Source organism: Confluentibacter flavum (genome assembly GCF_002843175.1).
Lineage (GTDB): Bacteria > Bacteroidota > Bacteroidia > Flavobacteriales > Flavobacteriaceae > Confluentibacter > Confluentibacter flavum.
The window spans coordinates 1-57,671 of record NZ_PJEO01000015.1 but is presented as its reverse complement, the minus strand read 5'-3'; the positions used below and the strand labels follow the sequence as shown (position 1 = coordinate 57,671).

General features: G+C 34.8%; 52 protein-coding genes and 2 rRNA genes (1 of these 54 running past the window's edge). 38 read left to right on the top strand and 16 right to left on the bottom strand.

The annotated features are described in order from the left end of the window. Positions 1–838, bottom strand: partial view of a proline--tRNA ligase gene (gene proS / locus CSW08_RS04690; protein WP_106658756.1) — the 5' portion only. The gene continues 641 nt to the left of window position 1, outside the view; 838 of the gene's 1,479 nt are visible here — the first part of the coding sequence; it begins with the start codon at positions 836–838; its stop codon lies beyond the left edge, outside the window. A 101-nt stretch (positions 839–939) separates the two neighbouring features. Between proS and CSW08_RS04685 the strand changes: the two genes are divergently transcribed. The 11 genes from CSW08_RS04685 (at position 940) to CSW08_RS04635 (ending at position 11,269) form a co-directional block, all read left to right on the top strand. Continuing rightward, positions 940–1,968, top strand: coding sequence for a hypothetical protein (locus CSW08_RS04685; RefSeq protein ID WP_106658755.1), 1,029 nt, complete (start codon positions 940–942; stop codon positions 1,966–1,968). A 121-nt stretch (positions 1,969–2,089) separates the two neighbouring features. Further along, the gene (locus tag CSW08_RS04680; RefSeq protein ID WP_203226848.1) at positions 2,090–3,607 is read left to right on the top strand and encodes an OmpP1/FadL family transporter; all 1,518 of its coding nucleotides are present in this window, start codon (positions 2,090–2,092) and stop codon (positions 3,605–3,607) included. A gap of 175 nt (positions 3,608–3,782) precedes the next feature. Then, a complete protein-coding gene (gene folE / locus CSW08_RS04675) occupies positions 3,783–4,460 on the top strand; it encodes a GTP cyclohydrolase I FolE (RefSeq protein WP_106658754.1) in 678 nt (225 codons plus the stop codon). Positions 4,461–4,548: 88 nt separating this feature from the next. Beyond that, positions 4,549–4,911: a four helix bundle protein gene (locus tag CSW08_RS04670; protein WP_106658753.1), complete on the top strand. Its 363-nt coding sequence runs from the start codon at positions 4,549–4,551 to the stop codon at positions 4,909–4,911. Positions 4,912–4,963: 52 nt separating this feature from the next. Further along, positions 4,964–6,445, top strand: a complete 1,482-nt coding sequence (cysS, locus tag CSW08_RS04665) for a cysteine--tRNA ligase (protein WP_106658752.1) — start codon at positions 4,964–4,966, stop codon at positions 6,443–6,445. A gap of 146 nt (positions 6,446–6,591) precedes the next feature. Continuing rightward, entirely contained in the window at positions 6,592–6,813 is a 222-nt protein-coding gene (gene yidD / locus CSW08_RS04660) for a membrane protein insertion efficiency factor YidD (RefSeq protein ID WP_106658751.1), read from the top strand. Between the two features lie 305 nt (positions 6,814–7,118). Further along, positions 7,119–7,667 carry a hypothetical protein gene (locus CSW08_RS04655; RefSeq protein ID WP_203226847.1) on the top strand — a complete coding sequence of 183 codons (549 nt, stop codon included), beginning with the start codon at positions 7,119–7,121 and terminating at the stop codon, positions 7,665–7,667. A 76-nt stretch (positions 7,668–7,743) separates the two neighbouring features. Beyond that, positions 7,744–8,715, top strand: a complete 972-nt coding sequence (locus CSW08_RS04650; protein WP_106658750.1) for a manganese catalase family protein — start codon at positions 7,744–7,746, stop codon at positions 8,713–8,715. Positions 8,716–8,738: 23 nt separating this feature from the next. Continuing rightward, the gene (locus tag CSW08_RS04645) at positions 8,739–9,317 is read left to right on the top strand and encodes a YciE/YciF ferroxidase family protein (protein ID WP_106658749.1); all 579 of its coding nucleotides are present in this window, start codon (positions 8,739–8,741) and stop codon (positions 9,315–9,317) included. Between the two features lie 351 nt (positions 9,318–9,668). Then, positions 9,669–10,034, top strand: coding sequence for a DUF2200 domain-containing protein (locus tag CSW08_RS04640; protein WP_106658748.1), 366 nt, complete (start codon positions 9,669–9,671; stop codon positions 10,032–10,034). Positions 10,035–10,462: 428 nt separating this feature from the next. Next, on the top strand, positions 10,463–11,269 hold the full coding sequence (locus CSW08_RS04635; protein ID WP_106658747.1) for a hypothetical protein: 807 nt from the start codon (positions 10,463–10,465) through the stop codon (positions 11,267–11,269). Positions 11,270–11,414: 145 nt separating this feature from the next. On the opposite strand, the gene CSW08_RS04630 is transcribed toward CSW08_RS04635, so the two are convergent. Then, the gene (locus CSW08_RS04630; RefSeq protein ID WP_106658746.1) at positions 11,415–12,878 is read right to left on the bottom strand and encodes an aminoacyl-histidine dipeptidase; all 1,464 of its coding nucleotides are present in this window, start codon (positions 12,876–12,878) and stop codon (positions 11,415–11,417) included. Positions 12,879–13,001: 123 nt separating this feature from the next. Between CSW08_RS04630 and CSW08_RS04625 the strand changes: the two genes are divergently transcribed. The 6 genes from CSW08_RS04625 (at position 13,002) to CSW08_RS04600 (ending at position 19,674) form a co-directional block, all read left to right on the top strand. Then, positions 13,002–14,084, top strand: coding sequence for a DUF3810 domain-containing protein (locus tag CSW08_RS04625; RefSeq protein ID WP_106658745.1), 1,083 nt, complete (start codon positions 13,002–13,004; stop codon positions 14,082–14,084). After that, entirely contained in the window at positions 14,077–14,871 is a 795-nt protein-coding gene (locus CSW08_RS04620) for a TrmH family RNA methyltransferase (RefSeq protein WP_106658744.1), read from the top strand. The genes CSW08_RS04625 and CSW08_RS04620 overlap by 8 nt, the downstream gene beginning before the upstream one ends. 38 nt (positions 14,872–14,909) lie before the next feature. Continuing rightward, positions 14,910–15,260 carry a four helix bundle protein gene (locus tag CSW08_RS04615; RefSeq protein ID WP_394337025.1) on the top strand — a complete coding sequence of 117 codons (351 nt, stop codon included), beginning with the start codon at positions 14,910–14,912 and terminating at the stop codon, positions 15,258–15,260. Between the two features lie 57 nt (positions 15,261–15,317). Further along, entirely contained in the window at positions 15,318–16,550 is a 1,233-nt protein-coding gene (locus tag CSW08_RS04610; RefSeq protein WP_106658743.1) for a M48 family metallopeptidase, read from the top strand. 352 nt (positions 16,551–16,902) lie between these two features. Beyond that, positions 16,903–18,780 (top strand): DEAD/DEAH box helicase, encoded by a 1,878-nt coding sequence (locus CSW08_RS04605; protein WP_106658742.1) that lies wholly within the window; start codon positions 16,903–16,905, stop codon positions 18,778–18,780. Between the two features lie 105 nt (positions 18,781–18,885). Beyond that, positions 18,886–19,674, top strand: coding sequence for a carboxypeptidase-like regulatory domain-containing protein (locus tag CSW08_RS04600; RefSeq protein WP_106658741.1), 789 nt, complete (start codon positions 18,886–18,888; stop codon positions 19,672–19,674). 17 nt (positions 19,675–19,691) lie between these two features. On the opposite strand, the gene CSW08_RS04595 is transcribed toward CSW08_RS04600, so the two are convergent. Further along, positions 19,692–20,333 carry a protein-L-isoaspartate(D-aspartate) O-methyltransferase gene (locus CSW08_RS04595; RefSeq protein ID WP_106658844.1) on the bottom strand — a complete coding sequence of 214 codons (642 nt, stop codon included), beginning with the start codon at positions 20,331–20,333 and terminating at the stop codon, positions 19,692–19,694. 157 nt (positions 20,334–20,490) lie between these two features. Here CSW08_RS04595 and CSW08_RS04590 point away from each other — a divergent pair, with 157 nt between their 5' ends. The 9 genes from CSW08_RS04590 (at position 20,491) to CSW08_RS04550 (ending at position 30,083) form a co-directional block, all read left to right on the top strand. Beyond that, positions 20,491–21,450, top strand: coding sequence for a Gfo/Idh/MocA family protein (locus CSW08_RS04590; protein ID WP_106658740.1), 960 nt, complete (start codon positions 20,491–20,493; stop codon positions 21,448–21,450). 147 nt (positions 21,451–21,597) lie between these two features. Further along, positions 21,598–22,488 (top strand): 3-hydroxyacyl-CoA dehydrogenase family protein, encoded by an 891-nt coding sequence (locus CSW08_RS04585; protein ID WP_106658739.1) that lies wholly within the window; start codon positions 21,598–21,600, stop codon positions 22,486–22,488. Between the two features lie 64 nt (positions 22,489–22,552). Beyond that, entirely contained in the window at positions 22,553–23,215 is a 663-nt protein-coding gene (locus CSW08_RS04580) for a YggS family pyridoxal phosphate-dependent enzyme (RefSeq protein WP_106658738.1), read from the top strand. Positions 23,216–23,243: 28 nt separating this feature from the next. Further along, entirely contained in the window at positions 23,244–23,600 is a 357-nt protein-coding gene (locus CSW08_RS04575; RefSeq protein ID WP_106658737.1) for a four helix bundle protein, read from the top strand. 51 nt (positions 23,601–23,651) lie between these two features. Further along, the gene (locus CSW08_RS04570; protein WP_106658736.1) at positions 23,652–25,022 is read left to right on the top strand and encodes an exonuclease domain-containing protein; all 1,371 of its coding nucleotides are present in this window, start codon (positions 23,652–23,654) and stop codon (positions 25,020–25,022) included. A 14-nt stretch (positions 25,023–25,036) separates the two neighbouring features. Next, entirely contained in the window at positions 25,037–27,007 is a 1,971-nt protein-coding gene (locus CSW08_RS04565; protein WP_162495541.1) for a DUF3857 domain-containing protein, read from the top strand. Positions 27,008–27,055: 48 nt separating this feature from the next. Then, complete coding sequence (locus tag CSW08_RS04560; RefSeq protein WP_106658734.1) at positions 27,056–27,901, top strand: ion transporter; 846 nt, start codon at positions 27,056–27,058, stop codon at positions 27,899–27,901. Beyond that, positions 27,894–28,799, top strand: a complete 906-nt coding sequence (gene miaA, locus CSW08_RS04555) for a tRNA (adenosine(37)-N6)-dimethylallyltransferase MiaA (RefSeq protein WP_106658733.1) — start codon at positions 27,894–27,896, stop codon at positions 28,797–28,799. Before CSW08_RS04560 ends, miaA begins: the two co-directional genes overlap by 8 nt. A gap of 297 nt (positions 28,800–29,096) precedes the next feature. Continuing rightward, positions 29,097–30,083 carry an IS110 family RNA-guided transposase gene (locus CSW08_RS04550; protein ID WP_106658732.1) on the top strand — a complete coding sequence of 329 codons (987 nt, stop codon included), beginning with the start codon at positions 29,097–29,099 and terminating at the stop codon, positions 30,081–30,083. A 115-nt stretch (positions 30,084–30,198) separates the two neighbouring features. Here the strand turns inward: CSW08_RS04550 and CSW08_RS04545 are convergent, their stop codons facing one another. Both CSW08_RS04545 and CSW08_RS04540 read right to left on the bottom strand, forming a co-directional pair. Then, on the bottom strand, positions 30,199–30,354 hold the full coding sequence (locus CSW08_RS04545) for a helix-turn-helix domain-containing protein (protein WP_157831424.1): 156 nt from the start codon (positions 30,352–30,354) through the stop codon (positions 30,199–30,201). Further along, entirely contained in the window at positions 30,345–30,554 is a 210-nt protein-coding gene (locus tag CSW08_RS04540) for a transcriptional regulator (RefSeq protein ID WP_106658730.1), read from the bottom strand. The genes CSW08_RS04545 and CSW08_RS04540 overlap by 10 nt, the downstream gene beginning before the upstream one ends. 100 nt (positions 30,555–30,654) lie before the next feature. Here CSW08_RS04540 and CSW08_RS04530 point away from each other — a divergent pair, with 100 nt between their 5' ends. After that, on the top strand, positions 30,655–31,626 hold the full coding sequence (locus tag CSW08_RS04530; protein ID WP_106658729.1) for a GIY-YIG nuclease family protein: 972 nt from the start codon (positions 30,655–30,657) through the stop codon (positions 31,624–31,626). A gap of 43 nt (positions 31,627–31,669) precedes the next feature. On the opposite strand, the gene CSW08_RS04525 is transcribed toward CSW08_RS04530, so the two are convergent. The 6 genes from CSW08_RS04525 to CSW08_RS04505 all read right to left on the bottom strand — a co-directional run bounded on the left by CSW08_RS04525 (position 31,670) and on the right by CSW08_RS04505 (position 35,945). Then, entirely contained in the window at positions 31,670–32,425 is a 756-nt protein-coding gene (locus tag CSW08_RS04525) for a LytR/AlgR family response regulator transcription factor (RefSeq protein ID WP_106658728.1), read from the bottom strand. A gap of 105 nt (positions 32,426–32,530) precedes the next feature. Further along, positions 32,531–32,830 carry a 2TM domain-containing protein gene (locus CSW08_RS04520; RefSeq protein WP_106658727.1) on the bottom strand — a complete coding sequence of 100 codons (300 nt, stop codon included), beginning with the start codon at positions 32,828–32,830 and terminating at the stop codon, positions 32,531–32,533. 12 nt (positions 32,831–32,842) lie between these two features. Continuing rightward, positions 32,843–34,189 carry a histidine kinase gene (locus CSW08_RS04515; protein WP_106658726.1) on the bottom strand — a complete coding sequence of 449 codons (1,347 nt, stop codon included), beginning with the start codon at positions 34,187–34,189 and terminating at the stop codon, positions 32,843–32,845. Positions 34,190–34,235: 46 nt separating this feature from the next. Then, positions 34,236–34,361 carry a hypothetical protein gene (locus CSW08_RS18430; protein ID WP_262496533.1) on the bottom strand — a complete coding sequence of 42 codons (126 nt, stop codon included), beginning with the start codon at positions 34,359–34,361 and terminating at the stop codon, positions 34,236–34,238. 192 nt (positions 34,362–34,553) lie between these two features. Beyond that, positions 34,554–35,282, bottom strand: coding sequence for an energy transducer TonB (locus CSW08_RS04510; protein WP_106658725.1), 729 nt, complete (start codon positions 35,280–35,282; stop codon positions 34,554–34,556). Positions 35,283–35,459: 177 nt separating this feature from the next. Continuing rightward, on the bottom strand, positions 35,460–35,945 hold the full coding sequence (locus tag CSW08_RS04505; RefSeq protein WP_106658724.1) for an Hsp20/alpha crystallin family protein: 486 nt from the start codon (positions 35,943–35,945) through the stop codon (positions 35,460–35,462). A gap of 287 nt (positions 35,946–36,232) precedes the next feature. Here CSW08_RS04505 and CSW08_RS04500 point away from each other — a divergent pair, with 287 nt between their 5' ends. The 6 genes from CSW08_RS04500 to rplS all read left to right on the top strand — a co-directional run bounded on the left by CSW08_RS04500 (position 36,233) and on the right by rplS (position 40,936). Next, positions 36,233–37,189: a TerC/Alx family metal homeostasis membrane protein gene (locus CSW08_RS04500; RefSeq protein WP_106658723.1), complete on the top strand. Its 957-nt coding sequence runs from the start codon at positions 36,233–36,235 to the stop codon at positions 37,187–37,189. Continuing rightward, the gene (locus tag CSW08_RS04495; RefSeq protein ID WP_157831423.1) at positions 37,167–37,685 is read left to right on the top strand and encodes a DUF2490 domain-containing protein; all 519 of its coding nucleotides are present in this window, start codon (positions 37,167–37,169) and stop codon (positions 37,683–37,685) included. Before CSW08_RS04500 ends, CSW08_RS04495 begins: the two co-directional genes overlap by 23 nt. Further along, positions 37,598–37,921, top strand: coding sequence for a DUF2490 domain-containing protein (locus CSW08_RS18425; protein ID WP_106658721.1), 324 nt, complete (start codon positions 37,598–37,600; stop codon positions 37,919–37,921). Before CSW08_RS04495 ends, CSW08_RS18425 begins: the two co-directional genes overlap by 88 nt. A gap of 204 nt (positions 37,922–38,125) precedes the next feature. Further along, positions 38,126–39,514 carry an FAD-binding oxidoreductase gene (locus CSW08_RS04485; protein ID WP_106658720.1) on the top strand — a complete coding sequence of 463 codons (1,389 nt, stop codon included), beginning with the start codon at positions 38,126–38,128 and terminating at the stop codon, positions 39,512–39,514. Positions 39,515–39,771: 257 nt separating this feature from the next. Then, on the top strand, positions 39,772–40,449 hold the full coding sequence (gene trmD, locus CSW08_RS04480) for a tRNA (guanosine(37)-N1)-methyltransferase TrmD (protein ID WP_106658719.1): 678 nt from the start codon (positions 39,772–39,774) through the stop codon (positions 40,447–40,449). A gap of 136 nt (positions 40,450–40,585) precedes the next feature. Next, a complete protein-coding gene (gene rplS, locus CSW08_RS04475) occupies positions 40,586–40,936 on the top strand; it encodes a 50S ribosomal protein L19 (protein WP_106658718.1) in 351 nt (116 codons plus the stop codon). A gap of 697 nt (positions 40,937–41,633) precedes the next feature. On the opposite strand, the gene CSW08_RS04470 is transcribed toward rplS, so the two are convergent. Beyond that, positions 41,634–45,404 carry a glycosyltransferase gene (locus CSW08_RS04470; protein WP_106658717.1) on the bottom strand — a complete coding sequence of 1,257 codons (3,771 nt, stop codon included), beginning with the start codon at positions 45,402–45,404 and terminating at the stop codon, positions 41,634–41,636. Continuing rightward, on the bottom strand, positions 45,397–46,737 hold the full coding sequence (locus tag CSW08_RS04465) for a glycoside hydrolase family 2 TIM barrel-domain containing protein (RefSeq protein ID WP_106658716.1): 1,341 nt from the start codon (positions 46,735–46,737) through the stop codon (positions 45,397–45,399). Before CSW08_RS04465 ends, CSW08_RS04470 begins: the two co-directional genes overlap by 8 nt. A gap of 412 nt (positions 46,738–47,149) precedes the next feature. Here CSW08_RS04465 and CSW08_RS04460 point away from each other — a divergent pair, with 412 nt between their 5' ends. The 5 genes from CSW08_RS04460 (at position 47,150) to CSW08_RS04440 (ending at position 53,885) form a co-directional block, all read left to right on the top strand. Continuing rightward, entirely contained in the window at positions 47,150–49,360 is a 2,211-nt protein-coding gene (locus CSW08_RS04460; RefSeq protein WP_106658715.1) for an NADP-dependent isocitrate dehydrogenase, read from the top strand. 75 nt (positions 49,361–49,435) lie between these two features. Further along, entirely contained in the window at positions 49,436–51,811 is a 2,376-nt protein-coding gene (locus CSW08_RS04455; RefSeq protein ID WP_106658714.1) for a TonB-dependent receptor, read from the top strand. 131 nt (positions 51,812–51,942) lie between these two features. Then, a complete protein-coding gene (locus CSW08_RS04450; protein WP_106658713.1) occupies positions 51,943–52,767 on the top strand; it encodes a DUF4249 family protein in 825 nt (274 codons plus the stop codon). A 79-nt stretch (positions 52,768–52,846) separates the two neighbouring features. Next, positions 52,847–53,668, top strand: coding sequence for an N-acetylmuramic acid 6-phosphate etherase (murQ, locus tag CSW08_RS04445; protein ID WP_106658712.1), 822 nt, complete (start codon positions 52,847–52,849; stop codon positions 53,666–53,668). Next, a complete protein-coding gene (locus CSW08_RS04440) occupies positions 53,655–53,885 on the top strand; it encodes a DUF6095 family protein (RefSeq protein ID WP_106658711.1) in 231 nt (76 codons plus the stop codon). The genes murQ and CSW08_RS04440 overlap by 14 nt, the downstream gene beginning before the upstream one ends. A 4-nt stretch (positions 53,886–53,889) precedes the next feature. On the opposite strand, the gene CSW08_RS04435 is transcribed toward CSW08_RS04440, so the two are convergent. The 3 genes from CSW08_RS04435 to CSW08_RS04425 all read right to left on the bottom strand — a co-directional run bounded on the left by CSW08_RS04435 (position 53,890) and on the right by CSW08_RS04425 (position 57,640). Continuing rightward, complete coding sequence (locus tag CSW08_RS04435; RefSeq protein WP_106658710.1) at positions 53,890–54,393, bottom strand: hypothetical protein; 504 nt, start codon at positions 54,391–54,393, stop codon at positions 53,890–53,892. Between the two features lie 122 nt (positions 54,394–54,515). Further along, positions 54,516–54,623: ribosomal RNA gene (gene rrf, locus CSW08_RS04430) — 5S ribosomal RNA — on the bottom strand. Between the two features lie 194 nt (positions 54,624–54,817). After that, positions 54,818–57,640, bottom strand: a 23S ribosomal RNA gene (locus CSW08_RS04425). Between the last annotated feature and the right edge of the window lie 31 nt (positions 57,641–57,671).

Here is a 57,671-nt window from a genome sequence, read left to right as displayed (position 1 = left end):
CCATAAGCCGCGTGGATACGCCCCATGACGTTGCCCAAACATAATCTTGCTTCCCTTCTTTATTAGCAAATTTCACATCAAAAGCCTTTGCGAAATTTTGACCCAAAAAATGCGATGTCCCTGCTTGCAATGCTTTTCCGTCCTGCATCAATGCTTCAATACAATAGGTTTCATCGGCACCAGCAAAACGTTCGCTTTCTGTTTTTAATCCTTGAATAACGGGAATTGCCATGAAATTTTCTGCAAATGTGGCATATACATTGTTCATTAATTCTGCTTCCGCAATGGCTTCTGCCTTAGTTTCATGCGCCGTATGCCCTTCTTGCCATAAAAACTCAGCCGTACGTAAAAATAAACGCGTGCGCATTTCCCAACGCACTACGTTAGCCCATTGGTTTATTAATAATGGTAAGTCCCTGTAAGATTGTATCCAACCTCTATATGTATTCCATATAATGGCTTCAGATGTTGGCCTAACAATCAATTCTTCTTCCAGTTTAGCATCCGGGTCCACACGCAATTTACCTGGTCTGTCAGGATCGGTTTGTAATCTATAATGTGTTACAATGGCACATTCTTTTGCAAAACCTTCCGCATTTTTCTCTTCTGCTTCAAATAAACTTTTTGGGACAAAAAGTGGAAAATATGCATTTTGATGCCCTGTTTCCTTAAACATTTTATCTAACTCAGCCTGCATTTTTTCCCAAATAGCATAGCCATAAGGTTTGATTACCATGCAACCCCTAACTGCCGAGTTCTCAGCCATATCAGCCTTTACAACAAGTTCATTATACCATTTTGAATAATCCTCTGATCTACTGGTAAGTTTTTTGCTCATACACGTGTTTTGGCACAAAAATTGTGACTATGTTAAATATAGAAATAGTTTGGCAAAACTAACTATTTTTGTTATGTTCAACAATAAAAAATTCTAGAGATATGAAACTTATTAACTACTTAAAAATCAAAACATCCTTAATAGCAATTTTTATATTGGTATTAGTGGTGTCATCATGTGGTTCTTATCAATACGTTGGTACGGACAATGATGGTATTTATGGTGAAGCCCCAAGAACTATTTCTCAAAATCAAGATGCTGTTGTTGACGTCTCAAATAATTCTAATGAGTACTATCAAAATTATTTCAAAAGCAAAGCTTTAGAGTATGAAAGCATCAACGATGAAGGCGCTATTTTCACCGATGTAGATTCTTATCAAAGTGGTAATTATGAAGATGAGGATCCCAATAATAACAATTACCAAGGTAATAGTGGTTGGGGACAAACTAATAGCCAAGTAGTTATCAACATGCAGCCAAATTTTGGTTGGGGAGGCATGTGGAACAGACCGTTTTTTAATGGCTTCTATGGCAATCGTTGGAACAACTGGGGTTTTTACGATCCTTTTTATAATGGATTCTATGGTGGTTTTTATGGCAATCGTTGGAACAATTGGGGGTTTTATGATCCTTTTTATGGTGGTTTCTATGGCGGTTTTTACGGTGGCTGGTACAATCCTGGATTTTATGCATTCAACGGATATAATAACTATTACGGAAACGGATTTTATGGCAGAAACAATGTTTCTTATAGTGCCAGTAGACGAAATAGCTATCCATCAAATAACATAGGCACAAGAAGTTCCTCAAATAATGGCACTACATCAAGGTATAATAGTTCTTATAGAAGAAGTAATACTGTTAGTCCGTACAGCACAACAAACCGTAGCACCAATTCGCAATCAACTATAAACAATAATTCGTCAAGAAGAAATAGTAGCAATGCTACTTCTCCTACTAATAATAATTCTACACAATATAGAAGAAGTAACACTAATAGCTCTAGCAATACCAATTCAGGTAATTACTCAAGATCTACCAACAGTGGCAGCAGCAGCTCTGGTGCAACAAGATCTTCTGGAGGTGGCAGCAATTCTGGTACTTCATCAGGTGGTGGTAGAAGACGATAATATTAATAGAAAAAAACGCATATGAAATCGCCATTAACAAATTAACAATAAGTTTTTTGTAAAAAAACAACATGAAAATAATGCGATATCATATGACCTATAAAAACAATAAATTTTGCATATGAAAAAGTTACAATTCCTATTCATGGGTTTGCTATCTATGTCTACACTTTACGCACAAGACATCTCTGATGCCGTAAGATATTCACAAAGTGACATTCAAGGAACCGCTCGTTTTAGAGCATTAAGTGGTGCTTTTGGGGCATTAGGAGGGGATATGAGTGCCGTAAGCATCAACCCAGCTGGTTCTGCTGTTTTTGCACAAAGCCATGCATCCTTTTCCCTTTCGAATTTAAGCTCAAAAAACGATACCCAATATTTTAATGGGTTTACATCTATTTCTGAATCTGATTTCGATATCAATCAAGGTGGTGCATCCTTTGTATTTGCCAACAACAACTCAAATTCACCTTGGAGAAAATTCACTATCGGCGTGGCTTATGATAAAACCAATAACTACGATGACACTTGGAATGCTGTTGGAACCAATTCAAACAATCAGTCCATTGATTTTTACTTTTTAAACTATGCTGATGGTATCAGATTGGGAGATATTTCATTAATAGGCAATGAATCCATAACCGATGCCTATTCTGATATTGGAAATGTGTTTGGTTATACGCATCAACAAGCGTTTTTAGGATATCAATCGTATATACTTGAGCCAGATGCTGATGACGACAACAACACATCTTACACTTCAAATCTTGCGAATGGAACTTTTGATCACGATTATTATTATGCAGCCACCGGATTAAATGGTAAAATTGCTTTCAACATGGCCGCTCAGTATGGAGATAATCTATATTTAGGTTTAAATTTGAATTCACATTTTATAAATTACGACCGTACCACGTCTCTTTATGAGAACAATTCGAACAACAACTCATTAATTAGCAGCATAGAATTTGGTAATACATTATCCACCTCAGGTAATGGTTTTTCGTTTCAATTGGGCGGTATTTTAAAACTAAGCGACGAATTTAGAGTTGGTTTAACTTACGATTCATCAACATGGTATACCATTTCAGAAGAAACAACACAATACTTGTCTACTATAAGAGATGAAAATGGCTCAAATATTACAGCTGTTGTAAATCCTCAAATTGTAAATGTGTATCCTGATTATAGATTACAAACACCTGCAAAAATAACAGGTAGTTTAGCCTATATATTTGGCACGCAAGGTTTAATCAGTTTCGATTATTCACATAAAGATTACAGCACCACTAAATTCAAACCAACCTCAGATTTTATAGGTTTAAACAACGATGTTAGCAATGTATTAACTGCCGCTTCCACATACAGAATTGGTGGCGAATATAAAGTAAAACAATTCGCTTTTAGAGGTGGTTACCGTTTTGAGGAAAGTCCTTATGCAAACGGGGTAACAGTTGGCGATTTAACAGGTTATTCTTTAGGTCTTGGTTATAATTTTGGAAACACGAAATTGGATTTGACTTATGATTATTTTGAAAGAACTTCAGAAACCCCATTATACAATGTCGGCTTAACCGATGCAGCCATTATTGACAATACAAATTCAAACATAACACTATCGTTAAGTTTCAATATTTAATACATTTTCAACCTAATATTTAAAAGCTTGAACTTATAAAGTTCAGGCTTTTTCATTTTATAAATGACCAGAAATTCTGGATTAATTGTTGGTGGAATTAATTGTTTGTTAATACAAAACATAACAAAATGGAATTACTTATCTTTGCAGACTAAAAAATAAGTTTTTTGAACACATGAAAATTGAGAAAAACATTGAGGATTTTGATGCCTTGGGAGAAGATCATATAGGAACCTCATCAAATACACCCATGAGACAGGATGCTTTTAAACTTTCTATTGAAGAGAAAATAGATATTATTAAAGACGATGTTCGCCATATTATGGAAACGTTGGGTTTGGATTTGACAGACGATAGTTTAAACGGCACCCCAAACAGAGTTGCTAAAATGTTTGTAAAGGAATTGTTTGGCGGATTAGATCCTAAGAAAAAACCAAGTGCCTCTACCTTTGAAAACAAATACAAATACGGTGAAATGTTGGTTGAAAAAAACATTACCGTGTACTCAACTTGTGAGCATCATTTACTCCCAATCGTTGGTAAAGCTCACATTGCCTATATTTCTAGCGGAAGGGTTATTGGGCTTTCAAAAATGAACCGTATTGTAGATTATTACGCCAAACGTCCGCAAGTACAAGAGCGCTTAACTATCCAAGTTGTTAAAGAACTTCAAGAAGCCTTAAAAACTCAAGATGTGGCGTGCATTATTGATGCCAAACATTTATGCGTAAATTCTAGAGGGATCAGGGATGTGGAAAGTAGCACCGTAACATCAGAATTTGGTGGTAAATTTAAAGAAGAAGCGACACGCAGGGAATTTTTAGATTATATAAAACTGGACACTAAATTTTAATTTATGTTGAGTTGTTCGTTGTTTAGTTGTTAAGCTGTAGTTTAACGATCGACTTAACAACTCACGACTTAACGACAAACAACATAACATGCATGAATATTCATTTGAAAAATTAGACGTTTGGAAAGAATCTATAAAGTTAGCTTCCAACATTTATAATTACACAAAGGCATTTCCAGATGATGAAAAATTCGGACTAACATCGCAAATGAGAAGATGCTCTGTTTCAATTTCATCAAATATAGCAGAAGGAACTTCTAGGCTTACCAATAAAGACAAATCGCATTTTATGACAATCGCTTATAGCTCTGCACTAGAATTATTAAATCAAGCTATTATATCAAAAGAATTGAATTTTATTTCCGAAGAAAACTATAAAAGTATTAGATTAGAAGTTGAATCTATTACAAACAAGATTAATGCTTTACGAAAACATTTTATCAACTCGTAACAACTAAACGACTAAACACCAAACACCTAAACGACTAAACAACTCAACAAAAATGCCACTTTTTCAGCATCAAAAACTAGACCTCTACAATTCACTTTCAGGTAAAAAAGAACAATTCAAACCTATAAACGAAGGCCATGTGGGCATGTATGTGTGCGGACCAACCGTTTACAGCAACGTGCATCTTGGGAATGTTAGAACGTTTATGTCTTTTGATATGATATTTCGTTACCTGAAACATCTAGGCTATAAAGTGCGTTATGTTAGAAACATTACCGATGCTGGTCATTTGGAAAATGATGCCGATGTTGGTGAAGATAAAATAACCAAAAAAGCACGTTTAGAACAAATTGAACCTATGGAAATCGTGCAGCGCTATACCGTTGATTTTCATAACATATTAAATATATTCAATTTTTTGCCGCCAAGTATTGAACCTACGGCAACAGGTCATATTATTGAGCAAATTGAATTGATTAAAAACATTATAGACAATGGTTTTGGTTATGTCGCTAATGGATCTGTTTATTTTGATGTTCATAAATTTAACGAAACCCACGATTACGGCATACTAAGTAAACGTAAACTAGAGGATTTAATTCACAATACCCGCGAATTGGACGGACAATCCGACAAAAAAAATCCACAGGATTTTGCCCTTTGGAAAAAAGCTGAACCACAACATATTATGCGTTGGCCATCACCTTGGAGCGATGGTTTCCCAGGTTGGCATTTAGAATGTACAGCCATGAGCACTAAATATCTTGGAGATCATTTTGATATTCATGGTGGCGGTATGGATTTAAAATTTCCGCATCACGAATGTGAAATTGCTCAAAACCAAGCCGCTAAAGGACAAACACCAGTAAATTATTGGATGCATGCCAATATGCTGCAATTAAACGGACAACGTATGTCTAAATCAACAGGAAACATTGTTAATCCAGATGAATTATTGTCTGGAAATAACACCTTTTTCAGCAAAGCATTTGCACCAAGTGTCATCCGATTTTTTAATGCGCAAGCTCATTACAGAAGTGTCCTCGATTTAACAGATGATGGTTTATTATCTAGCGAAAAAGGATTTTACAGATTGATGGACGCTATTAATTTATTAGATGAATTAAAGACTTCAGAAACATCCTCCCTAGATATAAAATCATGGAAACAATCTTGTTATGATGCGATGAATGATGATTTTAACTCGCCTATTTTAATTGCAAATTTATTTGAAGCTGTTAAATACATTAATCAGATCAAAGAGGGTTCTCAAACTTTAAACTCAGAAGATTTATCGCTTTTAAAAGAAACCTTAAATGTTTTTACATTTGATGTTTTAGGCTTACAAAACGTTACTAAAACCGAATCTGGAACCGATAAATTGTCAGCCACAGTTAATATTTTAATTAAATTAAGACAAGACGCCAGAGCCAACAAAGATTTTGCATTGTCTGATAAAATACGTGATGAATTGGTAGAGGTTGGTATTCAATTGAAGGATGGGAAAGAAGGCACTACTTTTTCTTTATCTTAAAAGTTTGTCGTTTGTTGTGGAGTCGTTTAGTCGAAGTATAACAATAAAGATTAAACGACAAAAGATTCTAGAATGTTTCTTGTTTAAGTTATAAAGTCGAAAGAAACCTAACAACTAAACGACAAACGACTAAACGACAAACATCAATGAAAAAACTCCTCATTATACCATTCTTATTCTTGATAAAAGTATACCAAATGCTTATATCTCCCCTAACGCCTGCAACATGTAGATATCAGCCCACATGCTCTCACTACAGCAAAGAAGCTTTACAAAAACACGGTTTGTTCAAAGGCGGTTGGCTAGCTATAAAACGTATTTTTAGTTGCCATCCTTGGGGTGGTTCTGGTTACGACCCTGTACCTTAAAAAACATCCTTCAATCCCGAGAACCCAAAATCACATCACATACTTCCTTATTAACAAACTACACTGCTTCGTAAGCCAAAGCAAAAATAAATCCCTTGTCTTGTCTATCGCAAACTTTTCAATTTTGCTTTAATACCTTAACGCACAGCACCTTCAAATTATAAGTCATTTAATTTTTTCCCAAAGGAGAAATGAGTAAATCATACAAGTTCTTTCTGAAATTGTATAACACTATACGTTTTTATGTTTATGAACTTTGTAAAACAATCAACCGTTTAATTATTCACAATTTAATAAATATCAAAATGGAAGAAAATCAAATGGGAGAAAACGACACAACGGACCAAGGCATGTTAACCGGCATGTTTCGTGACCGTGAAAGCACAGAAAATGCATATAACACTCTACAAGAAAGAGGTTATACAAAAGACGACATCAATCTTGTGATGTCGGACGAAACACGAGAAAAACATTTTTCGGGTGATGTTGAAGACACTGAAATAGGAACCAAAGCTGCTGAAGGTGCCGGAAAAGGCTCAGCTATTGGTGGCACTGTTGGCGCCATTGCAGGCGTCATTGCAGCCATTGGAACAAGCTTGGTTATTCCTGGACTTGGTATTGTTATTGCTGGCCCTATTGCCGCAGGTTTAGCAGGAGCTGGCGCGGGTGGTCTTACAGGTGGAATAATTGGTGCGCTTGTAGGTTCAGGAATTCCTGAAGCACGTGCGAAGTTATATGAATCTGGAATCAAAGAAGGACAAATCGTTATTGGGGTTAAGCCTCGTAATGATGAAGATGCCAGATATTTTGAAAACAACTGGCGTACTAATAAAGGTGAAGAAATCTACAATTAGAATTCCTATTGCAATAAAAACCGAATGACAATTCAAGTCATTCCGTTATAAATCTAAGCGATAAATATAAAAACATATGTTCCATCACGTAAAAGAATTACAGTTCAACGCCCGGGTTTCAAAACCTGATGTGCGTTTTGCAAGACTCCTCCTTGAACAGTTTGGAGGACCCAATGGCGAACTAAAAGCAGCCATGCAATATTTTGTTCAGGCATTTGGTTGCCGAAAAGCATATCCTGCCGAATATGATATGCTTATGGATATTGCCACAGAAGAATTTAGTCACCTAGAAATTGTAGGTGCAACGATTCAAATGTTACTCACCGGTGTTAACGGTGAATTAAAAAATGCAGCTGATGAATCTGACTTAACCAAAATGTTAGATGGCAAAGCGGCAAAAGAAAGTTACATACACGATGCCATGATAGATCCACACTTCTTTATTGTTAGTGGCGGCACACCAACACTTACCGATAGCGTTGGCAACCCTTGGAACGCATCTTACATTATGGGTATGGGCGATTTAACAGCTGATCTCCGTTTAAATATTGGTGCAGAAACCAGTGCCAAAATGGTTTATGAAAACTTGATGAAATTTACAGACGATGAGTATGTAAAAGAATCTTTGCGTTTTTTAATGACAAGAGAGGTTGCCCACTTTCAAATGTTTCAAGCGGCATTGGAAAATATTAAACCAAACTTTCCTCCTGGCATTTTACAAAGTGATCCGCGCTTTAGCAACAAATACTTCAACATGTCTAATGGCAAAGATTTTAAAGGCCCTTGGAATGAAGGCAAAAGCCCGGAGATGAAAGAAGAATGGCAAGTTGTAAACCATCCACTTGAACACGTTCAAGAAACCAATGGCTTACTAGACGAAAAAGCTAAGGGTACACAGCGAACAGAACAATCTGTTCAAAAAGACAATAAGTCGTTATCTAAGGAGCGTAAAGCCGAAGTAGATGAAGCCACGCTTCCTAAAAATGGCGTCATGAGTTGGTCAGTCTATGAAGAATCCGTAGAAGCCAATTCAAACAAAAACAAATAATTTTTTAATCTAAATTCATAAAAATGAAAAATAAAAAATCAAATTCCACGACTACGTCCCAAAAAGGAAAACAGTCCAAAGAAAAATCCACAAAATCTTCTATGCAATCATCTCAACTCATGAAATTATTTGAAGATGAATTGAAGGACATTTACTGGGCCGAAAAAGCATTAACCAAAGCAATCCCTAAGATGATTAAAAACGCAACATCCCAAAAATTGATTGATGCACTAACAAGTCATCTTGAAGAAACTAAAAACCAAGTGACCAGATTGGAACAGGTTTTTGAGTCGATAGACAAAAAAGCCAGTGCCAAAAAATGCGATGCTATGGAAGGTTTAATTAAAGAGGCAGAAGATATCATGGAATCGTGCGAAGAAGGTGCCATGTGTGATGCAGGCATTATTTCGGCAGGACAAAAAGTAGAACATTATGAAATTGCATCATACGGAACACTTCGTCAGTTTGCGAAAACATTAAGTTTAGGAAAAGCTGCAAAACTACTTAAAGCGACACTCAAAGAAGAAAAAGCGGCCGATGAAAAACTATCAAAAGTAGCCACAACTGCCATAAATGTAGACGCATCCCAAGTAAAAGCATAAATCAGTAAACAATGAACAATATTTTTAAAGGTTTAATCGCAGGTTACGGCGCCAAAAAATTAGGCGGTGGCTGTTTAGGAACCATCATCGTTTTTGTAATTATTTGGTGGTTATTAGGAATGTTTTAATTCTATTTTAAGAATGGAATATTACAAGCCATCTCGCTAAGCGGGGTGGCTTTTTATGTTTTGAATTTTGAAATAGTGTTGTGTTGTCATTCTGAACGTGTTTCAGAATCTCTATATCTTTGCGAAAGCCTCAAATCTAAAATGTGCGATTTATATTTTTAATAAATGTCTTCCTTGACTCTATAAAAAATTTCAATTATATTCGTTTAACAACCAATGCGATATGAATGATACAAGCCATCACGATGAGCGTATAGCAAAAATGACCTTTGCCTCCGTATATCCACATTATCTCACAAAAGTGGAGAAGAAAGGCAGAACGAAAGACGAGTTACATCAAGTCATTATGTGGCTAACAGGTTATGATGAAAAAAAGCTGCAAGAACTCATTGAAAAAAAAGTGCCTTTTGAACAATTTTTCAAAAGTGCTGACTTAAACCTAAACGCGCAACTGATTACTGGTGTGATCTGTGGCTATCGTGTAGAAGACATCCAAAACCCGTTAACACAACAGGTAAGGTATTTAGATAAGTTAGTGGATGAATTGGCAAAAGGACGTAAGATGGAGAAAATATTGCGGGTTTCCTAAATCTACTCGCCCCAGATATTGTACCAAAAGATGTTAGTAACCCAGTTTTTTATAACATCTTTTTATTTTCAGATTTGTGGAAAAAATATCAAACTTCGCTCCTGTTTGACGACAGGCAGGTAACTTCTGATATAAATCATTAAAACCATTTCACATCTTTGTAGTTGTGCAATATTAAAAAATGACAGATTACTTATACTAAATCAGACCTGGCTATATAGATAGCAAATAAGAAAGGTTAATAAATATTCTCCCACTACATGTAAAAACATACGATCGTCTGTGTGATTCTTTTTGCTAAACAAAATTTTATTTGTTGTTATTTAATCTTTTATTATCTTTAATTACATGCTTTATAAAAAAACATTAAAACAGATAATACTTATTGTAATGGCTAAAATCCCTTTATAATTAAATTCCTAACCAAGATGAAAAAGGAAATTGATTCAATAGATAAATCTGCAGAGCCTATAAAGTATTCCCAACCGCTATATTTACTTTTACCAATTCAACTATTAAACACACTCTCCATAATGATTGCTTTTTTTCACATATTTTTAATTAAAATAAGGTGGGTTAAAATTTCAGATATAATTTTTAATTCTCCTGAAGGATATAAAAAAATGCTTCAAAAAATTTGGTTTACAAGAATGATGAGAAGATTATTGTCTCTTACACTTAGGACTCCTTTTCGTTCTAAAGCCATCAAACTTATTAACAATAAGCTTACTTTACCGGAATTAGGGTGTATTATAGCTATTCCCCATACACCATGGGCTAAATTACTTGCAGAATGGTGCCGTTCCAACGATTTCGCACTGGTTTTTGCTGGTGGTCCATGGATTAAGCGAACTGGACATTTAAATGTTTCTAATGCTAGTTTATCCCAAATTAGAAAGTTAGTCTCCCATTTAAATTCCAAAAAATTTGTTGTTATTATTGGAGACAACGAGAATAGGTCTCGCTGCTGTCAAGTGACATACTTTGGAAAAAAATGCAATGCTTCTTTACTCCCTGTCAGACTTGCATCATTAGCATGTGTTCCTATTACAGTGGTAATTCCGAAATTTAACAAACAACAAATCAATCTTCTAAATGGACCTACAATTGACTCCATTACTATTATTTCAAATAAAAAAGAAGCTCTTCAGAAAATTTTCAGTTATTATGAAAATGAGGTGTATGCTTCTCCTTCCATTTACTACCCCTACATAATGGGTTCTTTAAACACTTGATTGTTGTAAAATCATTAAATAGTCTGAAATACAAATTTCACGTGTTTAACCAAATATACTTTAAAAAAATAATATAGATGTAATCTCATTAGAACTACCAAAATCCATGAACCGTACTTTATAGAACATAACAAAATCAAAAAAATCACTTCTTCTCAGAAATCCCCTTCAAAATCTCCACCACAAATTTCCAATATTTTTGCACGGATGATATTTGTGCACGTTCATCTGGGGAGTGTGCTCCTTTAATGTTGGGTCCAAAACTAATCATATCCATATTAGGATAGTTTTTCCCTAAAATACCACATTCCAATCCGGCATGGCAAGCCGCCACATGCGGTTTTTTGCCATTTAAATCTTCATACAATTTGGTCATAACTTTTAAAATAGGAGAATCCATATTCGGTGTCCACCCCGGATAATCACCCGAAAACGTTACTTCGCAACCCGTTAACTCAAAACAAGCTCGCAGCGAATTTGCCAAATCCATTTTAGAAGTTTCCACCGAAGAACGTGTGAGGCAATCCACTTTAATCGTGCCATCTTTAATCACCACTTTCGCCATGTTATTGGAAGTTTCCACCAAATTAGGAATATCGGCACTCATTCTGTAAACGCCATTTTGCGCTGCGTATAACGCTCTCGTAAACCCTTCTTGAATTCCTAAATCCATAATCATTTTTGGCGTTTCACATTTAGCTATGCTGATGTCTAAATGTGGTTCCATCGTCTTGAATTCCGTTTTAATCACGGTTGCCAAAGCCTCCATATCAGATAAAAACACCGCTTCATGAATGGCATCAATAGCCACAATGGCTTGGCTTTCCCTTGGAATGGCGTTACGTAAACTGCCACCTTCCATTTCTGAAATCCGTAATCCAAAACACTCAAAACCATCAAATAATAAACGATTCATGATTTTATTGGCATTGCCCAAGCCTTCGTGAATTTGCATTCCTGAGTGCCCGCCCTGCAAACCTTTTACAACAATTTTAAACCCGACTTTAAATTCTGGTGTTTCTTCTTCATGATAATCGCGTGTCGCCGTTACATCAATACCACCGGCACAACCTACGCCTATTTCGTTATCTTCCTCAGTATCTAAATTCAATAAAATACCACCAGAAAGCAAACCGCCTTGTAATCCCATAGCGCCTGTCATCCCTGTTTCCTCGTCAATGGTAAACAGTGCTTCAATGGCTGGATGCGGAATGTCTTTACTTTCTAAAATAGCCATGATCGTAGCAACGCCCAAACCATTATCAGCGCCCAACGTGGTTCCTTTGGCCTTTACCCAGTCACCATCCACATACATATCAATCCCTTGTGTATCAAAGTCGAAAACCGTATCATTATTTTTTTGGTGCACCATATCTAAATGCGATTGCATCACAATAGTGGTTCTGTTTTCCATGCCTTTGGTGGCAGGTTTTTTTATAATGACATTTCCAACGGCATCCTCAGTGGTTTCCAATCCTAATGTTTTCCCAAAATCTTTCATAAACGCAATAACACGCTCCTCTTTTTTTGAGGCTCTAGGGATGGCATTTAAATCGGCGAATTTATTCCAAAGGGTTTGTGGCTGAAGGTTTCTTATTTCTGAATTCATAACATTTATAATAGTGTTTTACAAAGATATGGATTGCATCTACATTTATAGAGTAATTGAATGGATTCCGTATTCCCGATAGCTATCGGGACGGAATGACAAAATTTTATCTATTTTTGAAGCATGCTTAAAGACAAAAAAACCATACTGGCATTGTCCATTATTCCGCAGTATATCATTATAAAATGGTTGTCACGTTACCCTGAATTTATTGAGCAGTATTATAGCAATGGGTTCTATCAATTTGTTTCAAAACTATTTAGATATACGCTTGGTTGGATTCCTTTTTCTTTTGGCGATTTGGTGTACACATGTGCCATTATTTATATGCTCAGATGGTTTTATATAAACAGAAAGCGTTTAAGAAAAGATACCAAGCAATGGTTTGTTGATGTGTTTTCGGCAGTTGCCCTATTTTACTTGGCATTTCATGTGTTATGGGGCATGAACTATTACCGATTGCCACTACATAAAAACCTAAATCTGGAAGCCGATTATACCACGGAACAACTGATTGTAGTCACCAAAAAGCTAATAGAAAAGTCGAATGCCCTGTATTCGGAAATCAAAAAAAATGACACGACTAAAATCGACCTTCCTTATAGTAAATCGGATGTTTTAGGACTTGCCCCGCTGGGTTATAAGAATTTAAAAAATGTATTTCCAGATTTGGAATACCATCCAAAAAGCGTTAAAAAATCGTTGTTCAGTTATCCACTAACCTATATGGGTTTTACTGGGTATTTAAATCCGTTTACCAATGAAGCTCAAGTGGATGCCTTGATTCCCATATATTTGTTTCCAACAACCACATCGCACGAAATAGCACATCAATTGGGTTACGCCGCAGAAAATGAAGCTAATTTTATTGGTTGTTTAGCAGCTATAAACCATGATGACATCTATTTTAAATACACAGGATATACGTTTGCGCTCCGTTTTTGTTTGAATGAAATTAACAGACGTGATGAAGACCTATTCAACACGCTGCTTGAAACGGTCAACAAGGGTATTTTAAGCAATTTTAAAGAAGTCCGTGAATTCATGGATGCTTACGACAGTCCATTAGAACCCCTATTTAAAGTGTTTTATAGCAATTTCTTAAAAGCCAACAACCAAGCAAAAGGTATGGAAAGCTACAGTTACGTGGTAGCACTCTTGGTTAATTATTTTGAAAAAGAATCTGATTTAATTTATAATGAATAAACAAATTAGCAGCATACAGAATCCATTTATCCGACAACTTGTTCAGCTAAAAGACAAGTCGCGTGAACGTAAAAAAAACGGTTTATTTTTAATTGAAGGTGAACGCGAAATTATGCTTGCGTTAAAAGGTGGTTACGGGTTGGAAACGATCTTGTTTAATCCAGAAATCATAAATTATGAACAACTAAACAACTTAACGACTAAACAACTAAACACCATCGAAATTACTGCCGAGGTATATCAAAAATTAGCCTATCGCGATACCACCGAAGGCGTTTTAGCGGTTGCAAAATGCAAAGAACATAACATAAATGAATTAAATTTCAAGACAGAAAACCCATTAATTTTAGTCGCTGAAGCTCCCGAAAAACCGGGCAATATTGGTGCCCTTTTAAGAACTGCGGATGCTGCTCGTGTGGATGCCGTCATCATAGCCAACCCTAAAACCGATTTGTACAATCCCAATATTATCCGCTCTAGTGTGGGCTGTATATTTACCAATACGATTGTAACGGGTTCAACTTCAGAGATTATTGAGTTTCTAAAATCAAAAAACATAGATATTTATTGTGCCGCTTTACAGGCTTCGGTTAATTATGACACGCAAGATTTCACCAGACCAACGGCTATTGTTGTTGGCACGGAGGATACAGGATTAAGTGATGAGTGGTTAAAAAATGCTACACAAAATATCATTATTCCCATGGAAGGCGACATCGATTCCATGAATGTGTCGGTTGCCGCAGGAATTCTTATTTTTGAAGCGAAAAGACAACGGAGAAAATAATTAATGATGTGTAATGAGTAATTAATAATGAGCAATTAATGATAGTGAAAGAAAATTTAATAGCAACTAAAACCTATACATTTGCACTCAGCATCATCAAATTAAATAGGCATTTGATTGCTAAAAATGAATATGTTCTTTCAAAACAGATTTTAAGATCGGGCACTTCAATCGGAGCTAATGTTGAAGAAGCTATTGGAGGTATTTCAAAAAAAGATTTTCGAGCTAAAATGTCCATTTCTTATAAAGAAGCTAGAGAAACCCACTATTGGTTGAGACTCCTTAAAGATTCCGACAATATTTCAAATGAAGAATTCATAGAACTAGAAAATGAGCTTAACAGCATTCTAAAAATACTTTTTAAAATAATTCAATCATCAAAAGAATAATCACATATTATCAATTATTAATCATTCATTACTAATTACTCATCATTAATCATTTATATGACCTCAATAACATTATTCTACATCATCATCGCCATAATCATCATCAATTTTATAGTTGATAAAATCTTGGATGCCTTAAATGCCAAACATTTTAACGACATGTTGCCAAGAGATTTGCAAGATGTTTATGATGAAACCGAATATAAAAAATCGCAGAACTACAAAGCTACTAATTATAGATTCGGATTAATAACCTCCACATTTTCGTTGGTGTTAACGCTCGCTTTTTTATTTTTTGATGGGTTTGAATATGTTGACAATATCGCTAGAGGTTTTAGTGATAACCCAATAATTATCGCTTTAATCTTCTTCGGAATTATTATGATAGGCAGCGATATCATCACCACGCCTTTTACATATTACGGCACGTTTGTCATTGAAGAAAAATTTGGGTTTAACAAAACGACAAAAACAACTTTTTTTCTTGATAAACTTAAAGGTTGGCTCCTGATGGCTATTGTTGGCGGTGGTATATTGGCATTAATTATTTGGTTTTACCAATCCACAGGAACTTATTTCTGGCTTTATGCATGGGCTTTGGTAGCGGTATTCGTATTGTTTATGAATATGTTCTATTCCAAACTTATTGTGCCGTTGTTCAACAAACAAAAACCATTGGAAGCTGGAACTTTAAGGGATAAAATATCCGAATATGCCCAAACCGTTGGATTTAAATTGGACAAGATTTTTGTGATTGATGGCTCTAAACGAAGTACCAAAGCTAATGCCTATTTTTCTGGTTTTGGTAGCGAAAAACGTGTGACACTTTACGATACGTTGATTAATGATTTGGATGAAGAAGAAATTGTTGCTGTTTTGGCGCATGAAGTCGGACATTATAAAAAGAAACATATCATCTTTAACCTGTTTGCCTCCATTTTAATGACGGGACTGATGCTTTATATTTTATCACTTTTTATTTCCAATCCGTTATTATCAAACGCTTTGGGGGTTGAGATACCAAGTTTTCATATTGGTTTGATTGCGTTCGGATTGTTGTACGCGCCGATTTCTGAAATCACAAGCTTAATCATGAATCTGTTTTCCAGAAAATTTGAATATCAAGCTGACGATTATGCTAAAAATACCTATAAAGCAGAACCACTTATTACATCGCTAAAAAAACTTTCTAAAAACAGTTTGAGTAATTTAACGCCACATCCGGCATATGTGTTTATGCATTATTCGCATCCTACGTTGTTGGAACGGATTGTTAATTTGAGGAAGTGATTTTTTTGGGTTTTGGGTGTAAGGTTATGGGTATTGGGTGTTTGGATTTAAAATAATGCTATCAATATTATCCGCGTTAACGATTGAACGGTCTGTTTGAGCTCCCCGACCACAGGAGGGAGCGAGTAGTGAAAGCGTGTTAAAACGCCCAAGAAATCAATAAAAATCCTGTTTTAAATAAAAAGATTCCCTCCTTCGAGGGAATGACAAATAAAAGACTATCTTTGCCGCTTGAAACTCGAAAATGAGTTGAATTCCTCAGAGTGAGGATGTGTTACTAGAAGGTTAAGTTAAGTATGTCGATTCGCTTCTTATGTAACACCACATAACAAAATCGAATACTTATACAAGAATGAACACATTCCAAGATTTAGGTCTTAATGAGGACCTTTTACGCGCTGTTACCGATTTAGGGTTTGTAACCCCAAGCGATGTACAAAGCCAAGCCATCCCCATTTTATTAGAAAAAGAAACAGATTTAGTTGCTCTTGCACAAACAGGAACCGGTAAAACGGCAGCGTTTGGTTTCCCCATGTTGCAAAAAATAGATATTGAAAGTAGAACTACCCAAGGTCTTATTTTATCCCCTACACGCGAACTTTGTTTGCAAATCACCAACGAAATGAAACTTTACGGCAAGTACTGCAAAGGACTTAACGTGGTGGCAGTTTATGGAGGATCTAGCATAACAGACCAAGCTAGGGATATAAAAAAAGGTGCTCAAATTATTGTAGCGACGCCTGGACGTATAAAGGATATGATAAGCAGACGTTTGGTTGATATCTCTAAAATAGAATATGCTGTTTTAGATGAAGCTGATGAAATGCTTAACATGGGCTTTTATGAGGATATTACTGATATTCTATCGAATACCCCCGAAGAAAAATGTACGTGGTTGTTTTCTGCAACCATGCCCAAAGAAGTGTCGGTTATTGCCAAAAAATTCATGGAAAATCCTGTGGAAATCACCGTTGGGAATAAAAATGAAAGTACAAGTCAGGTATCTCATGAATATTATTTAGTAAATGCCCGTGATAGATATGATGCTTTAAAACGTTTGGCAGATGCGAATCCAGATATTTTTTCAGTCGTATTTTGCAGAACGAAACGCGATACTCAAAAAGTAGCGGAACAACTTATTGAAGATGGTTACAGTGCTGGTGCTTTGCATGGTGATTTAAGTCAGAATCAACGGGATTTGGTTATGAATTCGTTTCGTAAAAATCAAATCCAGATGTTGGTAGCAACCGATGTTGCTGCACGTGGTATTGATGTAGATGATATTACACACGTTATAAACTACCAATTACCAGATGAAATTGAAACCTACACACACCGTTCCGGACGTACAGGACGTGCCGGAAAAACTGGGGTTTCTATGGTTATTGTTTCTAAAAGTGAAGTGCGTAAAATAAAAACCATTGAACGCATCATTAAAAGAGACTTTATTAAGAAAGATATTCCAGATGGTATGGAAATTTGTGAGGTACAATTAATGTCGCTTGCCAATAAAATCCATAACACAGAAATCAATCATGAAATTGATAAATATTTAATCAATATCAACGAATTATTCACTGATACTTCAAAAGACGAATTAATTAAAAAATTCTTCTCGGTAGAGTTCACCCGTTTCTATAATTACTATAAAAAATCTAAAAACCTTAATATATCGGAAAGCAGAAGTGACGACCGTGAAGGTGGTAGGGAACGCAGTCGCGATTTTGGTGGAAGTAACTCTGATTCTACACGTTATTTTATTAATGTTGGTAGTAAAGATGGTTATGATTGGATGAGTTTAAAAGACTTTTTAAAAGATATTTTAGAACTTGGTAGGGATGATGTTTTTAAGGTTGAAGTAAAAGAAAGTTTTTCATTCTTTAATACCGAAAAGGAATTACAAGAAAAGGTATTGGCTTTTTTCACCGACTTTAAACATAATGATAGATATGTAAATGTTGAAGTTTCTGAAAACCGTGGCGGTGGCGGTGGCGGAAGACGCGATGACAGAAGAGGCGGCGGCGGAAGACGTGACGATAAGCGTGGTGGAGAAAGACGTTCTGCCCCAAGAAGTGATTTTGGAAACAGAAGCGACAGACGGAGTGATGACACCTCAAGACCAAGACGTTCTAGTGGCGATTTTAAACCAAAAGGAGGTCCAAGACGTTCAGAAGGTGATGCCAAACCAAGTGATTCTGGCGTATCAAGACCAAGACGTTCTAGACGTTAATCAACCCTTATTTGTTAATTTTAAGTCAAAATAAAATTCTATAAACTATAGTTAAGGTTTTGTTTAGTATTTTTATGACTAAATTAGAATTAACCTATTTATAACATGCAGCAATACCTTTTACTTTTTTTAATACTATTATCTTCGGTTTTTTGCTTTTCGCAAGAAGAGGAAGGAAGAGTAAAAGGTGTCGTTGTTGATGCTTCCAATGACAATCCCTTAGAAAGTGTAAATATTGTAAACCTTAACAAGGTCATTGGAACAAGCACCAATAGCAATGGTGCGTTTGAAATTTCCGCAAAGGTAAATGATACCTTGCACTTCTCTTATTTGGGTTTCAAATCCATTAAAGTGCGTGTTACTAACGACTGGTTAAAATACGGTGACGGTACCACGACCACCATTAAACTCACCGAACTGGCTCTAGCACTTGAAGAAGTTGTAGTAAACCAATTAAAACTTACAGGGTATTTGGAAGTTGATATTAAACAAGTTCCTGCCATAAACACAAATTACCGTTACAGTATATCTGGACTGCCAAGTACAGGTTATGAGGCCGGTAGACAATCTACCATCAACAAAGTATTAGGATCTATTTTTAATCCTGCGGATTTTTTGCATCGTATGTTTGGTAAAAAACCAAATGAATTACGAAAGCTTAAAAAGATGAAGGAAGATGATGAAATAAGAAACCTGCTCGCCTCTCGCTTCGACCGTGAAATGCTTACCGTATTATTACAAGTAGATAAGATCGATTTAGATGAAATTGTAAGTCAGTGCAACTACTCAAAAGGGTTTATACAAACGGCAAACGACCTCCAAATCCTGGATGCCATCAGTGAATGTTATGAAGAATACAAGGTACTTAACAGAGACCGTGAAGGTAAATTGTAGTCTTTTTTAATAAGCTATTAATTCTTATCCTCCAACAAAGGCACAAAACGAAATTCACCAAATTCATGTTGTTCAAATTCCTTGGTGTCTTTTCTAATAATTAAAGTCATAACTTGTGTGTGTTCACCAACAGGAATCACCAACCTTCCTCCTATTTTTAACTGACTTAACAACGGTTTCGGTACAAAAGGTGCACCGGCTGTTACAATAATACTATCAAACGGCGCTTCTTCTACCAAACCTTTATAACCATCTCCAAAAATCAACTTTTTGGCACGATAGCCTAGTTTCGGTAAAAATAAATTGGTCTTTTTAAATAATTCCTGTTGGCGTTCTATACTGTAAACTCTAGCACCTAATTCACATAAAACGGCCGCTTGATAGCCGCTCCCAGTGCCTATTTCAAGAATTTTATCGTCTTTTTTAACTTGGAGCAATTCCGTTTGAAAAGCTACGGTATAAGGTTGCGAGATGGTTTGGTCGGCCGCAATCGGGAACGCCATATCCTTATAAGCATAATCTAAAAACCCAGAATCCATAAATAAATGTCGGGGCACATTTCCTATGGCTTTTAAAACATTTGCATCTGTTATTCCCTTGCCTTTTAATATAGTAACTAATTGCTGTCGTAATCCTTTATGCTTATATGTATCTTTCAAAAGTAGCGTCATTTCTCAATGCTAAAATTAGTTAAAGATTTTTAAGCTTAAAACTATTTAAACAGAATTTATTTTTAATAATTTGCGATTAAAATTTAGCAGCATTATACCAAAATCATGTGTTAATTATGCTATTTTTGTTTAAAACGGAAATATTATGCTAAACGTTGGGGTACTTGGTGCAGGTCATCTTGGGAAAATTCATTTAAGACTTCTACAACAGTCAGAAAAATATAATCTTGTTGGTTTCTATGATGCCGATGACGCTCACGGAAAAAAAATAGAAGCAGAATTTGGTTATAAATTCTTTAATTCCATTGACACGCTTATTGAAGCTGTAGATGTCGTTGATATTGTAACGCCTACCCTTTCCCATTATGAATGTGCCAAACAAGCCGTTATAAAAGGCAAACATATTTTTGTTGAAAAACCCATTACCAATACCGTTGAAGAAGCCGAAGAAATAAGAGCTTTGGTTGCCTTGCACAATGTAAAAGGACAAGTGGGCCATGTTGAACGTTTTAATCCGGCCTATTTAGCGGTAAAGGACGAGGTGAAATCGCCCATGTTCATTGAATCGCACCGATTGGCGGAGTTTAATCCTCGTGGCACCGATGTTCCTGTGGTATTGGATTTAATGATTCACGATATTGATATTATTTTAAGTACCGTAAATTCGAAAATAAAACATATTTCCGCCAGTGGCGTCGCTGTCATTAGTGATACCCCCGATATTGCCAATGCGCGCATTGAGTTTACAAATGGGTGTGTTGCCAACCTAACCGCCAGTAGAATTTCGTTGAAGAAAATGCGTAAAATTCGATTTTTTCAAAAGGACGCTTACATTTCAGTCGATTTTTTAACCAAGCAATGTGAAGTGGTAAAAATGAAGGATGCGCCTGAAAATCCTGGGGATTTTGATATGGTTCTTGAAAATGCGGAAGGCGTAAAAAAACAGATCTATTTTGATAATCCGCCCATACCAGAAAACAATTCCATTCTAGATGAATTGGAAAGCTTTGCTGATGCGATAAACAATAACACAAAACCTGCGGTTACGCTACATGATGGTACGGAAGCGTTGCGTGTGGCTAATCAAATAATTAATTGTTTTTGACAGTCATTGCGAGGAAGCATGACGTGGCAATCTGTTTAATTTTATATTTTATTCGAAAGATTGCCACATCACAAAAAAGTATGATTCGCAATGACTAATAAATAATGGGATTCCCTCCTACGAGGGAATAAAAAAAGCACTATTAAAATGAAAAACGTAGCAGTTATTGGAGCAGGCACCATGGGCAATGGCATTGCACATACCTTTGCTCAAAACGGATTTAAAGTGCAGCTTATTGATACCAATGACCTTGCATTAAAGAAAGCCTTAGAAACCATTTCTAAAAACTTGGATAGAATGGTGGCAAAAGAAACCATTACCGAAGCCATAAAAAATACCACTTTATCAAATATAACCACATTTACCAACATAAAAGAAGGTGTTGAATATGCAAGTTTAGTAATTGAAGCCGCCACGGAAAACGTCGATTTAAAGCTTACTATTTTTAAGCAGTTAGACGACGCTTGTCCAGATGATACCATTTTAGCAACCAATACCTCCTCTATTTCCATAACACACATAGCATCCATAACAACCAGACCGCATATGGTTATTGGTATGCACTTCATGAATCCGGTACCTGTCATGCCATTGGTTGAAATCATAAAAGGGTATAACACCAGTGAAGAAGTAATCAAAACCATCATGGACATTTCCAAAAAATTGGGAAAAATACCTGTTGAAGTCCATGATTTTCCTGGGTTTGTCGCCAACCGTATTTTAATGCCCATGATTAACGAATCTATTGAAACGCTTTACAACGGTGTTGCTGGTGTTCATGAGATTGATACCGTGATGAAATTAGGTATGGCACACCCGATGGGGCCTTTGCAATTGGCAGATTTTATTGGTTTAGATGTTTGTTTGTCGATACTACATGTGATGTATGATGGCTTTAAAAATCCGAAATACGCACCTTGTCCCTTACTTGTAAATATGGTAAAAGCTGGTAAATTGGGCGTAAAATCTGGGGAAGGATTTTATGACTATTCCGAAAGTAAAAAAGCCGAGAAAATCTCTAAACAATTCCTAAAGTAAGTTTATTCGTTTAACCGTTTATGCGTTTAAACTTAAAAACAATTAAACGCCTTAACAACAATTAATGTCAATAAAAGAAAATCTACACCATATTAAATCCGAGTTACCACCTCATGTTACATTGGTAGCAGTTTCTAAAACCAAGCCTATAAGTGATTTAATGGAAGTCTATAATGCAGGGCAACGCATTTTTGGGGAAAATAAAATCCAAGAATTGGTAGACAAGTATGAGCAGATGCCAAAAGACATCGAATGGCATATGATTGGGCATGTACAACGCAATAAAGTAAAATATATGGCGCCTTTTGTGCGTTTAATACATGGCGTTGATAATTTTAAACTTTTAGAAGGAATAAATAAAGAAGCCATTAAAAATAATAGGGTGATTGATTGCTTGTTTCAAATTAAAATAGCTTCAGAAGATTCCAAATTTGGAATGGAACCGCATGAAGCAGTAAATATTGTTCGATCTGAAACATTTTCAGAATTAAAAAATATTAAGATTGTTGGCATTATGGGAATGGCGACTTTTACGGAAGACCTCAACCAAATAAAAAGCGAATTTACGTTGTTAAAAACTACTTTTGATAGCTTTAAAACCATGGAATCTTTTAACTTTAAGCCAGAAATTATAAGCATGGGCATGAGTGGCGATTATAAACTTGCCATAGCATGTGGAAGTACCATGATACGAGTTGGAAGCAGTATATTCGGGAGTAGAAGTTAATAAGTAATAGTGAAAAATTAATAGTTGGATGAAGGAATCAATTTTAAAAAATAAAAGTTATCATTTTGCACTATTAATTATTGAAACTTACAAATCTATTTCATCAACTAAGAAAGAATTCACATTAACTAGACAACTACTTAAAAGTGGCACTTCTATAGGAGCGAATATTAGAGAAGCTGAATTTGCGCAATCAAATAAGGACTTTATAAGCAAAATGAGTATCGCTCTTAAAGAATCGAGTGAAACCGAGTATTGGCTTATGTTACTTAAAGATTCCGATTATTTGGAATCACAAAATTTCAATAAACTAATAGATTTAAATCAAGAATTAATTAAAATGTTAGTTTCTACAATCAACACCATGAAGTTAAAACCTCAGTAATTTTAACTTTTAATTTTTAGCTTTTAACTTTTAACTTTTAAACTTTTTACCATTTACGCGATTTTAGACATAGAAACAACGGGGGGCAAGTATAATGAAGAAGGCATTACCGAAATAGCAATCTACAAATATAATGGTCATGAAATCGTTGATCAATTCATCAGTCTTATAAATCCAGAACGCGAGATTCAACCCTTTGTAGTGAATCTTACTGGTATTAACAGCAGCATGCTACGCAGTGCGCCTAAATTTTATGAAATTGCCAAACGTATTGTAGAAATTACAGAAGATTGTATTTTAGTGGCACACAACGCCCAATTTGATTACCGCATTTTATGTACGGAATTCAGGAGATTAGGATTTGAGTTTGAACGTCCATCACTCTGCACGGTTGAATTGGCAAAAGATTTAATCCCAAATCAAGATTCTTATAGTTTAGGAAAACTGGTAAGATCGCTTGGCATTCCTGTAGCAGATAGACATAGAGCAGCAGGAGATGCCATGGCAACCGTTAAGCTGTTTAAAATGTTGCTGGATAAAGATTCTACAAAAAGTATTATTCTAGAATCCATTCGTTTGAACCCAAAGCATCAATTAGAACCCAGACATATTAATATTATTGAAGAAATGCCTGCTGTTACGGGTGTATATTATATGCACAAATCTAATGGTGAAATTATTTATATTGGCAAAAGTAACAATATAAAAAAACGCGTTAATCAGCATTTTACGAATACCAACCCCAAATCAAAAAAAATACAAATGCAGGTAGCTGCCGTAACTTATGAAGCCACAGGCAGTGAATTGGTAGCGCTTTTAAAAGAGAGTGAGGAAATAAAACGCAACAATCCCATTTACAATAGGGCTTTACGCAGAAAAATATTTACACATGCTTTGTATAGTTTTGTTGATGAACATGGTTACATCAATCTTAAAATTGATATTGCTGATGGACGCAAAAGCCCCATTACCACATTTGCCAACAGGCAAAGCGCTAAAACATTTATGTTTCATATGGTGGAAGAATACCAATTATGTCAAAAACTAACAGGCCTTTACAATACAAAAACAAGTTGTTTTAAATATGATATAAAAGAATGTGCCGGTGCCTGTATTCAAAAAGAAGCCCCAGAAGATTATAATAAACGTGTTGAAGCCCTCATCAATAAAAATAGTTACAAAAATAAAAACATGGTGATTATTGATAGAGGTCGTGATATTGACGAACGAAGCGCCATACTGATTGAAAGTGGCGTTTTTAAAGGCTTAGGATTTTTTAATTTGAATTACCAAATAAATAATATTGATGTTTTAGAATCCATTATTACGCCTATGGAAAATAATAGAGATACACAACATATTATTCAAAGTTATTTAAGGAAAAACAAGCAAGTCAAACAACATTATTTCAATCAAGTATGAAAAAAATCTACTTTATGATAGCCTTTACTTTTAGTGTTTTAGGTTTTGCGCAAGAAAATTATGTTTCTGAAGATTTCAGAGTTTCTCTTGATGATATTAAAGCATCATCTTTCAAAAAAGATACAACTGCCAATGCATTGGTTATTTATGAATATGGTAATAGTTATTTTGACTCAAACGATTATGTATTAAAAACAGAGGTAAAGCGTAAGATAAAAATATTAAAAAGAGAAGGTTTTGATAATGCTACTGTGACCATACATTTATATAATAATAATACTAGAAAGGAAAAAATAGATGATATTATTGCTAATACTTACAATTTAAATGGGGAAAATGTTGTAACATCCAACCTTTATACTAGTAATATCTATAGGGAAGAATATGATGAGAATCATACACTTGTAAAATTCACATTACCAAACATAAAAGAGGGTTCTGTAATAGCATACAGTTATATTATTTCTTCTCCTTTTATGTATAACTACAATGGTTGGGTATTTCAAGAAGAAATTCCTAAATTATATAGCGAATACAGGACGAGTATTCCTGCCAATTACGATTACAATATTAAACTTGTTGGAAATTTACCTCTTACCGAAACAGATATTAAGCTAAGACCTAAATGTTTATCGATACCTAATCCTAGCCCTCAACCCTATTCCAGTAATAATGATTTAACGGCAGATTGTTCTGATGCTTATTACCTGATGAAAGACATACCTGCCTTTATTGATGAAGATTATTTAACCGCTAAAAAAAATTACTTGTCACGTGTTGATTATGAATTAAAAACATTTAAAGGATTTAATGGTGTTGTAGAAAATTACACAAAAACATGGAAAACTGTAGATGATGAATTAAAAGCAGAACCAAATGTTGGCAGACAGCTATCAAGATCTGTTGAAGCAGATAAATTATTATCATCAACTATTTTAAATGAACCAGATGCTCTTAAAAAAGCGATGGCGGTTTACAATTATGTACAGGATAATTATACATGGAATGAAGAGTACCGTATTTTCAACGATGTGTCGGTAAAAGATATTATTAAGGATAAATCTGGTAATGTTTCAGAAATGAATATTTTGCTCCACAATTTATTGGAAGAAGTTGGCGTTGAGGTGAAACCCGTACTGTTATCTACTAGAAATAATGGGTTTGCAACTAAAATATTTCCCGTAATTTCAGAATTTAATTACTTAATTGTACAAGCAACTATTGATACCAAAACGTATTTATTGGATGCCACAGACAGCTATTTAAGTTTCGGAGAACTTCCCTTTAGATGTTTAAATAGTTATGGTCGTTTATTAGATTTTAAAAAAGGTAGTGAATGGATTGACATCGCTCCAAAAGAGGCTTCAAAAATTTTATATAATGCTACCATAAATTTTAATGAAAACAATAAATTAGTTGGCAAAATTAGCGGCAAAAGCACTGGATACCATTCACTGAATTTTAAAAAATCCTATTACCCAAATAAAGAGGCTTATGTTAATGGGCTTGAAAATAATTATCCAAGTATTGAAATTACCCACCATGAAGTAATTACTGAAGGCAAGACAAGCCCAGATTTTTCTGAATCCTATAATATTGTGTTGGATCCAGAAGTCATTGGGGACAACATATATCTAAATCCCTTTTTTGTTAAATTCTTTTTAGAAAACCCATTTAAATTACAGGAGCGGACTTACCCAATAGATTTTGGTTACAAAGACTCCTATTTTTACATGATTAGCATTAACTTGGGAGACAAGTATTCTGTTTTGGAATTGCCTCAAGATTTCATTGTAGCATTACCTAACAATACTGGCATGGTAACATTATCTTCTAAAACTTTGGGGCCAACTGTTAACTTAACACTGAGAGTCGATTTCAAAGAGGCTTTGTATCCTTCAGAATTTTATCCCTATTTAAAGGAATTCATGACCAAAATTGTTGATATTCAAAAAAATGCTACTATTGTAATAAAGAAAATTTAAAGATTATTCAACTATAATTTTTGTAGATTTGAATCTATAGTTTTTTTTATGGATAACGTAAAATCTAAATTCGATATATTCAGGCAGAGAGTGCACATCATTATTTATGGCACAAACACCATATCTGGTAGGTTATTCGATATTGTGTTACTGGGGCTCATTTTATTGAGCGTGCTCATGGTGATGCTTGAAACCGTCGATTTTATAGATGATAGGTACCACCAAATTTTTGTTATTTGTGAATGGATTATTACTATTTTCTTCACTCTAGAATACATCCTACGTATCATCTCCATAAGAAAACCTTCTGAATATATCTTTAGTTTTTATGGCATCATAGATTTTATTGCCATTTTGCCTATGTACCTCTCATTTTTCTTGGGTGGGGCACAAATACTTTCGGTTGTTCGGGCATTAAGACTGTTACGTTTGTTTAGAATACTTAATCTAGTTAGTTTTATGGGACAAGCATCGCAATTAAGATTGGCCCTTAAAACGAGTCGGATTAAGATTATCGTATTCATTTATTTTGTACTTGTAGTTTGTGTCCTATTAGGGTCTTTAATGTATATTATTGAAGGCAAGGAAAATGGGTTTACAAGTATTCCAGTAAGTATTTATTGGTGTATCGTAACCTTAACCACGGTTGGGTACGGAGACATCCATCCCATAACGCCATTAGGACAGGTTATGGCATCATTCATCATGATTTTAGGTTACGGCATCATTGCAGTACCTACAGGAATTGTTACTGCAGAACTTGCCCAAAATAAACGTAAAGGAAGCATCTTTTTAATCGGAAACCGAAACCCTTGTCCGAGTTGTGGCGAACAGGACCATATGGAGAAATCCGAATTTTGCCATAATTGTGGCCATAAACTACGTAATGACTAAGTTTTTAATCTCCATTGTGGGGCCAACGGCCATTGGAAAAACAGCTTTAAGCATTAAACTGGCGCAACATTTTAATACAGAAATTATTTCGGCAGATTCCAGGCAGTTTTTTAAAGAGATGCACATTGGCACTGCTGCGCCAACTAAAGAAGAACTAGCTGCCATAAAACATCATTTCATCCATCATAAATCTATTGAAGAACCCTATAATGTGGGTGCTTTTGAAAAGGATGTTTTACAGTGTTTGGAAACCCTTTTTAAAACTAACAACGTGGTTATAATGGTTGGCGGTTCTGGATTGTATATAGATGCCATAACCAAAGGTTTGGATGATTTCCCTAAGGTAGATAGCAACATACGCGAGATACTAAATTCCGATTTAGAAACCAAAGGACTCCCATTTTTACAAGAGCAACTAAAAACCTTGGATGAAACATCTTATAATAACATTGCGATTGATAATCCGCATCGGGTGATTCGGGCTTTAGAAATTTGCTTGGGTACAGGCAAACCATATTCGTCTTTTTTAAGTAAAGACAAAGCTAAACGTGATTTCAAAACCATTACGATTGGACTTACCGCTGATAGACCCATTATTTACAACCGCATTAACCAACGTGTTGAAATGATGGTGCAAGGAGGATTACTGAAAGAAGTGGAAAGTTTGTTGCCTTACCAACATCTAAACGCTCTAAATACCGTTGGCTATAAAGAACTCTTCAATTATTTTAATGGTGAATGGGATTTGGATTTTACCATTTCTGAAATTAAAAAAAACACACGCCGTTTTGCTAAACGCCAACTGACTTGGTTTAAAAAAGATAACAGTATTTTGTGGTTTGATTACTTAATAGATGTTGAAACTATTATTGAAAGTATAGAATCTAAAATATTTTAATTGAGTGTTTAGTTTGAGAACTTATGCTATTTGTTTTAGATTGTTCTCTATACAAAATACCTCGTGCCTCAGTATTTTACTCCTTTAGATTTGTTTAGCAGTATTTCATTAAATTTAGAATAGAGAAAAGTGTTTAAGTAAACTAATACTCACTCCGAGTAAAACTCATAGTTCGATATAGACTTAAACACTTTAAACATCAAAATCTCAGATAGAAATTAGGGATCCAAGCCCATTATAAAGGAGTTGAGTTATTGATGGTTTTCTCTAATCTTTTAATCACTTAAAAACAAAATTATGAAAAACATTTTTATTGGGATTGACATTAGTTCTAAAACATTGGATCTCTGTATCAAAAAAGACGGGCAGGTCGCTTATTCAACCATTGGGAACACCATAAAAGAGTGCGACAAATTCTTTAAAAAATATGCAGCTATCAAGGATGCGGCAATCTATGTCGCCATGGAAAACACAGGTAGGTACAATTACAATCTGTATGAAGCACTAGAGGGTTTTTCATTCTTGGTCTATGTAATAAACCCTATCCATATCAAAAAAAGTTTAGGGTTGGTCAGGGGAAAAAATGACCGCATAGATGCTGAAAGGATCACATTGTTCATTGAGAAAAACCATATGGATTTGCCACAATGGAAACCAAGTACAGAATCCATTAAACAATTGAAAGTTTTGCAAGCGGAAAGAAAGTATAGGGTCAAAATAAAATCAGGATTGCTTAGGCAACGATCGGATTATAAAGTAATGAATGCCAATGGAATGGACAAAGAGCTACTTAAACTAAATGAAAGCTTGATCAGGAACATTGATGCGCAAATAAGCAAGATAGAAGCTAAGATACAATTTATAATTGGGAATGATGAACGGTTAAGGGAACAGGTAAATAGGATCCGGACGATCCCTGGGGTGGGCAAGGTATTGGCCTGGATGGTGCTGTCCAAAACGGAAGGGTTTACAAAAATAGATAACCCAAGAAGGATGGCCTGCTTTGCCGGTGTTGTCCCTTTTGAACATCAATCGGGAACATCCTTAAAATATAGGCCTAGGGTATCCATTTTTGCAGATAAAGAATTAAAAAAAGTACTCCATTTGGCAGCCATGAGTGCTATTAGGCTAGAAAATGACCTTAGGGTATATTACCTAAGAAAGATTGAAGAGGGCAAAAATAAGATGAGTATTTTAAATGCCATTAGGAATAAAATTATCCATCGTATTTTTGCCTTGATTAAAAACCAAACTTTTTATAAAAATGATTTGGTTGTGTCATAGAAATCGAACTGACAATCTAACTAAAATTACAAACCGAAATGTCACTTCGAGTGGATTTGCAGAGTGCAACGGAACAAATCTGTATCGAGAAGCTTTTGTAACTAGGTTCTGGATATTATGCACTATGCAAAAATACGTCCGCTGGAATCTTAAAATAATCCTTTAACTTTTGTGCCATCTTTAAAGTGATTTCACGTTTACCAGAAAGAATAGCAGAAACGTGCCCTTTACTTCCAATAATCGGCTCTAAATCCTTTGCTTTTATTCCCATTTCTTGCATTTATATTTAATGACTTCCAAAGCATCCAAATCTGGTAATTGATAATGCTTTTCATCATAATCTTTAACTAAAACAATAAGCAAATCCAATTCATCGCTTTCCGGCGTATTAGGCTCGGCATTAAATATCTCCATCATTCTCATGGAAGCTTTATTATAATCGTCTTCTGTTTTTAATACTTTCCAGTTCATAATTATCATTTTTTGTTTGTTAAAATGTTTGTGTCAAAAGCAATGGTTTCAACATTTATTTTATCGTATGCTTTATGGGTTCCAAACCAAATAACATAACATGCTGCTTGTAAAAAATTTATGGAAACTATTGCCGAGCGACAGCAAAAATATTAATGATTTTATTAACATTTATTATATATTCGTTAAAACTAAATTATTACCATTGAGCAAGTACGGTAAAACAATCAAGATTTTTTTAATTGATGGTGACCCTAATGGGCGAATGAGTTGCGAGCTTTCAAATTGGACAGGGAAAGCTTACAAAATTCCAAGAATAAAAGTTAAAGACTGTTCAGATCGCCATGACTTGACTTCAACAGGGGTGTATTTGTTATTTGGAAAGGACGATGATGGAAAAGATCAAGTATATATTGGAGAAGCTGAATCAGTTTTAAAACGACTTAATCAACATTTAGCACAAAAAGATTTTTGGAACGAAGTAGTAGTTTTTATTAGCAAAGATGAGAATCTAAACAAAGCTCACATTAAATACATTGAAAATCGATTACATGATATTGCTGTTTCATCTAATCGTTATAAAATAGACAATTCCACAATTCCGACACTTTCTTCGATTTCTGAATCTGATCGGGCTGAAATGGAAGAATACATTGAAAATATGAGAATGCTTGTCAATACATTAGGTCATAAAGTATTTGATGATAAACGGGAAATAACTAATAATAAAAAGAACCAACTATTTCAAATTAAAGCCGCACGCGGAGCAGATGCACAAGGAGAACCTACTTCTGACGGTTTTTTGGTATTTAAAGGTTCTAAAGCTTCGGATTCAACAACTCCTTCAATGTCTCCGTCGATTGCAAAATTGCGACAAAACCTAATCGACAAAAATGTCATTAACAATTTGAATGGAAGTTTGATATTTTCAGAAGATTATATTTTTACAAGTCCTTCACTTGCTGCTGCAACTATTATGGGGCGAAATGCAAATGGTCTCGAAGAATGGAAATTAAAAACAGGACAGACTTTAAAAAGTTTTGAAACTAATAACCATAACAATGAAATATAACACCATTAAAAGAGATTACTGAATTTCGACAACCTCTACTCTATTACTCCAACCAATCCTTAAAATCCTTAACCCGTTCCCTAGCTACAATAACTTCTTCTGCGTTATATGTTTTTAGTTTTATTTGCAAGCGCGAATTGGTATAGCTTACCATATCTTTTATGGCATGGATGTTTACAAAAAACTTGCGGTTTATTCTAAAAAAGGTTTGTGGTTCCAATTCGTTTTCTAGGAGTTCCAAAGTGGTGTCCAATAAATAATTTCTACCATCATTGGCGTACAAATAGGTGCCTTTGTTTTCGCTGTAAAAACATTCAATGTCGTCTATATTAATCAGTTTGATGTGTTGCCCCACTTTTACCGAAAAGCGTTTTTTATAGTCTCGGTCTATTGGGTTTACCAATAATTTTTTAATATCATTAAAATCGATGTTAACCGTTTGTTTTTGCGGAATGCGCTCTTGGTATTTTTTTACGGCTTTTGCTAAATCTTCTTCATCAATGGGTTTTAATAAATAATCGATGCTATTCAATTTAAAAGCCTGCAGCGCATATTCATCATAAGCTGTGGTGAAAATAACGGCACTTTTAATATCTATGGTTTCGAAAATTTCAAACGACAAACCATCGCTCAATTGAATATCCAAAAAAATCAAATCGGGATGCTGGTTTTTTTGAAACCACTCCAAGGATTCTTCAACCGAATGCAACATGGTTTTCGCATGAATTCCTAGTTTTTCCAACATACGTTGCAAACGGCGGGCTGATGGTTTTTCGTCTTCTATAATAATTACGTTCATTTTTTTAAGTTACAAAGGTTCAAAGTTGCAAAGTTTCAAAGTTATCAAGATTTTACTTGAAACCGAGGCTACGACTGAAAACTGAGACTGCGACTGATAACTAAATCACTCCCAATTCTTTTTATCCTTATCCATAAATTCTTGAACTTTTCGGTCTTCCCAATTTTTAGAGAACATCATGTTTTTACCAAATATACTCAAGGCATGAAAACCCAAACCAATTCCCCAGAAAAGCGCTGTAGAAAATGTGCCAAAATGCCACAAATCTCCTCCATTTACCACAACCATACCGATTAAAAATAGATTGACCACAACATACCAAAACGCATGCCAGTAGAAGCCTTTTAGCTCTTTCAGTCTTTTTTCTGCTCTTATGTAAGCATCTTCTTTTTTATATTTTTCCATGATTATATATATTTAGTTCCAACGTTTTTGATTTTCTTCTTGTCTCATAAACTGTTCTATCTTGCGTTTTTCCCAAGTGCTTCCTAAAAATTTATCGCTAACAAAGACCCTGAAAGCTTGAATTGATAGGCCTAAGCCCCAACCTAACATTGGGAACCAAAACCATTGGAAATCCCAGTAGGTTCTATAATTAATGAATATTAAAAAGGGTATTACAAAGATGTAGGATACGAGGCTGTAATAAAAATTCTTAAGTTCTTCAACATGGTTGCGAGCTCTTATATAGCTGTCTCCCATTTTTGATTCTGATTGTTGTGTTCTTATAATTGATATTTGTTTTGTAAGCATAGGTATGGCTACTGCAAACCTATTGGCTTCTTTGTTAATGTTTATTTTTTTGGTTGTTAATAAATCATAGCGTTGCATGATATTGCTTAAGCCCACGCCGCTACTCTTTTTTACGATGTCTTTTAGTTGAAGATTATTCTCTATAACTAAATAATTGCCATCTTCATATATCTTAATGTGCAATGGTTTACTTGATGTCACCATGTTGTGTTTAACGGCATTTTCTAAAAGTAGCTGTAATGATAATGGCACCACTTTACTTTCGGGATTGGATGCTTTTTCGGGCATTTCAAAAATAATGCTATCTTCAAAACGCATTTTTAATAAAGACATATACGTTTTGGCAAACTCCAATTCTTCATCAACCGATACCAATTCTTTATCCTTTTGTTCTAAAACATAGCGATATACTTTTGATAGCGATGTGGTGAATTTTTGCGCATTTTCTGGATTTTCTTCAATTAAACTGGTCAGCACATTTAAACTGTTGAATAAAAAATGTGGATCTAACTGATTTTTTAAAGCATCAAACTTAGCACTTGCCGTACCCGCAATAACCTTTTGTTCCTTTATTTTGTTTTGCTGATATCTGTTATAGAAGTAGATAAAGTAAAAAACAATAACAATGGTTAGCGTAATCCAAATTCCAAACTGGTAATACCTTATATGTTCGTTTTTTATAAATTCTGAAAATGTTTCACCATTAAATACCATGGCAGTTAATGCCCTCATTAAAAACAAACCTATTAAAGTAATGACTGTTGAACCTAAAACACTAATAACGATGCGTTTTGCTTTATAGCTTTTTTTCCATGACAACCGGTCTAAATACTGAAAAAAATACATATTTGAATACCCTAACACGAAGGCATACAGCTGATATAATGAAAATTCAATTAAAGCATTATTAAAACTTTCATATTCAAATCCACCTGAAATGAGGTTGCCAATTACAAAGACGGCACATCCAATTATAAATGTTAAGATGATATTTTTGATCGATTTTGCCATATTATTTTTTGTACGTGAACAACAGGATTTTTGCACGGTTATTAGGCTAACTCAAGCGACATAGTATTTCTGCTTTAAAGTTAGTAAAAAGTTCTAATGGGATTTTTAAATTTGGTTGCCCATTTGGCAATGCCGAAACCAATAAGGTAGCAATAGGAATAAGATGTTTCATGTTTTCTTTTTTTAATTATGAAACAAATATCTTATGGGAGTGAAGAAAATAAAAAAGGTATTGACTGAATTGTAATTTATTATTACTGAACTGTAATTTAAAACACCATAAAAAAAAAACGGCTAACCATATTATGTATGGTTAACCGTTTAAAACAATCAAACTCAATATAAAACCTAACGGTTTATCTTTTTAGTTTACTGCCATAACAAAGTTGATTGGCAAACTAAATGGTACTGGTACTGGTTTTCCTCTTTGTTTACCTGGTATCATTTTTGGCAATGTATTTATGATACGTACAGCCTCATTTTCTAAAGTCTTATCTGGCCCCCTGGTTCTTATTTTTGTAATACTACCATCTTTATCGATCGTAAACATAACGGAAACCCGACCATGTATTCCTAATTCTAATGCTACTTGTGGATATTGAAAATGCTTTACGACATGTGCTTGTATTTTCTGTTCAAAACAAGCTCTTTTTTGAGCTTTACTTACATTTTCGCAACCAGGGAAAATGGGAACATCCTCAATAATCGCAAAAGGTACTTCCACTTCCTCTTCTACCTCTGTAACGGCTACATCACGAACATTAACAACAACATCTGCTATTCTATCATCCTGACTTACTTCAGTACTCTCAATAACGGTTTCCTCAATGTCTTCAATATCTTCAACAATTTGAACGGTCTCAGTTAATACGACAGGTGGGGGTGGTGGGGGTGGTGTATTTATATTTATTATGGGTATTTCTTCTTCTACTTCTTTTTCTAAGTTTATCATACCAATATCAATATCTGCCTTATCATAAGTTTTAAATTCTAATGCTTGCCATGTAATAAACAACATGATGTTAAGTCCTATGGCAAAATATAAACTGCTATTTCTGCCAATTTCTGCTTGTGGATTCTTTTTAACTTGCATGACTCGTGTTTTTATGGTATAAAATTATACCAATGACCCATTATTTACTATGATAATTATCATATCATAACCAAAAAATCATTAAAATTTTTAATAAAAAAAGCTGCCTTTTCATAAGGCAGCTTAAGTGTTTTTTAACTGGCTTTAATGTACTAAATACCAGTAAATCTTTAGTTTTTAAGAAACATTAATGGTTCTAGCTGGTTTTTGTTTGGCTTCTTCTTTTTTAGGAAGATGTACGCTTAAAATACCTTCGTTATATGTTGCCTTAATTTTGTCGTCTTGTACCGTTTCTGGCAATGTGAAAGTTCTTTTAAATGATGAATAACCAAACTCCCTGCGTGTATAACCTGCTTCTTTTTCTTCTTTATTTTCTTCTTTAATTTCTGCTGAAATAGATAGAACATGGTTCTCTAAATCGATGTTGAAATCCGATTTTTTCAATCCTGGAACTGCCATTTCAACAATAAAAGCATCCGATACTTCTTTAATATTTACTTTAGGAAGCGAAATACCAGTATTGAAATTTGAAGAAAATAAGGTTGGAAATTCCCCTAAAGGAAAATCTTCAAGCCATGTAGATAAATTTGGGAAGTTTGACAATCTATTTTTATTAGTTGTTGTTAAACCTCCATTTTTTGTTACTGTTGCTAAATTGCTCATAATTAAAAATTTTTAGTTAAACATTATTTTATCTATTTTACTGAAAAGTGACAAAAAAAATACCAAAACACAAAGTGGCAGATAACAACCTTTTTTTTAATATTACGTTAACAGACTAATGACAATTTTTCATTTTTGCAGTATAAAAGACTGTCATAATTTCAGAAAATAAAATCATAAATAATTAAAAAACAGATGGTTATTTTTAGAAAAATAAACTAGTGCACATGCATTGTTTTTGAGAACAAATCAATTAATTTCGTTTAAATTTTAATCCCTAATTCAAAATGGATAATACAACACCTTGGATAATTTTAATAGTTTACGCTATTGCTCTTTTGTTTTTTGATTTTTTCGTGTTGCATAAAAAAGGCGAACAATCATCTACCAAAAAAGCCGTTTACGAAACCATTTTTTTTATTTCCAATGGGCTTTTATTTTCTATTTTAATTTATTGGTTTTATAGTGCTCAACTTGTTGACAACTCAACCAACCTTACGCCTAGCAAAGCGGTCCTAAATTATTTAACCGGCTATATGGTTGAATTATCATTAAGTGTTGATAATTTATTTGTTATTGCTGCCATTTTTGCCTCATTTAAAATCCCGCTTAAATCCCAGCATAGGCTATTGTTTTTGGGTATTTTGGGGGCTATTGTATTTAGGGCGATTTTAATAAATTTAGGACTTGTTCTTATGAATAAAATTCATGGAATGAGCATTGTTTTTGGTCTTTTCCTATTGTTTACAGCTATAAAAATGTTGAAGAATGATGTGGAACATAAAGAAAAGGAACAAGGCAAAGGCTTATCTAAGTTTTTTAGGCTCACCAAAATCATTGATGGTGAAAAATTCACGACTGTTGTTGATGGTAAAAAAGTATTTACGGCCTTATTTGGTGCCTTAATTACCATCGAGTTTACGGATTTGCTTTTTGCACTGGATAGTATTCCTGCCATTTTATCAATCACCACAGACCCCTTTATTGTGTACAGCTCTAACATATTTGCCATTATGGGTTTACGTTCGTTATACTTTTTTCTTTCAAATATGCTTGAAAAATTCGCGTATCTTAAATACAGCGTGTTTTCCATTTTATTATTCGTTTCGATAAAATTGATAAGTTCACAATTTTTTGAAATTCCTGAATGGTTCTCGTTATCTTTTATTGGACTTTCTTTGGGTGTTGGCATCTATATTTCTACTTTAAATATCAAGAATCTTGATTCTAAAAAGGATATTTAAACGTTTATTAATTGCTGTTGTTTTAATTTCCTTTTTAAGTCATAAAACAAGTGCACAAAACAAAACCGTAACACATGAAAACCAACAATGGCTGCAATATTATAATGAAACCAAATTAAACAACCATTGGACATTACTTGCGGATGCCAGTTATAGATGGAAAGATGGTTTTAATGAAAGTTCCCAATTTATTGTAAGATCTGCTTTGGGGTATGCCATAAAACAAAATCTTAGGGTTTCGGCCGGTTTTGCTTATTCTGGCTTTTATTCGCAAGATGCTTTAAACAGAATGGAATACCGCCCACATCAAGAATTGGTGTTTATAAATAACCTTAACAACATTAAATTTAATCATAGACTGCGTGTTGAAGAACGTTTTTTCAACCTACTTGACAATTCAAATAATACATTAATTTTCGCTTCAGGTATAGTTTTGCCGTCAACTTTACCCTATTCAAATTATCAAAAACCAATCCTGAAAGCTTATTTTTATTGAGGATTAATGATGAAATTTTTATAAACGCGGGAAAAGAAACACTCAATAAGATTTTTGACCAAAATAGGTTTGTAGTGAGCCCAACCTTTCAATTAAACAATAGTCTATCCATTTCACCCACCTGGAACAGTCAGTATGCTTCCACCTCTACATCTGGACATTACAGACAAACAAATGTATTTTGGTTACAAGTAAGACATAATTTGGATTTAAGTAAAGGTAGCAAGGCAAATTAGAATATTGGCTTGTAGATTTTTTTGCTTCTGAAAAATTGATAGTGTACAAAATTTCAACTAACTTCGTTTAACTATCGATATAGACAATTGAAACTATCCATATCTTAGAAGTTGGCAACAATTAAGCATGGAAGGAATATAGAAAATTAAAAACCACTTGTGCTTACGGGAAACTAACTAAATATTCATTTAAAATTTTAAACCATGTTAGATCAAATAACAATTCAGGAATTTTCGCAAACCTTAAGTCAACCATTAATTATGCCTTTAGAGCCAGGCTATGATGAAGCACGTTCTGTCTGGAATGGAATGGTTGACAAACGACCTGCAATGATCGCAAAATGCACAAATGTTGATGATATCAAAAAGTGTGTGAATTTTGCTCAAAGCCATAATTTATTGGTCTCCATTAAAGGAGGGGGCCATAATGTTGCCGGAAAGGCAGTTTGCCATGACGGGTTAATGATTCACCTTTCGCAAATGAATGCTGTTATTGTTGATCCGGTTAAAAGAACAGTCAGAGTTGAATCGGGTGCGACAATTGGTGAGCTAGACAAGGAAACTCAAAAATTTGGTTTGGCTACTCCAGTTGGTATTGTTTCAAAAACCGGAATAGCAGGTCTGACTTTGGGAGGAGGCAATGGCTATTTAGCGCGTAAACATGGCCTTACTATTGATAATTTATTATCCGTAGAACTGGTTACTGCTAACGGTGATTTCATCTCTGCAAATGAAACTGAAAATCCAGATCTGTTTTGGGCAATTCGCGGCGGTGGAGGAAATTTTGGAGTGGTAACCTCCTTTGAGTTCAAACTTCATGAAATAGGTCCTGAAATCATGGCTGCACAGATATTTTATCCTATTGAAGATGCTAAAAAAGTGTTTACGTTTTATCGCGATTTTACATCAAATGCGGCAGATGAACTTGCAGGTTATGCTCTAATTGTAAGAATTCCACCGGCAGATCCGTTCCCGGAAGCATTTCAAGGAAAAACAGCAATAGCACTCCTGGTAGGCTATGCAGGTAGTTTGGATGCTGGTAAAGCAGCTCTGGCACCACTTGAAAACTTTGGAAATCCAATTCTTCGGGTAATAATGCCCATGCCCTATTTAGCACTACAAACAAGTTTTGATCAGAGTGCGCCAAATGGAATACGAAATTACTGGAAAGCACATTATATGGATGATCTGACAGACGAAGCAATAGATGTTTTGGTTAATCACACCAGGCATTTCCCAGGAGCATTTTCTGCTGTAGGACTTGAACCATTTGGAGGTGCAATCACCCGGGTAGAAGAAAATGCTACAGCATTCCCTCAAAGAAGTGCCTCTTATATTTTAGGGATATTTTCAGGTTGGATAGAGCCTGAAAATGACGAAAAAAACATTAATTGGACACGTGAATTATATAATAAAATGACACCCTTTGCTTCTGGCGGTGCATACAGCAATTACCTTGATCATGATGATAGCGATAAGGTAAGTGCTTCATTCGGTTCAAATTATTCGCGCCTGCAGGATGTTAAAAGTAAATATGATCCTAATAACTTCTTTAAACTGAATCAAAATATTATACCAAAACCAGATTTATAAGTGTACAAAAAATGGATTAATAATGACTTAAACCATTAATGATTTTATTAATTAGTGAGAATACGGTGCTCTTTAAAGAACTTTTGCCAACAATCGCTAAAAGCAATAATCGCTAAAAGCAATGCCTTTCAAATTCCTGCTTAAGCGATAACTTACTAGTGCAGCACAGCTTTTAGCTACATGTTAAACGAAACAAAATTTTCCCTCAACATATAATTCTCCAAATAAACTATCTTTGCATGTTTTAAAACAACATCATGCGCATAGATATTATTACCGTTTTACCCGAATTACTTAAAAGTCCGTTTGAAGCCTCCATTTTAAAACGTGCTATTGAAGCGAATTTGGTTGAGGTCCATTTTCATAATTTAAGGGATTATACGAGTGATAATTATAAATCGGTTGACGATACCCAGTTTGGTGGCGGCGCTGGTATGGTGATGATGATTGAACCAATAGATAAATGTATTTCTGCACTAAAAGCAGAACGCCATTACGACGAGGTTATTTATATGACGCCTGATGGCGAAACCCTAAAACAAGGTATGGCGAACCACATATCATTAAAAGAAAACATTATTATCTTGTGTGGTCACTATAAAGGTGTTGACCAACGGGTACGCGACCATTTTATAACCCGTGAAATTTCTATTGGCGATTATGTATTATCTGGTGGCGAGTTGGCCGCTGCGGTACTTTGCGATGCTATTATTAGATTAATTCCAGGTGTTTTGGGTAATGAAACCTCTGCCCTAACCGATTCATTTCAAGATAATCTATTGGCACCCCCCATTTACACGAAACCACGTGAGTATAAAGGCTGGAAAGTCCCTGAACTGCTATTTAGTGGTAACCTACCAAAAATAGAAAAATGGCGTGAAGAGCAGGCTTATGAACGCACCAAAGAACGACGGCCTGACTTATTAGAAGATTAAAAACTTATTTTTAAAAACTTTTGGCTTTTAACTTTTAACTTTTAACTTTTTAATTATCTTTGCAGCCAATTTCGGGTTAACCTCTGGCGAGAATCGTGTATGTTGTTTCGAATTAATCATTATTAAATTTAAAGATATGGAATCTTTAGTAAAATTTGTTCAAGACGAGTTTGTAACGAAAAAAGACTTTCCAGAGTTTGGAGCTGGAGACACAATTACTGTTTACTATGAAATTAGAGAGGGCGAAAAAGTGCGTACTCAGTTTTTTCGAGGCGTAGTTATTCAACGAAGAGGCACTGGAGCATCAGAAACTTTTACCATCAGAAAAATGTCTGGTACTATTGGCGTGGAACGTATATTCCCTGTTAATTTACCTGCTTTACAAAAAATTGAAGTTAACAAAAGAGGTAAGGTTCGTAGAGCTAGAATCTTCTACTTTAGAGGTCTTACTGGTAAAAAAGCTAGAATCAAAGAAAGTAGACACTAAAAAATACACTTTCTGTTTTTTAGACAGAAACTTAGAAGCCTTGAATTATCAAGGCTTTTTTTATGAACAAAAGTTAATAACTTCGGTTCATAACGAGTTGATATCTAATTACCTAAAAAATTTGTTTTTTTGATTTCTTAAAGTATATTAGCAAAAGAATTAAATAACAACCTCGGTTGGTTTCATGTAAAAGTGAATTTATATTGACATTCTAATTGAAGTAACGTTCTTTATAAAAATTGTTTTTTGAGGTTTTGTTGTGCCACGTGTAAGCGTGTGTGAGCAAAAAACCATGAAATCATCAATTGATTTTTAGATGTGTAACAGCTAAAAACTAATATGATTGAAAGTTCCCAAAATAATAGGTTCCGAAAGGGCTTAGTATTGTAAGAGCAATGCTTGGAAGTTTATTGGTTGTGAAAACAAATGATAGATTGAAAAGTATCAAAAGAAACAATTAAACTGAAATATTTTGGTAATATGTCAATTCATTTTGAAAATTATTTAAATGTTTCATTGAACTAGTAATACTTGTATTGAAAAGATTTAGTCGTTAAGATTAAGTTGAATTAGTAGCAATACTAATTAGATCAAGTCTTGCTACTTCAAAGAAAGCCATATCACAATAGATTAAGTTCTATATGATATGGCTTTTGTTTTTTATAGTATCCACTTCAAATGCAATTGTCACAATATACTATTCAATCAATAAGGGCGTGCTCAAACTTGTAAGGCTGGTAGTGATTATATCTCCTTTTATAATGGTTAAGAGCAGTTTATAGTTCTCATGATTTTCTGGCACTTTTAAGTTTAAATTAGAATCAAACCCTATGTCTTTTATGGCAAGGTAATTACCATAATCATCACATTTTACTAAAGACCACTCAAATTTAAAACCATCATTATTTGTTGGAAAAATCCAGCCCTTACTATCATCATAAAACATAGCCCGATAAGTGTATTTATCATTGCCAAATATTAATTTTGAGGGTTTTAATATTTTAAATATTGGAAAAATAACTTTACTGTTTGTTTTACCTAATTTGGAATGCAAGGTATAATAGTCTTCTTTATATCTGCCTTTTCGGTCTACTAATCCATAAAAATCCAGTTTATTGCTTTCATGTTTATCCTGCCATGATGTTATATAAAAAGGCTCATTTTTAATACTTTTCTCATGTTTAACAAATTTATCTGTATTAATTTCCCTAAAGACAAAATTCTTTCCTGTTTTTTTAATGTGATTTAAAACATCATATAAATAACCATCCTCTTTAACCACAAGTCCAATGGCGTCAATCCCATTTATATTACTTATTAATCTATTTATATGAAAAATGGATTGTTTATTTATTTCGACATCTACTACTACTGGTCGATTAGGGTCTAACGTTTTAATATCTTCAACAAGACTTTTTAACCACAATAGGTAGGCTCTATTTTGATATAAAAGCTCTGGTTTATGGTAAAAGTTTTTTTGATTGTATTGCACATCATTTTCAATATTCCAAGAAATGATATGCTTATTAGTTTTCAAAGAATTAATTTTTTTGAGAATTTCAGATTTTAATGATTGTGCTTTTAACGTATCAATCATGAAATCAAGATCTTCAGGAATCCAAAAACTAAGTGAAATATCCATTTCAAACATATCACTAATCTTTAATACATTATAATCGTATGCAGCATTAAGTTGATATTTGATGGTATTTACCCCTAGCGTTTTAAGCTTTTGAAAATCGGCAATTAAACTATTTCTATTTAGCACATAATAGTCGCTTTTCCAATTATGTCCTTTTTTAAAATTAATCCCTTTAATATTGTTTAATGGGTTTGGTTTTTTAATAAACTGAGTGTCACTTGTTTTTAAATTTGGTAATGGTTGGAATACATAGCTTGGCACGTCTTTATTGGCAAATGAACTTTGTGTAAGTTGCTTTGAAGCAACCGACCAATCTAAATACTCATTATGGTGTTCTCTATCAGGCCAATTATTATCAAATTTGCTATTAAAATAAATAAGAGATTTAATTTCAGGGTAATCATCTGCCATAACGTTAAAAGCTTGGTCTAGCCAATCTTGTTGATCATTTTCCTGATCAATAGATTTCAAAGATCCAAACTCAGATATAATTACCGGAGTTAATGGTAGGTTTTTGAGTTCATCATGAAAAGGTTGATACAAACTTTTAAAATCATGCCCTTTTCCATCTTTATTGAACTCTCCATAATTTAAAACATTGACACCAATCCAATCTAGATAAGACTCTCCTGGATAAAAAGTTACCATGTTTTCTGATTTCCACGGATTCCATATCCAAACTATATTATTGGTCCCACGCCTTCTAAATATTTCGTAGGTATGAATCCACGCGGATTTAAACTTTGTCGCTGCCTCTTTCCCTTCCATATACCAAGGATAAAAAGGATTGTCGAACTCATGTGCAAATCTTAGAAAAACAGGACTATTATATGATTTTAAATCATCGGCAAAACTGGCTATAAAATCATCAAAATATCCCTCTGTTATAAGATCGTATACATGCTTACCTTCTATGCTTTTATCGCTTTCAAAAGTGTTTAGCCAAGGTTCCCAAGTAATAAAAGGTATGGATTTTTGTTTTAATACCGAATCCATTATAGTTTTTGGGAAATTGGATTTCGTATTGGCATCCCAGCTTATATATAAAGAAATTAAATCGAAATTCTCATCAGCGTTATTTAATGTTCTTTTTATTTCATTAAAATCGGTAAGACCATTATCGGAGCTCGGAGCAAAAACACCCAGATAATTAATAATATTTTTCTCTTTGACAATTGGTGAAACACCACCCCATTTTATATATTCCCTATAATATAGCAGACTACCACAACTAAAAATGCAAAACAAAATTATTGGCAAAGCCAATTTACTAAATATATTAAAAGCACTGTTTCTTATAGCTTTGGTATATACTTTATGGTTTTCATCAAAGCTTATATTTTCTAATGAAGGCTTTTCATAAGCAAAAACTAAAGTATAAAACATAAAAAAAGCATTCATTAATGCAAAACCCGCCATAAACAATGAAAATGGAGTCAAATCTATATATAGCCCATAAATTACCGCTGCAATAGACATAACAGCAATTACTAGATTTGGAATTAATAACTTAAAATTTGTTACCTCCTTATCATTTTTTGGGGTTGGCAAATAAGGTACTTTCTTCCTTATTACCGTATATATAAAACCCATTAGTAAAACCCACCATGTGCAAATCATTAACAAGCCCCCGAGTATGTGAATGCCTCGCTCGCTTTTATTTATTACCCAACGCTGAACATACAGGCGAATACCTAAAATAGATATAAATAAAGGCATATATATAAGTCCGAAATTTATAATATTACCCTTCCAAGGTAAAGAAGCATTACATAGAGAAATTATAGGTATTAAAAAACCAATCAGAAAAAAAATACCCGACAAATAATGCATTGGTAGTATTCCGTAATGTATCTTTTGTCTCCATGTGAAATTTTTAAATAATTTAGGATATACCGATACTAACAATTCTAATGTACCCCTAGACCACTTTAACTGTTGTTTATAATAGGCGGTTAGCGAAGCTGGCACTAATCCTTTTGTAAATGCCCGTGGAACGTATATAGATTTCCATCCTTTAGCATGAAGTTTCATAGCAGTATGCATATCTTCAGATAATCCGGGCGCATGTCCACCTATGGAATCTAATGCTTTTCGTCTAAAAACACAATTAGCACCTATGGCATTTACTGTTCCGTATGAGTTCATACACATCATAAGGGGACCGTAAAAATGAAATGTTTGCTGTGCAGCCCCTTTAGCCACTGATGATTCCTCTACATTATAGTATACTTGAGCGGTTTGAACAAACCCTGTTTGTTCATCTTCAAAGTAAGGTATTACTTCATCCAAGAAATTTGACAAAGGAACGTGATCTGGATCAAGAATCAGACAAATTTCACCCGTTGCTTGCTGTAAAGCATTATTAATATTACCCGCTTTGGCATTAATCCTGTTATCTCTTGTTACATGAATAATCCCATTATTATTACAGAAATCCTTTAAATAAGCATCATTAGCTTCATCGCATAAATAAGTGGTGTGAGGATATTTAATTTTCTTGATAGCTAAAAGCGTTTCAACTATCATGTCGTAAGGTTCGCCAGGGAAATAAGTAGTTAATATGTCTACCGTAAATTGTTTATTTGAAATTGGCTTTACAGGCACACTAACATGCCAGTAGTGATACCATATATAAATAATTCTCAGACCATCAAATAGTATAACACTGGTTAGTAGCCAAAATAAGAAAGGGTTTTCAATTAATTCAGGTTGAAGGAACCAGAAAAAAAAATTAAAAATACTTAACAAGGCAATTATAATAATTAACCTTAGAGCAAATAAGTCCCTTCTTCTAGGATTTGTTATAATATTTGCATCAATCATTGGCTTCTAAAACATAAAAAGGTATGTTGGCTGTGGAAAAATTCCCTTTTTCATCATACACATGAACAAAAATCCTATATGGCCCTTCAATATTTGGTGTTTTAAATGTGAAAATTAAATCGCCCTGATTATCTGGACTCTTCGAAATTAATATAGGCTTGTTTTCAATATCATATATTTTATAATACCAACCTTCTTCATAAATTTCCCATTGATACTTAAAAGTATTATCGATTTCACCATCTAAAAGTAGGCTCGCCGTTTTTATATCGTTCGGTTTATAAATCAATTCATCTTCAGCTCTTTTTCCATCTATCGTCATTTCCTTTAATTTTGGTGGAAAATCATTTATAATTGATGAATTATCCCAACATGCTTGCATTTCATAATATACCTGAGACTTTCTTCCTTCATCGTCAAATATACTAAACCACGTGTGTGTGCGCTCTTGCTTTTGGGCCCAATAAAAAACTAAGCTACCCATAGAATTTTCATCAATAGCTATATACAAATTGTATTGATTTCTATATTGCTCTCCTTTTTTGGTACTTGTTTGTTCTATTGGAGCATCCCATGGCGTCAAAGTTGACTCCCATGGCCCACTATTTCCATATTCGCTTATATAATAAGGCAATTGCTTTATTATATAACTCAGTTCTTTATATCGGCTATTTAGACTCCATAAACTGCCAAATATATTAAACCCTAAGAAATCAAGATTGGGAGAATGGAAATTAATACTTAAAATTTGCCATCTGTCATATTGATTGCTCGTCCCAACAGGATGGTTCGGATCTATGTCGTGAACCATGTCAATTAAATCATTAAACGCTTTAATAAAATCATTCTTTATTAAAACCTCCGGATATTCGAGTTCATTCCCCAGATTCCAGAATAGCAGAGCTGGATGGTTTTTATATGTATTTACAAAATTTTTAACAGTACTTTTTAAGACAATGATATTTTCTTCATCAGAATAGAAGTTATACTTTTTATCATATTTAGGAATGGGTATATCAACAATAACTGCTATGTTATTACTATGAGCTCTATCCAAAATCGATTGAATATTGATAGTATCATATAGACGAATGGTATTTCCCCCAATATCAGATAAAGCTTCTAAATGTTCTCCATTTCCTGCCGCTCCTTTAATTCCAAAAAGCTTACCTTTTCTAAAAAGATTAAAACCAGTAGAATCTTCAACAATATAAACATCCTTTGTTTTGTCTATGACATTTTTTTTAGCTCTATGGGTGTATAGGAATAGAGAGGCCAGCGAAACTAAAAAAACAACAAGGAACAAACCAATTATTTTAATAAACCTCTTCATTAAAAATATTCAGTCAAAATTAATAGCACACAAATGTATCAATTAAATCTTACACTATTTATTAAACCATTTAAAAAAGAAATCATGTGACGTCATTTTTAACAGAATATGACAATGGACGGACATTATAACACTAAAACAATAAACAATCCAATTTAAAATGGAGTAAAAAAAAAATCAAAACCCCTCGTTTCATTAATATCAATTTTAGGAATTAATACAATTTCAATACATTATTTAAGAATTAACAAAAAACAATATTTGTATTCATTGACAATAATAAAACTTCTACAATAGTATTTATAACCCTATAATAACCTTATAGATTTTGTATATTCGCATCGCGAAAAAAGTCTTTAGGGATTTTATGAAATTGCATCTTTTATTTTATTAACTTAAAAACTAGACCCGAATGTCTAAAATTTTCTATACAAAAACAGATGAAGCTCCTGCTTTAGCAACACGTTCATTATTACCAGTAGTAAAAGCCTTTGTTAAATCTTCAGGAATTGAAATTGAAACTAAAGATATTTCTTTAGCTGCAAGAATTTTAGCTGTTTTTCCAGATTTTTTAAAAGAAGAACAACGCGTATCTGATGATTTGGCCATACTTGGTGCATTGGCTACGAAACCCGAAGCAAATATTGTTAAACTTCCCAATATTAGTGCCTCCATTCCACAATTAAAAGCAGCTATAAAAGAATTACAATCAAAAGGATATGCTATTCCAAGCTATCCAGATGAACCACAAAACGATACAGAAAAAGAGGCTAAATCTCGATACGATAAGATAAAAGGTAGTGCTGTAAACCCAATTCTTCGTGAAGGGAATTCAGATAGACGCGCACCAAAAGCGGTTAAAAATTACGCAAAAAAGAATCCACATTCCATGGGCGCATGGAGCAAAGATTCCAAAACACATGTTGCAACCATGTCCAACGGCGATTTTTATAATAATGAAAAATCCATAACCTTACCAGAAGCAACTAGTATTACTATAGAACATACAGATAGTAAAGGGAACATTACCATTTTAAAAGATAAATTTGGGCTATTAAAAGGCGAAATAATTGATGCTACTATTCTTAGCAAAAAAGCCTTAGTGTCATTTTTTAAGGAACAAATAGCTGACGCCAAAGCTAAAGACGTGTTATTTTCATTGCACATGAAAGGTACCATGATGAAAGTGAGTGATCCAATAATTTTTGGACATGCTGTAAAAGTATTTTTTAAGGATGTATTTGATAAACATGGAGCGACCCTTGAAAAAATAGGCGTTGATGTCAATAATGGTTTTGGCAATTTAATTGAGAAAATTCAGGAATTACCTGAAGCACAACGAAAAGAAATTGAAGCTGATATTGCTGGGGAATTTAAAAAGCGTCCTGCTATTGCCATGGTAAATTCCGATAAAGGTATTACAAATCTTCATGTACCAAGTGATGTGATTATTGACGCTTCCATGCCCGCCATGATTAGAACTTCTGGACGTATGTACAACCCAGAAGGAAAACTTCAAGATACCAAAGCCGTCATTCCTGATAGTAGCTATGCTGGCATCTATAGTGCCACCATAGATTTTTGTAAGGAAAACGGTGCTTTTGACCCTAAAACAATGGGGACCGTGCCTAACGTTGGTTTAATGGCTCAAGCAGCTGAAGAGTACGGCTCTCATAATAAAACTTTTGAAATTGCAACTGATGGTATTGTTCGTGTTGTGGACGCTTCCAGAAACACATTATTGGAACACCCAGTTGAAGCTGGAGATATTTGGAGAATGTGCCAAACCAAAGATGCCCCAGTACAGGATTGGGTAAAATTAGCAGTAACACGTGCTAGAGCATCTGAAACTCCTGCCGTATTTTGGTTAGACGAAAACAGAGCACATGATGCTGAATTGATTAAAAAAGTAAATACCTATTTAAAAGATTACGAAACGAAGGGATTGGATTTAAGAATTTTAGCGCCTATTGATGCTACGTTATTTACGTGCAAAAGATTGAAAGAAGGTAAAGATACCATATCGGTTTCCGGAAATGTATTACGTGATTATTTAACCGATTTATTTCCAATTTTAGAGGTTGGTACCAGTGCAAAAATGTTGTCGATAGTACCTTTAATGAATGGTGGCGGTTTGTTTGAAACAGGTGCTGGTGGTTCTGCGCCAAAGCATGTTGAACAATTTATAAACGAAAATCATTTACGTTGGGATTCATTAGGTGAATTTTTAGCATTAGCAGTATCCCTTGAACATTTTAGTGAGGTAAACAACAATTCCAAAGCAAAAATTTTGGCGGAAACACTCGATGAAGCTACTGAACAATTATTGGAAAACAATAATGGCCCATCTAGAAATGTTGGAGAAATAGATAATAGAGGCAGCCACTATTACATCGCTAAATATTGGGCTGAAGCATTAGCAAACCAAGATTCTGATGGTAGCTTAAAAGCAGAATTCACGCCTATTGCTAAAGAATTGGCAAGTAATGAATCTGTTATTTTAAATGAACTTAGCAGCATTCAAGGAAGTCCTGTTAACATAGAAGGTTATTATATCCCAAATGAAAAGCTTGTTAATGAAGCGATGCGACCAAGCAAAACCTTCAATGCTATTTTAAGCTAAAATTATTAGTATAAAGTTTATATAAAATGCCTCTTAATCAGAGGCATTTTTTTTACATTTAGCGAAAATTGATTGATGAAAAACATCTTTACCTGCTTTTTTATATTTTCTTTTTTCAATTGTTTTTATTTAAGTTCCCAAGAAAAGTTTACTTTAAGCGGAACTATATTTGAAGTTAAAAGTAACGAAACAGTCATAGGTGTTAATCTATACTTCCCTGAAATTGAGCTAGGAACATCTTCAAACGAATATGGTTTTTTTTCAATCACACTTCCCAAAGGAACGTATCAACTAATGATATCTTCTATTGGTTATAATACGATAATCGATACCATAAATCTTTCTAATAATATAACAAAAAATTATAGTTTAGAAGAAAATATAGAAACCCTAAACGAAATAATAATCACAGAAAATATTGAAAAACTGGATATTAAAAAACCTCAAATGAGTGTTAATAGTTTAACATCCAATACTATAAAAAACATACCCGTTGTTTTGGGAGAAGCTGACATTATAAAAGCAATCACGTTATTACCAGGGGTGACAAATGCGGGCGAAGGGTCTTCTGGATTTAATGTAAGGGGTGGCGCGGTAGATCAAAATTTAATTCTTCTAGATGAAGCCACTATTTATAATTCGTCTCACCTCTTTGGCTTTTTTTCTGTTTTTAACCCAGATGCTATCAAAGATCTAAAGTTATACAAAGGAGGCATTCCAGCTCGCTATGGTGGTAGGGTGTCTTCGGTATTGGATATTTATCAAAAAGATGGTAATAGCAAAAAATTTCATGCTAACGGTGGCATAGGCATTGTTTCTAGCAGGTTACTTATTGAAGGTCCTCTAAAAAAAGATAAAAGTTCGTTTCTTTTTGGAGGACGCTCAAGTTATGCCCATTTATTTTTACCATTGTTTGATATTAATAATGAGGCCTACTTTTATGATCTAAACACCAAGCTAAGCTTCAAAATAGATGATAAAAACAATATTTATTTATCTGGTTACTTTGGCCGTGATGTATTTACTATTGCAGATTCTTTTGAAAACATATATGGTAATTCCATTCTTAACTTGAGATGGAACCATCTATTCTCAAATAAACTTTTTACCAATTTATCTCTCATTTATTCCGATTATTATTATGATTTGAAGCTCAATTTTGTGGAATTTAAGTGGAACTCTGGGATTCAAAATTTCAATTTAAAATACGATTTTAAATATTATATGAACAATAAAATGAAGCTCGAATTTGGTTTAAACAGTATTCATTACAAATTTAATCCTGGAAAAATAGAACCTACAACTTCCACTTCTGGCATTAGTCCTTTTAAACTTATAGACAAATATGCTTTTGAGAACGCTGTTTATTTGGATTCTGAATATCAATTATCAGATAAATTGGCTGTTTCTTTTGGATTAAGACTAAGTTCATTTTTACGTTTAGGTCAAAATGAACTCAATGTTTATGAAAATGATCAACCAGTTGTTTTTAATGAAGATTTACAAATTTATGAAAAAGCAAATCCAATTGGTACAGAAAATTTTAAAAAAAGTGATGTTATAAAATCATTTTTTAATCTGGAACCAAGACTAACCTTTGCATATCAACTAAACAATAACTCATCTATAAAAGCAAGTTACAATAGAATGAGCCAATATTTACATTTATTATCGAACACAAGTTCTCCAACGCCGCTTGATGTTTGGACACCCAGTGGAAAATATATCAAACCTCAATTACTAGACCAGTATGCTATTGGATATTTTAAAAACTTCAACAATACTGATTACTCATTTGAAATTGAAAGTTTTTATAAAACAGTGAAAAACAGAATTGATTATATTGATGGAGCCGATTTAATAGCCAATGATGCCATAGAGCAAGTTATATTAAATGGTAGTGCCAAAGCGTATGGTTTAGAGGTTTTATTTAAAAAAAATGAAGGCAGATTAAATGGATGGTTAGCTTATACACTCTCAAAATCAAAGCAACAAACAAAAGGGAGAACACCAGATGAATTAGGTATTAATTATGGTAGTTGGTACAATACGCCCCATGATAAAACACATGATATTTCGATAACCGTAAGCTATAAGTATTCTGAAAAATGGAAGTTAAATGCCAATTTTTTATTTCAAACTGGCAGGCCAACAACGTATCCTAATTCTCAATACATATATAATGGGGTGAGTGTGCCTAATTTCGGTCCAAGAAATTCCAATAGATTACCATCGTATAATCGTTTAGATATTTCCACAACTTATACCCCAAAACCAGATAAAAAAGAAGGCTGGCAAAGTTATTGGGTTTTTGGAATTTACAACGTTTACAATAGAAGGAATGCTGCATCCATTAGTTTTGGAAATAATGAAACCACTGGGATTAATGAAGCAACACGATTGTCCATATTTGGCATAGTCCCATCGATATCCTATAATTTTAAGTTTTAATGCCATGAAATGAGCATGACCGAAAATTGGTCTCAATTGAAAATCATCGAATACAAAAAAAATAGTAACCGATGAGATAAACACTAATTAAAATATGCGAATACCATATGAAAAATAAATAAATATCACATATGAATTCTATATCCAAAAAAATAATAGTCGTTTTCACCTGTATATTGTCAATAGCTTGTGAAGATGTTATTCAAATCGATACTCCCAATATTCCGCCAAAATTGGTTATTGAAGCTTCTATTAATTGGCTTAAAGGCACTCCCGGTAACTTCCAAATAATAAAATTATCACTATCAGCCCCTTACTTTGATACACAAATTCTACCTGCCAATAATGCTGAAATAACAGTTACAGACAGCAGCAACAATACGTTTGTTTTTTCTGAGAATGAAGATACAGGTATCTATATGACCTATAATTTCATCCCGAAGATAAATGAAGAATATACCCTAAATATTACTTACCAAAATGAAACATATATTGGCACAGAATTATTAAAATCAATAACTTCAATTACCCGTGTAGAACAAGAAAACAATAAAGGTTTTTCAGGTGATGAAACTGAACTTAAAGCCTATTATTTAGATCCTGAAAATGAAGAGAATTATTATTTCTTCGAATTTATCAATGATAAAAATTCTCTTGTTGATTTAGAAATTTATGATGATGAGTTTACCAATGGAAATGAGATTTTTGGATTTTTCAGTAAAGAAGACTTGAATACAGGAGATGAAATAATAATTAGAAATTATGGAATTTCAAAACGTTTTTATGAGTTTATTTTCCTTTTACTTCAACAAAAAACAGATGAAAATGGTAGTCCATTTGAAACTCAACCTACCAGTATTAGAGGTAATTGTGTTAATATAACAAATCCGAGCAATTATCCTTTTGGTTATTTCAGACTTTCTGAAGCAGACCAATTTATTTATACTATCGAATAAAATTTGTTAATGCTGAAAAATAATAAAAGGATGGCGCGGGATTTAACGTCACATTATCAAAAAATCGTATTTTTAGCAAATGAACTTTATTAAAACGACCGAGCAAGATTCTAATTATAACCATCTGGAAATGATGAGTATTTCAGAATTGCTTAAAAATATTAATAATGAAGACAAGACAGTTGCATTAGCTGTTGAAAAAGCAATTCCACAGATAGAAAATTTAATCGAACAAACAGTCTCTAAACTAAAAATAGGCGGACGCTTATTCTATATGGGTGCAGGGACCAGTGGTAGGCTAGGTATTTTAGATGCTTCAGAATGTCCACCCACCTTTGGTGTTTCGCCTGATTTAGTAATTGGATTGATAGCTGGCGGTGATTCTGCCATTAGAAAAGCTGTTGAATTTGCTGAGGACTCAACAACATTAGGTTGGCAAGATTTACAATTTTACAACATCAACCAAAACGATATAGTTGTAGGGATAGCTGCTTCTGGTACGACGCCTTATGTCATAGCTGCTTTAGAAATGTGCCATAAAAATAATATTATAACTGGATGCATCACTTGTAATCATGATAGCCCGTTATCTAGAACCGCTCAATTTCCCATTGAAGTCATCGTCGGTCCAGAATTTGTTACAGGAAGTTCCAGAATGAAAGCTGGTACCGCACAAAAAATGGTTCTAAATATGATAACTACTACGACCATGATTCAATTAGGGCATGTTAAAGGAAATAAAATGGTGGATATGCAACTAAGCAACAACAAACTAGTTGATAGAGGGACTAAAATGATTATGGCGGAGCTTAATATCCCACAAGAAGAAGCAAAAAAATTATTAGCTACATATAAAAATGTACGATTAGCAATTAAAAACTACCACCATGGAAACAAGTAAAACTGATAAAAAAATTTTAGCAAAAGGTGTAAAAACTTTAATTTTTGCACTACTAAGTCTATTCATGGGGCCCATTTTACTTAGTGTAGCCCTTAGCAATAAAGAAAAACCTCTTTATATACCTATACTGATAATTGGATGCTTAATTTCCGCTTTTGCTGTCTTTTTATTATTTAAAGGCATTAAAATTATAATGAATAGTATGTTTAAAAAATAAACTCCTAATTGTTTTGTATTGCTTTTTTTGGAGTCGTAGGATTATATCCAAAATCTGAATCTTCTAAAGAAATATTTAAACCATTTAATATATAGCTTATAATAGCATAATGATGTATGGCATGACTATTAGCCTGTGATAATGCCGCTGCTAAGGTATAAGCCATTTCAATCTTTCCTAACCCCAAATCATCTGTAACCATAACGATATCATCTACATTGTAATTGGTGTCCTTTAGCCTTTCAATAATAATATTTAAATATTCTGCCGCTAAATTACAACAATTTTCAACAGCTGTATTTCTACTTCTTGCCGTTAAATCAATTCGATTTTTTAAATCCTTATTTAATATACACCCATAAAAATCCAAAATATGTCTTATATGAGACCCTATACTTGAATAGTAAGGAGATACCGAAGTGTTAGATAGTTGTTCGTTAGATAAATTGGTTAGAATGTATTGAGTCTTTTGAAGTGTTTTTAAAGTAGATTGGATGATTATGTTCATGTAGCCTAAATTAATTAAAATTTTTAAGTTTAAAAATTATTTTCAATTAGTCTTTATAAATAATTACTCATAACCCCCCTAAAAACAAAAAAGCCCTTCATATTTCTATGAAGGGCTTCCAAAAAAGGCAACGACCTACTCTCCCACTTTCGCAGTACCATCGGCGCTAACGGGCTTAACTACTCTGTTCGGAATGGTAAGAGGTGAGCCCCGTCGCTATAACCACCTTAGGTCATAGCTGTCCGCTATTGGCTTTTGGCCTTTAGCATCCAGCGTCCATCAAACGATGGACAAATATCTTAACATACTGAAACAAGATCATGAAACACAACAATAATTATTTTAAACCTATAAAAAAACATCCGCCCCCCCGTTGCCCTCTCGGGCAAGTGTCCTCCCCCAATGGGGGAGTTAGAGGGGGCCGTACAATAAGCCTATGGGCTATTAGTACCACTCGGCTACGACATTGCTGCCCTTACACCTATGGCCTATCGACGTGGTCATCTCCCACGGCCCTTTAAAGAAATCTCATCTTGTGGTGGGTTTCGCGCTTATATGCTTTCAGCGCTTATCCCTTCCCAACGTAGCTACTCTGCAATGCTCCTGGCGGAACAACAGATACACCAGAGGTTGGTCCAACTCGGTCCTCTCGTACTAGAGTCAGATCCACTCAAATTTCTAACGCCCACTGTAGATAGAGACCGAACTGTCTCACGACGTTCTGAACCCAGCTCGCGTGCCACTTTAATGGGCGAACAGCCCAACCCTTGGGACCTTCTCCAGCCCCAGGATGTGACGAGCCGACATCGAGGTGCCAAACCCCCCCGTCGATATGAGCTCTTGGGGGAGATCAGCCTGTTATCCCCGGCGTACCTTTTATCCTTTGAGCGATGGCCCTTCCATGCGGAACCACCGGATCACTATGCTCTTGTTTCCAACCTGATCGACTTGTAGGTCTCTCAGTCAAGCACCCTTATGCCATTGCACTCTGCGCACGGTTACCAAGCGTGCTGAGGGTACCTTTAGAAGCCTCCGTTACTCTTTTGGAGGCGACCACCCCAGTCAAACTACCCACCAAGCACTGTCCCCTTTCTCAAGGGTTAGACTCTAGATAAGCAAAGGGTGGTATTTCAACAATGACTAACCTACGCCTGGCGACGCAGGATCGAAGTCTCCCACCTATCCTACACATTACTTATCCAAAACCAATACTAAGCTATAGTAAAGGTGCACGGGGTCTTTTCGTCCCACAGCGGGTAATCGGCATCTTCACCGATACTACAATTTCACCGAGCTCATGGCTGAGACAGTGTCCAGATCGTTGCACCATTCGTGCAGGTCGGAACTTACCCGACAAGGAATTTCGCTACCTTAGGACCGTTATAGTTACGGCCGCCGTTTACTGGGGCTTCATTTAAGACCTTCGGGTTGCCCCTAAGCCCTCCACTTAACCTTCCAGCACCGGGCAGGTGTCAGGCCATATACGTCATCTTTCGATTTAGCATAGCCCTGTGTTTTTGATAAACAGTCGCCTGGACCTTTTCACTGCGGCCCATCCGAGGATGGGCGACCCTTCTCCCGAAGTTACGGGTCTATTTTGCCTAATTCCTTAGCCATGAATCTCTCGAGCTCCTTAGAATTCTCATCCCAACCACCTGTGTCGGTTTGGGGTACGGGCTGCTTCACTTGTTTTTCTTGGAAGTCGCTACTCTGGATTATCACCTTGGCCGAGGCCTCAGTGTACTATCGCCGTGTTGCCACTGGCTTCAACGAACTATTCCGTCAGTTCGCACCAAATTTACGCCTCCGTCACTTTTAGCGTGAGCAGGTACAGGAATATTAACCTGTTGTCCATCCACTACCCCTTTCGGGTTCGCGTTAGGCCCCGACTGACCCTCAGCTGATTAGCATAGCTGAGGAAACCTTGGTTTTTCGGAGTGCGGGTTTCTCGCCCGCATTATCGTTACTTATGCCTACATTTTCTTTTGTAGCTTCTCCAGCATGACTCACATCACACCTTCGACGACACTACAATGCTCCCCTACCCATCTTTCGATGCCATAGCTTCGGTAATATGTTTATGCCCGATTATTATCCATGCCGGACCGCTCGACTAGTGAGCTGTTACGCACTCTTTAAATGAATGGCTGCTTCCAAGCCAACATCCTAGCTGTCTGGGCAGTCCAACCTCGTTATTTCAACTTAACATATATTTTGGGACCTTAGCTGATGGTCTGGGTTCTTTCCCTCTCGGACATGGACCTTAGCACCCATGCCCTCACTGCTGATTAACATTTTATAGCATTCGGAGTTTGTCAGGAATTGGTAGGCGGTGAAGCCCCCGCATCCAATCAGTAGCTCTACCTCTATAAAACTATGGATCAACGCTGCACCTAAATGCATTTCGGGGAGTACGAGCTATTTCCGAGTTTGATTGGCCTTTCACCCCTACCCACAGGTCATCCGAAGACTTTTCAACGTCAACCGGTTCGGTCCTCCACTGTATGTTACTACAGCTTCAACCTGCCCATGGGTAGATCACACGGTTTCGCGTCTACCACTACTGACTAAAGCGCCCTATTCAGACTCGCTTTCGCTACGGATCCGTGACTTAATCACTTAACCTTGCCAGCAACGGTAACTCGTAGGCTCATTATGCAAAAGGCACGCCGTCACCCCAGAAGGGCTCCGACCGCTTGTAAGCGTATGGTTTCAGGTTCTATTTCACTCCCTTATTCAGGGTTCTTTTCACCTTTCCCTCACGGTACTAGTTCACTATCGGTCTCTCAGGAGTATTTAGCCTTACCGGATGGTCCCGGTGGATTCATACAGGATTACTCGTGTCCCGCACTACTCAGGATACCACTATCTACGCACGCCTTGCCTATACCGGGCTATCACCGTCTATGGCCCCTCTTTCCAAAGGGTTCTAGTTCATTGTGTTTCGAATGTCGTGGTCCTACAACCCCGGTACTGCCGTAACAGTACCGGTTTGGGCTAATCCGCGTTCGCTCGCCACTACTAACGGAATCACTTTTGTTTTCTCTTCCTCCGGGTACTTAGATGTTTCAGTTCCCCGGGTTTGCCTCCTTTCGGATAACATATCTTCAATATGCTGGGTTGCCCCATTCGGATGTCCGCGGATCGATTCGTGTGTGCCGATCCCCGCGGCTTTTCGCAGCTTATCACGTCCTTCTTCGCCTCTGAGAGCCTAGGCATTCCCCATACGCCCTTATTTAGCTTATTGTACTTTTTGCTTTTTTAATGAGTTACTGTCC

What these genes read in the sequence shown, in the direction of transcription:
- CSW08_RS04505 (WP_106658724.1), bottom strand. Translation starts at nt 35,945, where the DNA reads ATGAGCAATTTAGCAACAGTAACAAAAAATGGAGGTTTAACAACAACT.
- CSW08_RS04515 (WP_106658726.1), bottom strand. Translation starts at nt 34,189, where the DNA reads ATGGCAAAATCGATCAAAAATATCATCTTAACATTTATAATTGGATGT.
- CSW08_RS04510 (WP_106658725.1), bottom strand. Translation starts at nt 35,282, where the DNA reads ATGCAAGTTAAAAAGAATCCACAAGCAGAAATTGGCAGAAATAGCAGT.
- CSW08_RS04435 (WP_106658710.1), bottom strand. Translation starts at nt 54,393, where the DNA reads ATGAACATAATCATCCAATCTACTTTAAAAACACTTCAAAAGACTCAA.
- CSW08_RS04530 (WP_106658729.1), top strand. Translation starts at nt 30,655, where the DNA reads ATGCTGCTTGTAAAAAATTTATGGAAACTATTGCCGAGCGACAGCAAA.
- CSW08_RS04685 (WP_106658755.1), top strand. Translation starts at nt 940, where the DNA reads ATGAAACTTATTAACTACTTAAAAATCAAAACATCCTTAATAGCAATT.
- CSW08_RS04485 (WP_106658720.1), top strand. Translation starts at nt 38,126, where the DNA reads ATGTTAGATCAAATAACAATTCAGGAATTTTCGCAAACCTTAAGTCAA.
- CSW08_RS04560 (WP_106658734.1), top strand. Translation starts at nt 27,056, where the DNA reads ATGGATAACGTAAAATCTAAATTCGATATATTCAGGCAGAGAGTGCAC.
- CSW08_RS04455 (WP_106658714.1), top strand. Translation starts at nt 49,436, where the DNA reads ATGAAAAACATCTTTACCTGCTTTTTTATATTTTCTTTTTTCAATTGT.
- trmD (WP_106658719.1), top strand. Translation starts at nt 39,772, where the DNA reads ATGCGCATAGATATTATTACCGTTTTACCCGAATTACTTAAAAGTCCG.
- rplS (WP_106658718.1), top strand. Translation starts at nt 40,586, where the DNA reads ATGGAATCTTTAGTAAAATTTGTTCAAGACGAGTTTGTAACGAAAAAA.
- CSW08_RS04610 (WP_106658743.1), top strand. Translation starts at nt 15,318, where the DNA reads ATGACCTCAATAACATTATTCTACATCATCATCGCCATAATCATCATC.
- CSW08_RS04460 (WP_106658715.1), top strand. Translation starts at nt 47,150, where the DNA reads ATGTCTAAAATTTTCTATACAAAAACAGATGAAGCTCCTGCTTTAGCA.
- murQ (WP_106658712.1), top strand. Translation starts at nt 52,847, where the DNA reads ATGAACTTTATTAAAACGACCGAGCAAGATTCTAATTATAACCATCTG.
- CSW08_RS04655 (WP_203226847.1), top strand. Translation starts at nt 7,119, where the DNA reads ATGGAAGAAAATCAAATGGGAGAAAACGACACAACGGACCAAGGCATG.
- CSW08_RS04640 (WP_106658748.1), top strand. Translation starts at nt 9,669, where the DNA reads ATGAATGATACAAGCCATCACGATGAGCGTATAGCAAAAATGACCTTT.
- yidD (WP_106658751.1), top strand. Translation starts at nt 6,592, where the DNA reads ATGAAAAAACTCCTCATTATACCATTCTTATTCTTGATAAAAGTATAC.
- CSW08_RS04585 (WP_106658739.1), top strand. Translation starts at nt 21,598, where the DNA reads ATGAAAAACGTAGCAGTTATTGGAGCAGGCACCATGGGCAATGGCATT.
- CSW08_RS04575 (WP_106658737.1), top strand. Translation starts at nt 23,244, where the DNA reads ATGAAGGAATCAATTTTAAAAAATAAAAGTTATCATTTTGCACTATTA.
- CSW08_RS04465 (WP_106658716.1), bottom strand. Translation starts at nt 46,737, where the DNA reads ATGAAGAGGTTTATTAAAATAATTGGTTTGTTCCTTGTTGTTTTTTTA.
- CSW08_RS04620 (WP_106658744.1), top strand. Translation starts at nt 14,077, where the DNA reads ATGAATAAACAAATTAGCAGCATACAGAATCCATTTATCCGACAACTT.
- CSW08_RS04590 (WP_106658740.1), top strand. Translation starts at nt 20,491, where the DNA reads ATGCTAAACGTTGGGGTACTTGGTGCAGGTCATCTTGGGAAAATTCAT.
- CSW08_RS04600 (WP_106658741.1), top strand. Translation starts at nt 18,886, where the DNA reads ATGCAGCAATACCTTTTACTTTTTTTAATACTATTATCTTCGGTTTTT.
- CSW08_RS04470 (WP_106658717.1), bottom strand. Translation starts at nt 45,404, where the DNA reads ATGATTGATGCAAATATTATAACAAATCCTAGAAGAAGGGACTTATTT.
- CSW08_RS04540 (WP_106658730.1), bottom strand. Translation starts at nt 30,554, where the DNA reads ATGAACTGGAAAGTATTAAAAACAGAAGACGATTATAATAAAGCTTCC.
- CSW08_RS04625 (WP_106658745.1), top strand. Translation starts at nt 13,002, where the DNA reads ATGCTTAAAGACAAAAAAACCATACTGGCATTGTCCATTATTCCGCAG.
- CSW08_RS04645 (WP_106658749.1), top strand. Translation starts at nt 8,739, where the DNA reads ATGAAAAATAAAAAATCAAATTCCACGACTACGTCCCAAAAAGGAAAA.
- CSW08_RS04500 (WP_106658723.1), top strand. Translation starts at nt 36,233, where the DNA reads ATGGATAATACAACACCTTGGATAATTTTAATAGTTTACGCTATTGCT.
- CSW08_RS04525 (WP_106658728.1), bottom strand. Translation starts at nt 32,425, where the DNA reads ATGAACGTAATTATTATAGAAGACGAAAAACCATCAGCCCGCCGTTTG.
- CSW08_RS04670 (WP_106658753.1), top strand. Translation starts at nt 4,549, where the DNA reads ATGCATGAATATTCATTTGAAAAATTAGACGTTTGGAAAGAATCTATA.
- CSW08_RS04615 (WP_394337025.1), top strand. Translation starts at nt 14,910, where the DNA reads ATGATAGTGAAAGAAAATTTAATAGCAACTAAAACCTATACATTTGCA.
- CSW08_RS04630 (WP_106658746.1), bottom strand. Translation starts at nt 12,878, where the DNA reads ATGAATTCAGAAATAAGAAACCTTCAGCCACAAACCCTTTGGAATAAA.
- CSW08_RS04635 (WP_106658747.1), top strand. Translation starts at nt 10,463, where the DNA reads ATGAAAAAGGAAATTGATTCAATAGATAAATCTGCAGAGCCTATAAAG.
- CSW08_RS04565 (WP_162495541.1), top strand. Translation starts at nt 25,037, where the DNA reads ATGATAGCCTTTACTTTTAGTGTTTTAGGTTTTGCGCAAGAAAATTAT.
- CSW08_RS04545 (WP_157831424.1), bottom strand. Translation starts at nt 30,354, where the DNA reads ATGGGAATAAAAGCAAAGGATTTAGAGCCGATTATTGGAAGTAAAGGG.
- CSW08_RS04520 (WP_106658727.1), bottom strand. Translation starts at nt 32,830, where the DNA reads ATGGAAAAATATAAAAAAGAAGATGCTTACATAAGAGCAGAAAAAAGA.
- CSW08_RS04580 (WP_106658738.1), top strand. Translation starts at nt 22,553, where the DNA reads ATGTCAATAAAAGAAAATCTACACCATATTAAATCCGAGTTACCACCT.
- CSW08_RS18430 (WP_262496533.1), bottom strand. Translation starts at nt 34,361, where the DNA reads ATGAAACATCTTATTCCTATTGCTACCTTATTGGTTTCGGCATTGCCA.
- CSW08_RS04650 (WP_106658750.1), top strand. Translation starts at nt 7,744, where the DNA reads ATGTTCCATCACGTAAAAGAATTACAGTTCAACGCCCGGGTTTCAAAA.
- CSW08_RS04550 (WP_106658732.1), top strand. Translation starts at nt 29,097, where the DNA reads ATGAAAAACATTTTTATTGGGATTGACATTAGTTCTAAAACATTGGAT.
- CSW08_RS04605 (WP_106658742.1), top strand. Translation starts at nt 16,903, where the DNA reads ATGAACACATTCCAAGATTTAGGTCTTAATGAGGACCTTTTACGCGCT.
- CSW08_RS04680 (WP_203226848.1), top strand. Translation starts at nt 2,090, where the DNA reads ATGAAAAAGTTACAATTCCTATTCATGGGTTTGCTATCTATGTCTACA.
- CSW08_RS04450 (WP_106658713.1), top strand. Translation starts at nt 51,943, where the DNA reads ATGAATTCTATATCCAAAAAAATAATAGTCGTTTTCACCTGTATATTG.
- folE (WP_106658754.1), top strand. Translation starts at nt 3,783, where the DNA reads ATGAAAATTGAGAAAAACATTGAGGATTTTGATGCCTTGGGAGAAGAT.
- CSW08_RS04440 (WP_106658711.1), top strand. Translation starts at nt 53,655, where the DNA reads ATGGAAACAAGTAAAACTGATAAAAAAATTTTAGCAAAAGGTGTAAAA.
- miaA (WP_106658733.1), top strand. Translation starts at nt 27,894, where the DNA reads ATGACTAAGTTTTTAATCTCCATTGTGGGGCCAACGGCCATTGGAAAA.
- cysS (WP_106658752.1), top strand. Translation starts at nt 4,964, where the DNA reads ATGCCACTTTTTCAGCATCAAAAACTAGACCTCTACAATTCACTTTCA.